General features: G+C 56.5%; 42 protein-coding genes and 1 pseudogene (1 of these 43 running past the window's edge). 20 read left to right on the plus strand and 23 right to left on the minus strand.

The features are described 5' to 3' along the window. Positions 1 to 582 precede the first annotated feature (582 nt). The 10 genes from NZK35_RS18195 to NZK35_RS18240 all read left to right on the plus strand — a co-directional run bounded on the left by NZK35_RS18195 (position 583) and on the right by NZK35_RS18240 (position 15,039). Positions 583 to 2,337, plus strand: a complete 1,755-nt coding sequence (locus tag NZK35_RS18195) for a serine hydrolase domain-containing protein (protein ID WP_259633961.1) — start codon at positions 583 to 585, stop codon at positions 2,335 to 2,337. A gap of 742 nt (positions 2,338 to 3,079) precedes the next feature. Next, positions 3,080 to 4,444: a LamG domain-containing protein gene (locus tag NZK35_RS18200; RefSeq protein WP_259633962.1), complete on the plus strand. Its 1,365-nt coding sequence runs from the start codon at positions 3,080 to 3,082 to the stop codon at positions 4,442 to 4,444. A gap of 9 nt (positions 4,445 to 4,453) precedes the next feature. After that, the gene (locus NZK35_RS35090) at positions 4,454 to 5,257 is read left to right on the plus strand and encodes a DEAD/DEAH box helicase family protein (RefSeq protein WP_259633963.1); all 804 of its coding nucleotides are present in this window, start codon (positions 4,454 to 4,456) and stop codon (positions 5,255 to 5,257) included. A 621-nt stretch (positions 5,258 to 5,878) separates the two neighbouring features. Beyond that, positions 5,879 to 7,921: a tetratricopeptide repeat protein gene (locus NZK35_RS18210; protein ID WP_259633964.1), complete on the plus strand. Its 2,043-nt coding sequence runs from the start codon at positions 5,879 to 5,881 to the stop codon at positions 7,919 to 7,921. Further along, positions 7,918 to 8,451: an ECF-type sigma factor gene (locus NZK35_RS18215; protein WP_259633965.1), complete on the plus strand. Its 534-nt coding sequence runs from the start codon at positions 7,918 to 7,920 to the stop codon at positions 8,449 to 8,451. Before NZK35_RS18210 ends, NZK35_RS18215 begins: the two co-directional genes overlap by 4 nt. A 530-nt stretch (positions 8,452 to 8,981) precedes the next feature. After that, a complete protein-coding gene (locus NZK35_RS18220) occupies positions 8,982 to 9,743 on the plus strand; it encodes an RNA polymerase sigma factor (RefSeq protein WP_259633966.1) in 762 nt (253 codons plus the stop codon). Between the two features lie 94 nt (positions 9,744 to 9,837). Next, positions 9,838 to 11,493: a serine/threonine-protein kinase gene (locus NZK35_RS18225; RefSeq protein WP_259633967.1), complete on the plus strand. Its 1,656-nt coding sequence runs from the start codon at positions 9,838 to 9,840 to the stop codon at positions 11,491 to 11,493. A gap of 230 nt (positions 11,494 to 11,723) precedes the next feature. Continuing rightward, positions 11,724 to 12,335 (plus strand): RNA polymerase sigma factor, encoded by a 612-nt coding sequence (locus tag NZK35_RS18230; protein ID WP_259633968.1) that lies wholly within the window; start codon positions 11,724 to 11,726, stop codon positions 12,333 to 12,335. A 119-nt stretch (positions 12,336 to 12,454) separates the two neighbouring features. Further along, a complete protein-coding gene (locus tag NZK35_RS18235) occupies positions 12,455 to 14,656 on the plus strand; it encodes a serine/threonine protein kinase (RefSeq protein WP_259633969.1) in 2,202 nt (733 codons plus the stop codon). Next, positions 14,653 to 15,039, plus strand: coding sequence for a hypothetical protein (locus NZK35_RS18240; RefSeq protein ID WP_259633970.1), 387 nt, complete (start codon positions 14,653 to 14,655; stop codon positions 15,037 to 15,039). The genes NZK35_RS18235 and NZK35_RS18240 overlap by 4 nt, the downstream gene beginning before the upstream one ends. A gap of 236 nt (positions 15,040 to 15,275) precedes the next feature. Here NZK35_RS18240 and NZK35_RS18245 read toward each other — a convergent pair whose 3' ends face one another. Next, complete coding sequence (locus NZK35_RS18245) at positions 15,276 to 16,103, minus strand: hypothetical protein (RefSeq protein ID WP_259633971.1); 828 nt, start codon at positions 16,101 to 16,103, stop codon at positions 15,276 to 15,278. Positions 16,104 to 16,721: 618 nt separating this feature from the next. Between NZK35_RS18245 and NZK35_RS18250 the strand changes: the two genes are divergently transcribed. Continuing rightward, positions 16,722 to 17,828 carry a hypothetical protein gene (locus NZK35_RS18250; protein ID WP_259633972.1) on the plus strand — a complete coding sequence of 369 codons (1,107 nt, stop codon included), beginning with the start codon at positions 16,722 to 16,724 and terminating at the stop codon, positions 17,826 to 17,828. 121 nt (positions 17,829 to 17,949) lie between these two features. Here NZK35_RS18250 and NZK35_RS18255 read toward each other — a convergent pair whose 3' ends face one another. The 7 genes from NZK35_RS18255 to NZK35_RS18285 form a co-directional block, all read right to left on the minus strand. Next, entirely contained in the window at positions 17,950 to 18,855 is a 906-nt protein-coding gene (locus tag NZK35_RS18255; protein WP_259633973.1) for a hypothetical protein, read from the minus strand. Positions 18,856 to 18,918: 63 nt separating this feature from the next. Beyond that, on the minus strand, positions 18,919 to 19,932 hold the full coding sequence (locus NZK35_RS18260; protein ID WP_259633974.1) for a prenyltransferase/squalene oxidase repeat-containing protein: 1,014 nt from the start codon (positions 19,930 to 19,932) through the stop codon (positions 18,919 to 18,921). Between the two features lie 104 nt (positions 19,933 to 20,036). After that, the gene (locus NZK35_RS18265; protein ID WP_259633975.1) at positions 20,037 to 23,057 is read right to left on the minus strand and encodes a hypothetical protein; all 3,021 of its coding nucleotides are present in this window, start codon (positions 23,055 to 23,057) and stop codon (positions 20,037 to 20,039) included. Positions 23,058 to 23,485: 428 nt separating this feature from the next. Beyond that, positions 23,486 to 25,600 (minus strand): hypothetical protein, encoded by a 2,115-nt coding sequence (locus NZK35_RS18270; protein ID WP_259633976.1) that lies wholly within the window; start codon positions 25,598 to 25,600, stop codon positions 23,486 to 23,488. Between the two features lie 452 nt (positions 25,601 to 26,052). Then, on the minus strand, positions 26,053 to 28,782 hold the full coding sequence (locus tag NZK35_RS18275; protein WP_259633977.1) for a BatA domain-containing protein: 2,730 nt from the start codon (positions 28,780 to 28,782) through the stop codon (positions 26,053 to 26,055). Beyond that, on the minus strand, positions 28,779 to 29,690 hold the full coding sequence (locus NZK35_RS18280; protein WP_259633978.1) for a DUF58 domain-containing protein: 912 nt from the start codon (positions 29,688 to 29,690) through the stop codon (positions 28,779 to 28,781). Before NZK35_RS18280 ends, NZK35_RS18275 begins: the two co-directional genes overlap by 4 nt. A gap of 30 nt (positions 29,691 to 29,720) precedes the next feature. Next, positions 29,721 to 30,704, minus strand: a complete 984-nt coding sequence (locus tag NZK35_RS18285) for an AAA family ATPase (RefSeq protein ID WP_259633979.1) — start codon at positions 30,702 to 30,704, stop codon at positions 29,721 to 29,723. Between the two features lie 6 nt (positions 30,705 to 30,710). Between NZK35_RS18285 and NZK35_RS18290 the strand changes: the two genes are divergently transcribed. Next, positions 30,711 to 31,049 carry a hypothetical protein gene (locus tag NZK35_RS18290; RefSeq protein WP_259633980.1) on the plus strand — a complete coding sequence of 113 codons (339 nt, stop codon included), beginning with the start codon at positions 30,711 to 30,713 and terminating at the stop codon, positions 31,047 to 31,049. A gap of 101 nt (positions 31,050 to 31,150) precedes the next feature. Next, positions 31,151 to 31,750: an RNA polymerase sigma factor gene (locus tag NZK35_RS18295; protein WP_259633981.1), complete on the plus strand. Its 600-nt coding sequence runs from the start codon at positions 31,151 to 31,153 to the stop codon at positions 31,748 to 31,750. 40 nt (positions 31,751 to 31,790) lie between these two features. On the opposite strand, the gene NZK35_RS18300 is transcribed toward NZK35_RS18295, so the two are convergent. Next, on the minus strand, positions 31,791 to 32,021 hold the full coding sequence (locus tag NZK35_RS18300) for a hypothetical protein (RefSeq protein WP_259633982.1): 231 nt from the start codon (positions 32,019 to 32,021) through the stop codon (positions 31,791 to 31,793). Positions 32,022 to 32,408: 387 nt separating this feature from the next. On the opposite strand from NZK35_RS18300, the gene NZK35_RS18305 reads away from it, so the two are divergent. The 6 genes from NZK35_RS18305 to NZK35_RS18330 all read left to right on the plus strand — a co-directional run bounded on the left by NZK35_RS18305 (position 32,409) and on the right by NZK35_RS18330 (position 40,433). Next, a complete protein-coding gene (locus tag NZK35_RS18305) occupies positions 32,409 to 33,416 on the plus strand; it encodes a FecR family protein (RefSeq protein WP_259633983.1) in 1,008 nt (335 codons plus the stop codon). Positions 33,417 to 33,725: 309 nt separating this feature from the next. Further along, on the plus strand, positions 33,726 to 34,337 hold the full coding sequence (locus NZK35_RS18310) for an RNA polymerase sigma factor (RefSeq protein ID WP_259633984.1): 612 nt from the start codon (positions 33,726 to 33,728) through the stop codon (positions 34,335 to 34,337). Positions 34,338 to 34,450: 113 nt separating this feature from the next. Continuing rightward, the gene (locus tag NZK35_RS18315; protein ID WP_259633985.1) at positions 34,451 to 36,811 is read left to right on the plus strand and encodes a serine/threonine-protein kinase; all 2,361 of its coding nucleotides are present in this window, start codon (positions 34,451 to 34,453) and stop codon (positions 36,809 to 36,811) included. Positions 36,812 to 36,885: 74 nt separating this feature from the next. Further along, positions 36,886 to 37,236 (plus strand): hypothetical protein, encoded by a 351-nt coding sequence (locus NZK35_RS18320; RefSeq protein WP_259633986.1) that lies wholly within the window; start codon positions 36,886 to 36,888, stop codon positions 37,234 to 37,236. 13 nt (positions 37,237 to 37,249) lie between these two features. Then, positions 37,250 to 37,828 carry a hypothetical protein gene (locus tag NZK35_RS18325; protein ID WP_259633987.1) on the plus strand — a complete coding sequence of 193 codons (579 nt, stop codon included), beginning with the start codon at positions 37,250 to 37,252 and terminating at the stop codon, positions 37,826 to 37,828. Positions 37,829 to 38,438: 610 nt separating this feature from the next. Further along, positions 38,439 to 40,433: a pyruvate kinase gene (locus NZK35_RS18330; RefSeq protein ID WP_259633988.1), complete on the plus strand. Its 1,995-nt coding sequence runs from the start codon at positions 38,439 to 38,441 to the stop codon at positions 40,431 to 40,433. Positions 40,434 to 40,773: 340 nt separating this feature from the next. On the opposite strand, the gene NZK35_RS18335 is transcribed toward NZK35_RS18330, so the two are convergent. After that, on the minus strand, positions 40,774 to 41,409 hold the full coding sequence (locus NZK35_RS18335; protein ID WP_259633989.1) for a cytochrome P460 family protein: 636 nt from the start codon (positions 41,407 to 41,409) through the stop codon (positions 40,774 to 40,776). Between the two features lie 269 nt (positions 41,410 to 41,678). On the opposite strand from NZK35_RS18335, the gene NZK35_RS18340 reads away from it, so the two are divergent. Further along, positions 41,679 to 42,269, plus strand: coding sequence for an RNA polymerase sigma factor (locus NZK35_RS18340; RefSeq protein WP_259633990.1), 591 nt, complete (start codon positions 41,679 to 41,681; stop codon positions 42,267 to 42,269). A 302-nt stretch (positions 42,270 to 42,571) separates the two neighbouring features. Here NZK35_RS18340 and NZK35_RS18345 read toward each other — a convergent pair. The 13 genes and pseudogenes from NZK35_RS18345 to NZK35_RS18405 all read right to left on the minus strand — a co-directional run. Next, positions 42,572 to 42,937: pseudogene (locus tag NZK35_RS18345) on the minus strand (sulfatase-like hydrolase/transferase); the annotation flags it as partial. A gap of 52 nt (positions 42,938 to 42,989) precedes the next feature. Next, positions 42,990 to 43,136, minus strand: coding sequence for a hypothetical protein (locus NZK35_RS18350; RefSeq protein WP_259633991.1), 147 nt, complete (start codon positions 43,134 to 43,136; stop codon positions 42,990 to 42,992). Between the two features lie 799 nt (positions 43,137 to 43,935). Next, positions 43,936 to 45,135, minus strand: coding sequence for an exo-alpha-sialidase (locus tag NZK35_RS18355; protein WP_259633992.1), 1,200 nt, complete (start codon positions 45,133 to 45,135; stop codon positions 43,936 to 43,938). A gap of 21 nt (positions 45,136 to 45,156) precedes the next feature. Continuing rightward, positions 45,157 to 45,765: a sialidase family protein gene (locus NZK35_RS18360; protein WP_259633993.1), complete on the minus strand. Its 609-nt coding sequence runs from the start codon at positions 45,763 to 45,765 to the stop codon at positions 45,157 to 45,159. A 254-nt stretch (positions 45,766 to 46,019) separates the two neighbouring features. Further along, entirely contained in the window at positions 46,020 to 47,333 is a 1,314-nt protein-coding gene (locus NZK35_RS18365; RefSeq protein WP_259633994.1) for a family 43 glycosylhydrolase, read from the minus strand. 28 nt (positions 47,334 to 47,361) lie between these two features. After that, a complete protein-coding gene (locus NZK35_RS18370) occupies positions 47,362 to 48,639 on the minus strand; it encodes a DUF1593 domain-containing protein (protein WP_259633995.1) in 1,278 nt (425 codons plus the stop codon). A 97-nt stretch (positions 48,640 to 48,736) separates the two neighbouring features. Next, positions 48,737 to 49,810 carry a pectate lyase gene (gene pelA / locus NZK35_RS18375; RefSeq protein WP_259633996.1) on the minus strand — a complete coding sequence of 358 codons (1,074 nt, stop codon included), beginning with the start codon at positions 49,808 to 49,810 and terminating at the stop codon, positions 48,737 to 48,739. Between the two features lie 41 nt (positions 49,811 to 49,851). After that, on the minus strand, positions 49,852 to 51,291 hold the full coding sequence (locus tag NZK35_RS18380) for a DUF1593 domain-containing protein (RefSeq protein ID WP_259633997.1): 1,440 nt from the start codon (positions 51,289 to 51,291) through the stop codon (positions 49,852 to 49,854). Beyond that, complete coding sequence (locus NZK35_RS18385; protein ID WP_259633998.1) at positions 51,288 to 52,580, minus strand: nucleoside hydrolase-like domain-containing protein; 1,293 nt, start codon at positions 52,578 to 52,580, stop codon at positions 51,288 to 51,290. The genes NZK35_RS18380 and NZK35_RS18385 overlap by 4 nt, the downstream gene beginning before the upstream one ends. 14 nt (positions 52,581 to 52,594) lie before the next feature. Further along, entirely contained in the window at positions 52,595 to 52,945 is a 351-nt protein-coding gene (locus NZK35_RS18390; protein ID WP_259633999.1) for a beta-lactamase family protein, read from the minus strand. A 261-nt stretch (positions 52,946 to 53,206) separates the two neighbouring features. Further along, complete coding sequence (locus NZK35_RS18395; RefSeq protein WP_259634000.1) at positions 53,207 to 55,633, minus strand: DUF1593 domain-containing protein; 2,427 nt, start codon at positions 55,631 to 55,633, stop codon at positions 53,207 to 53,209. A gap of 191 nt (positions 55,634 to 55,824) precedes the next feature. After that, positions 55,825 to 56,724, minus strand: a complete 900-nt coding sequence (locus NZK35_RS18400; protein WP_259634001.1) for an ABC transporter permease — start codon at positions 56,722 to 56,724, stop codon at positions 55,825 to 55,827. A 65-nt stretch (positions 56,725 to 56,789) separates the two neighbouring features. After that, on the minus strand, positions 56,790 to 57,671 hold the 3' portion of the coding sequence (locus tag NZK35_RS18405; RefSeq protein ID WP_259634002.1) for a sugar ABC transporter ATP-binding protein. 654 nt of this gene lie beyond the right edge of the window; the window shows 882 of its 1,536 coding nt (coding positions 655-1,536); its start codon lies beyond the right edge, outside the window — the gene reads right to left on this strand; it ends in the stop codon at positions 56,790 to 56,792.

Below are 57,671 nucleotides of genomic sequence, written 5' to 3' on the forward strand. Positions count from 1 at the left end.
CGTCGCGGCTCACAAAAACGACAGCCCGCTAGTGCGGAGTGCCCGTGAGACTTTGGCGAGGCCATTGGAGCGGGAGTTTGGCTTAAACGGTTCGCCGAAGCGGATCGAGAGGTTTGCATTTGTTAAGGCAACGATGCGATCCGCCATGTCTGCGAAACTCACTTTCCGGACTACGTGCACGCGCTTGACTTGATGCGCGAAGGGCTTCGCGATGAACGCCAGCCGCCTTGAAAACAAATGGCACCATTCGTTTTGGCGGTATGAAAAGCGTGTGCGTGAGCAATGAAGCTGGGATCGAGGCTGACACGAACGCGCCTCAATCTTTCACCCTCTCGACAGGTTGGCAGAAAGCCATGGAAATCCATGAGCTGTCTGCGTGGCTGGTATTCGCCGTCTTCGGCAACGATCATGGCAGTTGGGACGCGGTCTCCATCAAAATCCGAGACCAGCACGATCAACGCTGGGTTGTCCAACGCCATCAAACGAACGACTCGCGGTACAGTCCCTGCCGACCGTGGCTACGTGTGGGACCTCCCGCTCCAATGACTTGCCATCGCTTGTTCGTTGCAGGAGAATGTGGGGATGAAGCACACCGCTCGGCTCGCCTGCGTCTCATTGTTGCTCTCGATCCTCTTCCTGGTCGCGTTGCCTGGGCATCGCTGTTTGGGGCAGATCAACGAGGCTCCATCGAACACCGAGGCCACCAAGCCGGACGTACCTTTGGCAGAGCGCAGGCGCCAGGAGCGCCGCGAGTTCCAGTCGCAGGAGTTGATGCTGGCCAAGTCGGGTTCCTGGTTCTTCAAGCCCGGCGAGACACCCCGCATCCTATGGCGCGACGCAGAGACGGTCAGGCTCCTCGGGTGCAAGCAACCTCTGCGCGTGCGCTGGTTCGACGCGACGCTCCGCGAGGCCGAGTCCCCTGACGCGCCCGGGCGCTGGCTCGCATGGATCGAGGGCATCGCGCCCAATGGCACGCCGCTCCGTCGCTCGTTGACGTTCTATGGCTTACCCAAGCAGATAACCGGTTCGTTTTCGCCCGACCTGACCGTCGCGTTTCCCAACTTTCCGGGTCCCAAGGCACCGACGGTTGTGGTGGAGCACGAAGCAGAAATCATCCGCCTGGCGAACGACATCGTCGTGAAGGCGGTCCTCAATAGCGAGAAGGGCGCGATCCTGGTAGCCGGAATCACCGAGGCCAAGCCACACGGACGCCCGGCGCGATACGTCGAATCGGCCGCCGTGATGAACGACGACTGTCACTTGGCCTTGAAGCTGAAGGTGCAAGGATTGCAGGACAACGTGAGACGGTTGCGTCCACCTCGTCGACGCGATCAGCCGGCAACTCGATTGCACCAGGGCACGGCCGCCGAGGCTGGCGTGATGCCCGACGCCAAGGCCCGGATCGACGCCGTGTGCCGGGCGTGGGCCGAGGACACTGCCGAGCCCTTTGTGACGCTTGTCGCGCGCCGCGGCGTGATCATCACTCACGAGGCCTTCGGTTGCGACGCGAGCGGGCAGCCCATCGACCGCGACTACCGCTGCTCGGTCGCATCGATCACGAAGACGGTCACCGGCATCCTGTTCAGCTTGTTTCTCGACCAGGGGCTGATCGAGCTAGACGATTCGCTGGCCACCGTCTTTCCAGACTATCCGAAGAACGACCCGCACGTCCCCACTTTCCGGCAGTGCTTCAACCACACCTCTGGACTGGCGGGCCTCGGTGAGTTCGGCGGCATGCGTAACCCGCAACTTGAAAACATCGTGCTCAACGGGATCGACGTGAACCAGCCGGGCGTGAAGTATGCCTACAGCGGTTTGGGCTTCGAGCTGGCTGTGAAGGCGATGGAAATTGTCGCCGGCCAGAGCGCGGTGCGGCTTTACGACGAGCACCTCTTCCGACCCTTAGAGCTTGGCGACGTTCCGATCGGCAACGCCAGCTCGGCCGGCGAGTTCAGCGCAATCGAACTGGGCATCCTGGCCCAATGGGTGCTCAACCGCGGGAGCTACGGCCCACTGGAGTTCATCCGGCCAGCGACGTTCGAGCGTCTGATGCCCGAGCCGCTGCGTGTCGCGGATCGCGGGGGCTGGGACAGCGAAGGGATCGGCATCCATTTCATGAGGCACCTCAAGCACGACGCGCCGCGGGGCTCGCAGCGCGACGAAGACCAACTGTTCGGCCCGCGCACCATCGGACACGGCTCCTTTTCCGGCTGCGTGTTCGTCATCGATCCCGACGCCCAGCTGATCATCACGCAGGTGCGTAAGCGGAGCGGCCCCCGCAGCGGTGAGTGGTCACCCAAGTTCTTCCGTACCATCGCCGCGGTGATGAAGAAATAGGCGTATCGCCCCGATGTCGGCGAGAATTCAAGCTCGAAGCTGCCGAGTGCGGCGTGCGACTCGCTTGCCACGGGTTCGAAGCACTCGGATCTGAAAACCGCCTGCGGAGGTCTCCGGCACCGACGCGCCGAAGCCTGTTGGGGAACCTGCGTCGGTTGGTCCAACCGACGCGGTGAAGGGTCCCGCGATCGATAGGACCAATAGGACAGATGGGGCCCATACGTCCTATGCGTCCTATTGGTCCCATTGCACGATCGTTGCCCCATCCTCGGATCAACGGCAAAACAATGGGGGCAAAACAATTTCCGCCTGCGATCGTTTTGCCCCCATCGTCTTGCCCATCGTTCGTTATCCAGTCGAGCAACAAAGACTGACAACCGATGTCGCAGCGGTGAGCATCGACCGAGCGCAAGTTCTCTTAGTGTTTTAGGCGCACTCTTAGCGAAAACTTGGACTGGACTTCCGAGAAGTGTGCATCCAAAAGCCGAATCCGCCGTTGCCGGGAGAATCGCGATCTGTCCCCGCCCAAGTTCCACATCTACTTCCGGTTCGTTTTCTCGGTCAGCACCCGCTCACCTGGAGTCGTCGGTCCTCGATTATGAATAACAGGAATCAATCATGCTGTTGTGAGCGACGCTAAACTCGGAGACAGGGAGTGCTCGCTCACGTCACTCGCACTAACTTGGTGAAAGATCTGTTGCCTGTAACCGCCATTTCTCTCTCTTAGGAAGCCAGTCAAACCATGTTTGATTCGAAGGAGTTCGTGCTCATCACCATTCTGATCGTAGTGGGAATCGCAGCCAACTTCGTGCTCATCCGGCAATCGTGGGGCCAACCAACCGCCCCGCCCGCAGAGCAAGAAGACGCCAGCGATGAGAATCAAGACCGGCCGACCGCCAAAGATGCTCGTCCGGCACCGCTCCCGAAACCCGACGCGTCGGCGAAGGTCGAAATCTTCGCGATCGAGTATAGGCCGATCGAGGGTGTCACGGGCCCGAAGCCCTTGGAGCCACCCGCCCGCAACAAGAAGTTCGCCTTTGGTGGCCACCCCTTCTTCGATGACGTGAACGTGTATCCGCATCAGAAGCCACTGTTTGTGGTCAGCAAAGAACATGTCCAATCTTGCAAACTGAAAAGCAGCGTGCACAATCCGATTGATCGCACCCGACGAATCGTGCTGGAGGTGGGTTTCACGAAGGAAGCCCAGGCGGAACTGAGCCGTCGCATCCGGGCCTTGAAACCCGGAAAAAAGACCCGGTGGTCGGTCCGCTTAGACGGGGATAAATGGTGGGGAGAGGAGCCCTTCCCCGCCGGGGGCGTCATCAGCGGCGTCGATGTTTGCGCCGCTCTCGATCGGAGTGAGGCCGAGCGAGTTAAGAAGTCGCTTCTCAAGACCGCGAAACCACTCGCTCATTTTCGGTTCAACGATCGAGTCCGGGACATTGCCGGCGCAGACAGCAAGGTGATCACGCAAGACGTTACTGTGCATAAGGGAGCCTTCATCAGTGACGGACAGATTCGCATAGCGAGCGAGACTCCGCTTCGCATCAAAACCCCGTCACTGAATTACCGGTCCTTCGCGGTTGCCGTCCGGTTCCAACTCAACAACGTGGAGGTCGAGGAACAGCCCGTTTTGACCTGCGGGCCGGAAACGGGCTGGTTCCGGGTGCGAGTCAAGGACGGCCATCTCCTCGTAAATCTGGAAAGCGGGGATCGGCGTTATCGCTCGCGGGAGATGGACGCGGGACCCGTCGAAGCGGGTAAGTGGTACGACCTCGTCTACGTCGCGCGACGTGACGAATTCGAATCCCGCGTGTTCCTGAACGGGAAGGCGGTCCAGCGCTGTTCCACCGTACCGGCGGGGGCATTCGCCCCGGAATCGCTGGACGCCGGTAGTCAGCGAAATATGCGGATTCGCCCGAGATCGATTGCCGCGGAGTCGCTCAATAGGATCCTCCACAACGTCTCGGATTCGGAAAAGGTATGGTCGTTCCGCGACCCACGGACGGGCCACACCTTCCACGGGCAAATCGATGAGTTCATCGTGTACGAGCGGGCCCTTTCGGTAGCAGAAGCCGAGGGCTTACGGTTGGGGGCGGCCAAATAACGCTCGCCAATGAGGAGAGCGAGGAAAAACCTTGGTGCCCTCAACATCGCGTGCCGGCACCTCATACGCCATCCAAGGGGCAATGTCCTTTGGCTCGCGAACCGCTGGGAGCTTGTGGCGCAGGCGTCACGCGGATTGATCGACACCGGCGTCATCGTTCCATCGCAGATCGGGAAATTTGGCAAAGGCCTTCCAGAATTCCGCGAAAAGCTCAACGCGAGGTTCCTCTTCTCGACCGTGCAAACTTGGTGTTCCCGAAGCGCTAACGGTCTCGTGTTTCCCCAGTCTGATCGAGGCCCGCTCCTCGTGGTTGTGGACGAATGTCACTGGGCCGCAAAGGCGACGCAAGGAAAAAAACTGCTCAGCCAGTTCCTCGGAAAGGCGAGCATCGTTGGCCTTTCTGCCACTCCCAATCTAGACGCCGAGACGCACAACATCGCCTACGCGAAGTCCTTCGCCGACCTTTGTCCTGAGTACCTAAGGTTCGGAGTACTGTTCAGTCTTCTCGCAGCAGCCCGTTCGCCAGAAAGGGTCGACAAGCTCGCCAGCGACGCGAAACTTGGCGAATCGAAGGATCATGGCCGGTTCGGGCATCTCGCCGGGCAATGCCGTGTCGCTGGTCCGTTCCACAGGTTGCAACCAATTGCATGGTTCGTTCAGCCAATTACGTCACAATCCGGCTGGTTGCGTAGGAGACCCAAGCTTTCGTGTGACATGTCAGCATCTCGTTGCAGCAACACGAGCCGCACTCAACGAGCAGATCACCGAGTGAATGACGAGAATCTTGCGGTAGCTGGGCAGATTGCTTGTTGAGCGAAGTTGGACCAATCGCTGTCGCGAAAAAAACGGCTTCACCACTGCGGCTAGAAGACCTCTGCAGGTTGCTGGCTTAGCTGGACACTTCGCCGAAAACTGATCCGAGATTTCACAAAGTGTGCGGCGGAACGAATTCGCGAATTCGCGGCCGTCGATGCAACCTCTAGCACGAAGAGATCTCGCTTCGTGCCGGAGGTGAATCTCCACCTCGGTGATCGAGCGGATCTCCTCAGGCGCGGAGATCAGTGCGTCCGCGCGAGTTCTAGGGCTGACGGGATTCGCAGACAAAGGCCCGATTCATTCCCTACGCGCATTCAGCCATGCCCGCCCCAAGATCGCTCGATGTCGATGTAAGGCGGCCAAGGCGTCTGGACCCAGGCTTCGGATTGAACGGGCGGCTCTTGTATAACACGAGAACCAGGGATCCCATCATCAAGCACAGCGAAAAGCTGACGACAATCGAAACCTGGCATCCTCGCCTCGTCACGGTCGCGGTTGAAGCGGGTTTCTGAATCGAACGATGTGCCGACGCACTTCATCCTCAACAGCAGGAGGATCCGGCTCATTCATGGCAAGTCCCGAGCAACCCGAAGTATGATTGGCAAGAATACTTATGGCATGTATGAACGCAGAAAAGAAGCTCTTGGAGAATCCGACCAGACCAAAGCGATCACCCGACAAATCAAGGATGTTTTTCGTTGTATCGACTTTCTCGTCGCGTCGGAGTCTTATGGCGATGCGACGATCGGGTATATGGGAAGCAGTTATGGTGCCCGCGTCGGTCCGATCGCCGCAGCGCTCGATCCTCGCATCGAAGTGGCAATTTATCTCAACGGCGGTGCTCCGCGAAGCGGGACCGAGGAGGTAATCGATACGGTGCACTTTGCCCCGCGTGCTACACAACCTGCCCTGATGCTCAACGGAATCGATGATTTTATTTTTCCGTCAGAGAGTTCGCAGAAACCGCTTTTCCGGTTGCTCGGTGCAAATCCTGAGCAGAAAGAGCATCTGCTCGTAGGAATAGGGCACAGCGTCGACAATGAACAGATGGCCGATGAAGTCGACCGATTTCTGTCCAAGCACGTTGGGAAAACGGGATACCAACCGAAATCATGGCGGGACAAAGTGGACTACATTTGGACGAAGACCAAGGCCTTGGTGGGGTCGAAAGCGGGGCGTGCAAAAGCCAAGGAACTGCTCCCGGACATGATCGCAACGCTGAAGACGCATGGTTCGACCGCGGATGACGCCCGACTACTTGCGGATGCCCAATATTATCAAGCCGTCCTCTCACCCGACCTCGATGGCGAAATTGCCTTGTTGCGTGAGGCAGTCGCCGATGCAGAAAGAGCGCTTGGCAATACGGATGCTGCAACACAACGATTACGCCAGTATCTCGCATCGGCACTCACCCGACACTCGCTGAAAGCCCTGCTGGCCGCTGAGAGTGCAGACTCTTCCGAGTTTCAGCAAAGCAAGCAAACTCTTTCTGAAATCAGCGAACTGATCCCACAGTTCGCTTGGCCGGAACTTGGCAAGGCCCTCGCGGCCTTTCGTGAGCGAGACCGCGAAAATGCTACAGAGCATCTGAAAGCGTGCGAATCACTTCCCTTCACATGGGGTCTCGAGTTTGTGTTGCGTGCACACTTGGCAGCCGACCAAGGCCGCGGACAGGAGGCTCAAGACTGGCTCAGCGTGCTGGGACTCGAGAGGGCCAAGAACTACGTCGAAGGCGGACTGCCGACACCGCCAGATTTGGTTGCTCAAGCACGGGACAAAGTGAAAAACCTTGAAACCGAGCAGACCGTTTCAAAAAATGAAGACGAAGCGTTGCGACGGCTTGTCGAAGAGTATCCGTCGCACTACTACCTCCACTGGCTCAGCGGGTTGCAAGCCGTTCGCAGCGAACAAATGGAGGCAGCACATGAAGCATTCGCAGTTGCCTTCGAAATGTGCCCGGGCTTCAGGACGACGGATTGGTATGCCATCACGTCACAGTGGCTTGGCGATCAAGCCTCGCTAGAGTGTTGTCAAAATCGCCTGATCGAGCTGGCGAAACTCAAAGACGGTTGTTGGGTGTGGGACGGAATCCATATCGCTCGAGCGTACTGTCGGATTGAAGATAGTCGTTCCTATCCGGCAGAAGACGCTGCCGTCCTGCAGGAATACGCTCGGCTCGTTGCACCTTGGTTCACCTACGGCGCCCCACGAATGCTTGGCCCCTGGTTGGAGTATCGACTTGGCAAGAAAGTCAAAATCAAATCGTACAACAACAATGGCCACCCGGAACAGCAAGCCGAATCGATGATCCTTGACGCGATCACGGAGTACCGCTTCGGCGATCGCAGTGCGGCATTCAGCAAGCTCGACAACGCCCGCAGATTTATCGAGGACAGGATTCCCAGCCCGGACGGTGAAGCGTTCAAGTACATTGGAGCGGACCACGCCTGGGCCGTCTCGCGACTTTTCTTGCGTGAAGCATCTGCATTGATCGAGCTCGATTCCGAGACGTTCGACGCACGCGTTACGGCAGCGGTCGGCCGGTTGAGAAGCGATCTGAACGGCGAACTCGGTGAGGAGAATACACGGCGGATTCTGCTACAAGTCGGCGAGGCGCTGGTTAAAAAATACTCCAGCGACGAACCATCGAATCAGCAATGAGCGAGTCTTCCGACCTAGACCAAGAGAGGTTTTCCTCGGACGACTTGATTCCGCTGGTCTACACCGAACTTCGGCGACTGGCCAAAAGACGATTGAGTGACGATCGTGCCGGACAATCGCTCGACGCAACCGGATTGGTTCACGAGGCCTTTATTCGGCTGTCACGTGACCCCAATTGCCAGTGGAACAGCCGAGGGCACTTCTTTGGCGCTGCGGCTGAAGCGATGAGGCGAATTCTGATCGAACGATCGCGGCAGCGACAAACTCAGAAGCGAGGAAAAGGTACTCCGCATGAGTCCCTCTCACCCGAAGCAGAGGTTTCGGATCGAGACGAGAGACTGATCAAACTCGATGAGGCACTCGATGAGCTTGAAGCAGTTGATGTCCGTAAAGCAAGACTCGTCAAGCTTCGGTTCTTTGTCGGTCTGACCAATGAAGAGATCGCCGACGCGCTGGAAATCCATTTGGCCACCGTGAACCGAGATTGGGCGTACGCAAGAGCTTGGCTCAAACGAGAAATGGCTGATTAGTGATTGGTACCGTGCGCGGCTACTCATGCTTAGAAGGTCGAAGCAAAACACGCTTCCATGGAACCGAGACGGAGCGTTCAGACGCTAGCGAAGACTTCGTGAGCAACCGCCGCAGGTTAACGAGTTTTCGAGACGCGTTACTCTACGGCGGGCTGTGTGCCGTTAGCGTCTGCGGATCGGCAGTGATTTCCCACTCTTCTCAGGGTGATACGTTGGGTTTCCAGCCGGGCAGACTTGCGACCATCCATGCGAAACGCAGTCAGGCTTCGGGGATCACCTCTGTCCGTCGGCAAGTCGCCATCTGCGCGTCGTATTTCTGGCAGCGAGGAATTTCCGAGGAATTCTCCCGGTTATGGGTTAGGTGTCGCGATATGCTCTGACCATTGGATAGGAAGCAACATCCGGAGCAATTTCACCTGAGGAAGCGATGGCAAGTGATGACCCACCTGCCTGGGACAAGATCGTCGAGTCGCACGCCGAGCGTGTGTATCGGATTTCCGAAAGTCACGAGTATCCGGTTTAGCATCATCATGAATCATCACAGTTCCGATTCGCGAAGACCTGCCGGCAAGCGGCAATTCGCCACGACGCAGTGGAGCGTCGTGTTGTCCGCGGGCGAGTGCGTTGGTGAGGAATCGGGAGCCGCGGCGGCGGCGTTGGCGCAGCTTTGCGAAGACTACTGGTATCCGCTTTATACGTACATTCGCCGTCGCGGATACGGCGTCGCGGACGCGCAGGATCTGACGCAGGCGTTCTTTGTGCGGTTGCTGGAGAAAGAGTCGCTCCGCATCGCGGACCCGCAGCGCGGGCGGTTCCGGTCGTTTCTATTGGCGTCGCTGGACCACTTCTTGGCCAATGAATATGGCCGTACGCAGGCGAAAAAGCGAGGCGGCGGCCGACAGCGCATCTCGCTCGATCTTGCCGCGGGCGAGTCACGGTTGGATCTGACGCCGGTTGATCACCTGACGCCCGAGCGGGCGTTCGAGAAGAATTGGGCGTTAACCCTGTTGGAGGTTGTGGTTTGCCGTCTGCAGGGGGAGTTCGAAGCGGGCGGCAAGCGTCGGCAGTTTGAACTGCTGCGCGACTCCTTGACCGGCGACCGCGAGCGACTGGACTACAAAACGATCGCTGCCGAATTGCACATCACTGCAGAGAGCGCCCGCCAGAATGCCCATCGACTGCGGAAACGCTACCGCGAACTGCTGCGAGAAGAAGTCGCTCGCACGGTCGCTGTTGAGGGCGATGTGGACGAGGAACTAGCGAGCCTTCTGGCGGCTTTGGGAAATGGTTGATTTTTTTTTGTCACATACGCGTCGGGCTGCTTTAGATAGGGATGGATGAGCCAAGAATATCCCGAATCCCCGATCCATCTGTTGAATCCAAACGATGCCTTCACTCCATCGCTGTCCTGAATGCGGCGCTGAAATCCCCGACCAGTCCCCGGCGGGCCAGTGCCCACGGTGTCTGCTCCAGGCCGGTTTCGCCAGCGAAGACGAGGTCGATCCGCAGTTGGAGACCAGGTCGTCCAGCGCGCCGACAGCCCGATTCGAACCGTTGACTGTCGAGCAAATTGCCCGGCTCTTTCCGCAACTGGAGATTCTGGAGTTGCTGGGACAGGGGGGAATGGGGGCGGTCTACAAGGCCCGCCAACGGGACTTGGATCGTCTGATCGCCCTGAAGGTGCTGCCCCGCGAATTCGACCATGATCCCGACTTCGCCGAACGGTTTACCCGCGAGGCCCGTGCAATGGCCCTCGTGAGCCACCCGAATATCGTGGCCATTCACGACTTCGGCCAGCGCGATGGCCAGTTTTTCCTGGTGATGGAATACATCGACGGTGTGAACCTGAGGCAAGCGATGCAAGCGAGGCAGCTCTCGCCCGCAGAGGCACTCGCCATCGTGCCGCAGATTTGCGAGGCCCTCCAATACGCCCACGATCAAGGGATCATTCACCGCGACATCAAACCGGAGAACATCCTTCTCGATGGTAACCGACTCGTCAAAATCGCAGACTTCGGACTTGCCAAGATTCGAACAACCGAAGAGGACACATCCCAAATCACCCGTACCCACCAAGTCATGGGAACTCCCAATTACATGGCGCCGGAGCAATGGAAGCAGACGACTTCGGTCGACCATCGTGCCGACATCTACTCCTTGGGGGTTGTCTTCTACGAGCTGCTCACGGGAGAGCTTCCGATTGGCCGATTCCCTGTCCCGTCAGAAACCGTACAAGTGGATGTCAGGCTAGACAATGTGGTGCTCAAAGCCTTGGAGCAAGATCCACAGCGCCGGTATCAGCACGCGAGTCAAGTGAAGGAGGATATTACTGAGACCACATCCCGCGAATTCCCTGCCGCCAAACAGACGCCATCTGCAGAGCCTCAAGCGCCAACCCACTTCGATCCCTTCAACCCTTACTGGGAAGGATATTTGTCGAGGGTCGCCCAAACCAAGTTTGCAGAAATTCGCGAAAAGGTCCGGATCGCCTACCGCAAACGCCAATTCGGTCTGCGCACCTTGCTGATCGCGGTCGCTTTATTGGCAATCACACTCGCTATCGGCATGGCCGCCTATACGAACTTCACACCTCGTAAAGAGTTCGTCTGGGCTGTCCAAATTTCGATCGAAGCAGCCACGCCGCAATCGGATGTATCCGCAGCGAAGGAATTCGTCACAGGTCTCGACTCGACGACGTTGAGCGAGTGGCTGTTGGGCGATCCCCGTTTCTTGAAGATTCCGGCGGTCCAGGCCAAAGAAGACCCAAAACTCTGGCTTGTTGAGCACCTAACAGTTCGCGATGTTGAACGCGACGAATTTTTGAAGATGTTACTTCCCCAACTTAAAAAAAGACGCGGCAAACTCCTCAGCGAAGCCTTCTTCGTGGATGTGCGTTTTGTCGTTGATACGAAATGGATCTCGGAAAGAGACTTGACGGCAATCTTAGACAGGTCCGTGCAAGCCATCCAGGCCGAGGCGGTCGACGCCGATCTGAAAGCCGTCGTTGCAGATCGCATGTATCTCACGGTTCAACCGCAATGACTGGCCCGAACGCCGTTGAACTGGCTTGTCTTGGCATATATCGTCTTCTTCACGTGGCCGATACAGGAAGAACTAGAACTGCTAAGACGACAGGTTGCCGCAAGCGATCGGAGCTACAATCAGAGGATCGCTGAACGTGAGGCGCGCGGCCTCGAGTGGAAAGATGACAATCGTCGGTAGTGCTTGAGACCTGCCTGCAAATCCTGGCAGTCATGCTATGTTGGGTTCCCATGAATGAGACGTCGCTCAGTTTGCTTGATCACCTCCGACGTTCTCCCGAATCGGAGAGCTGGGATCGGCTCACCAAAATCTATGCGCCATTGATCCGAGTCTGGCTGCGGAAGTACGACGTCCAAGACAGCGACGCAGATGATTTGGTGCAGGAGGTGTTGCTGGCCGTCGCTACGGATCTCGACAAATTCGAACATGCTGGGCAGCCAGGCGCTTTTCGCGGGTGGCTGAAAGCGATCCTGGTCAACCGGCTGCGGAAGTTTTGGCGGTCTCGCGATCGTCGTCCGCAAGCACGAGGCGACTCGGAACTCGACGCCCGATTGGCACAACTGGATGATCCGGCCAGCGAAATGAGCCAGATCTGGAATCGTGAGCACGACCGGTATGTGCTGCGTCAGCTCCTCGCCCTCGCTGAGCCCCACTTCGAGCCCGTTACCTGGAAGGCGTTCTGTCGTGTGGCGTTGGAGGGCTTGAAACCGAACGTTGTCGCCCAGGACATGGGAATATCCCTGAATGCGGTCTGCCTCGCTAAGTCCCGTGTTACTCGGAGGTTGCGGCAAGAATCCGAGGGACTGATCGAGTCTTCTTCTGGATTTTTCGCGAAGAGCTGACAAGAAATCGTATGAACGGGTCTTGGTAGTTGGAAACGAGTCATTGGACCGCATCCGGTGACCAGAAACGCCTGCCAAATTGGTGCGAAATCAACAGATCTGTCTTGCAAGAGCTATCCATGCCGAAACCTACCGCCCACCCGAGCCGAGAAGAACTGAGTGCCTACAGCCTGGGGCAGTTGCCAGAAGAACGAGCGGTCGCCATCGATACTCACATCAGCCAGTGTGAGCCTTGCTGCGAGACCATCGTTGAATTGTCATCCGAGGATACGTTTGCAGGCCTGTTACAGGAAGCCGGGCGATTGCCCACGGATCTAACGCTTGATAGCGACTGCTTGACCGCCAAATCGTCCTTGACTTCGGAACACATTCCTGCGCCTCTGGCCGAACATCCTCGCTACGAGATCGTCAGACTGATTGGCAAAGGCGGAATGGGAGATGTCTACGAGGCCAGGCACCGCATGATGGAGCGGACGGTGGCGCTGAAAGTCATCAAGCAGGAACTGATGCGCAAACCGGAAGCGGTGGATCGCTTTCATCGCGAAGTCAAGGCCGCCGCTCAATTGGCTCACCCCAACGTTGTCACGGCGTACGACGCCGAGCAGGCCGGCGACATTCACTTCATGGTGATGGAGTTTGTCGCCGGAGTTGACCTATCGCAGATGGTCAACGACCGAGGCGCTTTGCCGGTCGCCGACGCCTGTGCCTACATCTGCCAGGCTGCCATTGGGCTCCAACACGCACACGAACGCGGCATGGTGCATCGCGACATCAAGCCCCACAACCTGATGGTCACGTCGGACGGCACGGTCAAGATTCTCGACTTTGGTCTCGCTTCGCTCGCGCCCAAAGCGGTTGCAGACGCCGACACGGTTGAAGCACGCGGCGACCTGACGGCGGCGGGCGCAATCATGGGTACTCCGGACTTCATTTCCCCCGAACAAGCCAACGACGCTCGTAAAGCCGACATTCGTAGCGACATTTACAGTCTGGGAGCGACGCTGTACTTCCTGCTCGCGGGCCGCCCGCCATTCGCGGAAGGCAGTGTGACGCAGAAGTTGAAGAGCCATGCGCAGGCCGAACCCAAACCGCTGAAATCCCTCCGCGACGACGTTCCACCCGAACTTGTCGCCATCGTTGCCAAGATGACCGCGAAAGCTCCAGAAGCGCGGTTTCAAACCCCGGCGGCGGTCGCAGAAGCCCTGGAATCGCTTTCCCAAAACCTGCAGTCACCCCCTAAGAAGCCTGCTCGTCGTCACGTCCCATCTTGGAAGTCACACATTCGTCCCCGAAAGGTCGTCGCCACTTTGATGCTCGTGCTCGGGGTCATCGCGGCAGTTGTGGCCTACAAGTTTTACTTCTCCGCGACCGACGGATTCTCGATAGTTTCCGGAGGTGCTGGCAGTGGCGGCGACGGTTGGTACGTCTCTGCCGGCAGCACTTACCTGAAGCAGGATGAACCAGGCGTGCTTTTCGGCATGTGCGAAAATCCCGAGGGTGAGCGCAGTTTCTCCTATGTCGTGCTCTTTCGTCACGAAGTCGAGGAGCTGACTGGCGTATCGAGCGCAAGTAATACGGGCCTGCAGTTCGATGGTGAAACCGCATCCATCAGGGACGGCCTTACCATCGACGGAAAGGATATCGAGCTTGACCTCGAAATGCAGATGGATAGGCACGACATCACATCAACCGAGCTGGTTATCAACGGTAAGCCGACCGATGCCTCCCAAGGCAGGCTATTTCTGGTTGACCTGACTTCCGACGGCGTGACCTGGAATCAGGTCAATGTAAAGTTCCCGCAAAATCTGCCCGCACCAGAAGAGGTGGTGGGCGACACGAAACTCGCTTCCAAAGTAGCGCGGCAGATCACAGAACAAGTTGCGAATGACAATGACCAGGTCCGCAAGTTTCTCGCAGGGGTGACAGTAGAGACGTCCGACCTCGCACTCACTTCGGAGGACCTGCTGGTCGGCGAATGGGTCTGGATTGGTCCCCCGCCCGGTAGCGATAGGATTCGTCTAACATTGGCCCCCAATGGCACGTTTGATTTGGTTCAGTGGTCGACCGGGCAAGAGATCCGGATGCAGGCAACTGGGACGTACGTTACTAATTTTTCCGTCAGTCCGGCCCAACTCGATCTTGACGCCACGATCACGACGCCTGCTCCAGATCGTGAGAAAACAGCGAAGCAGAAGTTCGAGTTGATTGTCGAACTGTTGGACGTAGACACACTACGTATGTCTAGCCTGGAATCCGAGTGGCGGCCCAAGACGTTCGATAAAGATTCATGGATCTGGCACCGGCAGGAAAACCGTACGTGACATTTACGGAAGTAACGCACGCGTCTGGCAACGAAGTGCTCGTTGTGTGTGTGAACCTGTACCGCAATGCGGATGAAACCTGTCGCGTCGAAGTCACCAAAAAACAGCGGAAGAAACGTGCCGGTGAACCGGTCGCCGTTGGTAAACCGATCACCGAAGAGGTGGTTCGAAAGCTCGTCCGGAGGGTTGCCGAGGATTCCGACTTCAAGCAACTCCAGGGCGACTGGGATGCCACTGGAGAGATCGAGCGGTTGGGCACACCCGACAAATCGCTGTTTGGCTCCCAGGTCCACGAGGTTTGGGTCAGCACGCGGAAGCAGCTCTTGATCCTCGACACCAACTCGATGCTGCCATCTTCGGAGAACTTGCATCGAAAGACATGACGAACCCATACGAAGTTTCGCCAGCGGCAGGGTTGTCGGTCGAATCCGGGTTGGCGTGCCCGCGGTGCGGATGCGAACTAACCAACAACGCTGATGGTTTTTCCACTCGCCCTCACGGTTTACCTGGTCGGCGTTGGTTCGGAATCCGCTGCAATTCAAGCACTTGGCGGACTGATAGTTTTTGGTGGTTTGGGCACTTCCTTCGTCGCCAAGATGCTGGCATGGTGGCACCACGCTTAAACGGCATCGGTTCGCGATCGCGACCTGAAGATCAGACTTGCAACCGAGGCGCCCATCATTCCACCAACGATCGCCGCAAAGTAGTGCATCAAATCGATGAACGGACTGTTGGCGTCAACGAACGAGTAACCTACCAGGACGGAGGCGACGAACCGTCCTCCATACCAACCCGGCAGCATGGCAATTAATGCGAACGGGATGATCGCGACGCGTTGAAGCGAAAACTCCTCAGCAGTCACGTCATTGTCCTCCGATGCAAGTCTCGCACGATGCAGACGCGAAGATGCGTGGATCCCACCGCCGATTGCCGCACCAAAATATGCAATTCCAATCAAACCGGCGATCCGTCGCGAGTTATCATCCGCCAGACTTCCAGTCAGGTCTATCAATGCCAGGAGCGACGCAGAAGCCAGGACGGCACCCACAGCGGCCCCAATCAAGCAGCGTGCTCCAGACTTCAACACGATCAGACACAGGATCACCATGGGAATTCCCAATTGGATCCAGCTCATCAGGTCGTGCCATTGGATGACGGCAAAGGCAGGAGCCATCGCTGCCGTCAGCGCGAGCAGACCAGTGAGCGTAAATTGCGGCTGCGGTTTCAATGGTGTCTCGTTCTTTGTGTGAAACGTCTTCCTGATGGGCGGCACCGGGCTCGAAATCAAAGCTGCCCGCCGCAGTTCGAGCTCTCTTCGATGACGTACGCACAGCCGACAGTCCAAGCCAACACCAACCCAGCATACCAGGGAACGGTTCCCTTCGCGAAATTGTGCAAACAGCCGTACGCGATCGCGAGAAGGATCGGAGCGACAGAGTGTTTCCATTTGCGATATCGCAACCACATCTTCTTAACTTTGTCTTAACGTTCTTAACCTTGCCTTAACCTTGCTCCGAGATGGAGCAAAGAAGCGGCGGGCTTTCCGGGTGGTGCGTTGAATTGTCCGAAGTAATCGGTAGCCTAGTTCGAGCATCCAGAACCGATTTCATTCATCCCGCCAAGCAGTTTCGTATTTTGGTGTCAGGCGATTGCGCGCCTCGCACCCTGCGAAAAACCCCCGAGGCAGAGAAGTAGTCGAGGCCGCCCCTGACGAGACTGAGACTCTTGCGAGCCGGGAGACGCTTGCGAACGAGGCTTCATTAACCCGATCGTTGAACGGAACACCTACATGATTCAATTCAAGATATCCAAGCACTGGCGCCCGGTTTTCGTGACGTTACTGGCTGTCGTGGCACTCTTGGTTCGCGACGCTGACGGCGATGATTCGACGAAATCACAAATCAAAATCGATCGGGAGACGACCTTTTTGACAGGCCCACTACGAACCGATGGCTCGGTCGACTACGCGGCCGGCATCAACGCGAGAATGAAACAGGACGTCACCCCTGAAAACAACGCCTGCGTTTTGCTCTGCGAAGCGATGCAGCCCTTGGAGGCTTGGGACATGCCGCCGGAGTACTTCAAGGAAATCGGAAGAACGCCGCCACCGAAAGATCGCAGTTATGTCCGCTACCTTGCTGCCGGGATCGCGGATCCCTCGTCCGACGCCGCCAAGCAACGACTTTATCTTGTCCTCGAGTTTATCCAAGGTGATCCGCGTCCGTGGAAACGATCGGAATTCCCGGAAGTTGCCAAGGTGCTCGATGGCGATGACGAGCCACTGAGAATCGTTCTTGCGGCGGCCGAGCGCGACCAATTCTATTCGCCAGTCATCACGCGCGGTGTGGACGAAGTGGATCCATTGCCGCTCGTTGCGGCCATGGATCCCATGACAACCCAGCTGCCCTACCTGGTGCATTCTTTGCGGCTGCGTGCCATGCTGAATCTGGGAGAAGGCGACCACGAAGCAGCCTGGGAAGATCTACTTGGCTGCTTCAAACTCGCCAGACTCCTAGGGATGGGTATGAGCAAGATACACGCTCAACGCAGTTACATGCTCGAAGAGCGGAACTGTGCCGCGACGGAGGCTTACATTCGTACGGCGGACCCTTCTCTATCGCAAGCGAAGCATTATCTCAGGGCACTCCAGTCTTTGCCTTCCCTCGCAAGACTGAGTGAAAAGGTCGACTTGTTCGAACGCTGTGCCTATCTCGATGCACTGCTGGTGATCCGAACGAATCAAGAGGGAGCAATCGCCTATCTCGACTGCGAACCAGGCCTCGCCGCGACCGGCAAGATGGTGAATCTGTTTTGGAAGGACGCAATTGACTGGAATGAAACGCTTCGAATCGGCAATCGCTACTACGATCGTCTGGTCAAGAGCCTGGAAAAGACGGATCTTGCTCAGCGCCGTGAAGAGGTGACGGTGCTCCAGCAAGAGCTAAAGAGCCTTGCGGAGAGAGCCATTGGCATTCGCGGCACGGACGACACGGCGAAAGGTCGCGCGGCAACCGAGTCAAAATCGAAGCTTGTTGCCGCCATCATCGCTGAAAAACTGATGTCCGACATCGACAAGTGTCGAATTTTCGAGGCACGCGTGAAGCAGCGGTTTGCAAATCTCGAAATGACGTTGGCACCTGCCGCGAACCGCAAAGGCATTAGTGAGGAATGAGAGTAGCGAAGACAAGTTGGAGCACATGCGAATGAGCAACGTCATGCGTTGGGTCAGTTGCATCGTCTTGGAGAAACCTGGACTCGGAGGAACGGCCAGAGACCGACGAATTCAATCACGCTTATTTTTCAGAGAGCGCCCGGATCTGTTGATCCAACATTTGCTGCATCAGCGGGTTCCCTCCCATCCGTTGTTTTAGTTCGGTAAGCTGCTGTTTCAGTATTTCTGTGCTGCCTACGTTCCCATTGATCCCTCCGCCCTGGATGTTGATGTTCGATTTCGCGGCCGGTTGACCGACGGCGATATTGCCAAATCCAAATCCCGGAAACTGCATGCCTAGCCCCTGAGTGCCGCCCGCGTACTGTTCGTACAGAGCGGCCGCCTCAGGCAATTTTTTCTTTAGGTCTTCGATGTTTTTCGCAATAAGTTCAACATTCTTCTCGCCGCCCGTGATCTGAGCCAGAATTTTGCCTCCCCGCAGTTCTTGAATGGTTGTCTCGAGTGGCCCTTCCTTCACGCTGATCGTTCGCAGTCCGTTAATATTGGACGTCGACACACTTCGATTCAAATTGCCGCCGCCGGCAAACGGGTTGCCTGGTTTGTTCCAACCTGCGAACGGCTTGATCCCATCAGCTTCCTTCGTGTTGAGTGCGATCTTTGCCCTGTCAGCGGTCGAAGGCTGATCACTCTCGCTGAGCATCTGCAACGTAATCTTTGCTGCTTCCTGGGTCTTTTCGTGTTTGGACTGTGCCAACTTGCCGAGCACGTCGATCGACTTCTCGATCGTCGCACGATTCCCTGCCAAGGCCGCCTTGGCCAAGGCCGGGATGGCTTCTTTACCGGCAGCGATAAGTTTCTTCTCGGCCTTGATTCGTTCGGTGAGTCGTTCATGCCCGAGTTGTTCAACCCACTTACCGATCTGTTGCGGCTGCTTCGCTGCTGCAACACTGTCATCTGCGTGGATGATGTCGCCGACACCCAGTGTGAATACCACTGCGACGAGGAGTGAGAGTTGTGCAAGTTTCATAATGATTCCCTTTCTGAATTCCGAGTCTGGTAAGGTTTCTGGTCTGTCTGTTCAAGGTGACAACTATTCTTCACGCTGATAGATCGGCAGTTGACGCGCCGAAACCGTCAATGTGAGAATCGCCAACGATGAGGGATAAGTTGTGTTGTATGCGAGAGTTTGATCGGGGTATTTCCAACTGCCGTCGGGATTTTGGTCCGCAAGCAAACGGTCGTACATGATCGGGGCGAACTCGTTCCAGTACTTGCCGCCCAATTGGAACATGGCCTGGCCGCAGTAGTACCAAGCGTAGTAGCGGAACCGTACGGGGTTTCCATTTGGGTCGGTCATTGTCGGAGGCCGACGTAGTATGAAGTCGCCCGCAGCCAGTAAGTCTTCATTGCCATGTTCGCCACAAAGTTCCAGGCACAAGACCGCAATACCCGTCATCGATGTGGTGCCCGGACTTCCGCCAGGCATATAGGAAAACCCTCCTTCGCGGGTGTGGCAATTGAGGATGTAGGAAACCGCCATTTCAATATGTTCATCGGGAATGGCTGCGCCGTTCAGTTTCGCGGCACGGAGCGCCATAATGGACCAGCCCGTCAACGACAGATCGCTGTCCGTGGTGCCAGGTGTGTAGCGCCAGCCTCCCGTGTTGGCTTCTGACTTGGGAACTTTTTGAGCCTGCAACAGGACCAACAGCGCGCGTGACAATACCTCGTCAACTTTCTGCTGACGTACTGGATCGACCATGCCTGATACTTCGCCCAGCAGCAGAGTGGAGATGCTGTGCTCGTACATCAAGCCGGTCGTCCGACCTCGAACGTTGCGGCTGACAAGTAATCCATTTTCGAGCTGCTGAGCGAGAACATAATCGATTCCTCGATTGATCACCTCACCATATCGCCCACGGCCGGGAAGATGCCCCTTGGCTAGAAACGCCATCACCGCTAGAGATGTGATTCCAGTGTTTCCCACGCTGGCTGGTTCTTCGAATGATCCGGTCAGCTCGGGACGTCCCATCGCTGCTGCGGTGTCGCGGCTGATCTGTTTCCCCGCGAGGTACTCCAGTCCACGTTCAACGGCCGCATCCAAACGAGGTTGGTAACGAATGCGGAGCGAATCGGCGTCTTGTGCACTGACGATGTGACACGCGAGCGACAATGCTATGGCAGACATCCAAGAGTATGGTTGCGAGATCATTCTTGCTTCTCCGCTGCGTCCTGGCGTGATTCCAGGCGAGACAGTTCCTCGAAGTAGTCTTTCACAACAGTTCGGAACTCTTCTGGGATCTTGCTGTCCTGATCATCGAGCACATTGTTTTTCAGCTTGCGGCGGGACTGCGTCCAGTTTGACGTCGAACGACCACGCAGTTGAGTCGGAGCAACCTCGCTTTGACCTGCTCCCGCGTTTCCCTGGACCCCTTGGGGCTTTGATGGGCTGCCCCGTTGCGGGGCTCCAGCCTGTTGCGTTGAGTCCGATGAGTTGGTTGACTTCGATTGCCCACCTTGCTGCTTCGAATTCCTCCGACTGGGATGTCCTGCTCGTTGAGCCGCCTCATCGGCAAGTTGATTGAGTTCTTGAGCAAGTTCCTGAGTTTGGTTGGGTGACGGGCTTCGGGCGTTTTGATGGGCCTTGTCCGCAGTCGCGGCAAGCTTTTGAGAATTGGGCTGCTGTTGTTTCGTGGATGGATTACCAGACTCGCTAGGCTTGCCGCCTGGTTTTGAGTCTCCTGGTTTTGAGTCTCCTGGTTTCGAGTCACCTGGTTTCGAGTCACCTGGTTTCGAGTCTCCCGGTTTTGAATCTCCCGGTTTTGAATCTCCCGGTTTTGATGAAGTGTCTCCGCTCTTGGGTGAACTGCCGCTAGAGCCACTTGATCCTCCCGGCTTATTGCATTTCGAACATTTCTTGCAAGACTTGCAGACTTTATCCAGTGACTGCGTGGCCTCTTCCAAGGACTTCGCAGCTTGCTTCTGCTGCTCAGCGGCCTGCTTTGGATTAGCAGCTCGCTTGGGATCAGCAGCCTGTTTCCGTTGTTGCTTTGCCAGTTCTTCGGCCGCCTTGGTTTCCCGCTTGGCCTGTGCAAGTTTCTCGCGGGCTTCGCGAACTGCCTGTTGATTCTCGGGATCCTCGGTCGGCAGTTGTAGCAGTTCGTCCGCCTTGTCTCGAAGTCGTTCGGTTCGGTTTGCGATCTGTTCCTGTTCCCGGGCGATCATATCCAGCAACTTGTCGTCGAGTTCCTCTTTGCTGCGAACCTGATCGAGCTTCGCCAATGTTTCCTGCTGCTGCTGCAACTCCGCCGCTGCCTCCGTCAGTTTGGCTGCCGCTTCGGCTCGTTGTGCAAACTGTTCACTCTTGGCGTCAAGATCCTGCTCAACGACTTCCTGCAGCGCATCGGCCACCTGCTGCTGTTGCTTCTGGACTTCGGGGGCGTTGACTTGCCCCTCTTGCTGCTCTTGTGCGAGCCGTTCCTGCTGTTTGGCAAGCTCGTCCAACTGTGCAGCCAGTTCCAGTTGTTTGCCTCGCTGGTCAACGTCCGCACGAACCTGCTCGAGCTTGTCGATGGCATCGTTGAGAGACACTTTTGTCGTGGCGATTGCTTCCTGTTGCTGAGGTAAATCATCGGAGAGCGGTACGAGTCCCGCCTGTTTTCTCGCTTCCGCGACGTCGTTTTCGGTGACCTCCTGAATTCGCTCGATCTCCGCTTGGAAGAGGCGTTGCGGTGCGAGTTCGCCCTGATCTGACATTCGACGCAGCGTTTGCTCCGCGTCCTTGATCCGATTCTGGAGTTGTTTCGATTTCTCCACGGCATCATTCGGATGCTTCGCCGTGGCGTCCGTTTCGGCGAGATCTGCCTGAAGTGCGTCGGTGATCTTTGCGGCTGCCAGGAGCTGATCAAGTGCTTCCGTCAGATCGGCTATCACGGCCTGTTCTTCGTTTCGCACAACTTGCTGGCCAACAGGAATCGAATTGTCGGCGATCTGTAAACGAATCTTCCGAGAGTCGATCGTTTGAGGTCCGCCATATTCGTCAGGACGATTATCGGCGATCGATAACCAGACGGTCAGTTGGTCTCCAGTGGTAAGTTCCAGTTCATTCAGGTCGATGGTCAGATCGCCACCAAACTTTGCTTGGAAGTCGTGCGGAAGCTCTTTGGTCGAAGGTGGCTCGCTATTCTTCTGTGAGTTAAGGTGCAGGGCACCGCAGCCAAAGTCGTCAACGGCATGGTACTCGACGAAAAAACCTTGATCAGGCGTGGCGATCACTTCGGACAACGCGGGCTGATCAATGATGATCGACGGGGGGAGATCGGGCAGAGCGTGCACTTCAAAATGGAACGGCTCGCTTAGGACTCCAGCTTCACTGACAAGTGTGATTGTTCCGCGCTGCAATTCGCCCGCTGTTGCCGTGAACTCCCAAGAATGCCGCCACAGCCCGGGTTCCTTGATCAAGACCGCTTCCTCGCAAGGAATCGATGTGCCGTTGAGTCTCAGGGACGATTCGGCAGCAGGCAAGGTGGAATCAACATCAACATCGATCCGAATTCGTGCGCCATGAATCACTTCGATCGGTTCAGCGGGATCGTTGATGAGTCGCGGAGGCAAGCGCGTGTATTCAGGAGACGTCACGTTGACTCGACTGCTTTTAATGACCGGTTTGGGATCAACGAAGATCTGGTAACGATCGGAGAAGAGACCGCCGGCGCGAATTCGATATCGATGATCACGTTTCAATCCCGTCAATGTGAAGTTGGCGGTTCTGCCATTTTCCTGCGTGGCCATCTGATGTGAAGCAATCACGGCATCGTGCTCGATGACTTCGAGCACAGCATCTGTGAGGCGACCTGCCGTCGCAGTTACTCGTAAATCGCTACCTTCTGCGACGTGCGTGTTGCCGGGAACGATTGTCGCATTCAGGTACGGAAGCACGCGCGAACTCCAAGGATTCAGCACGTTTTGGAGGGAGGGAATCAGATAGGGAGCCCAGATCCACATCGACAAAACGAATGCGGTAAGGCAGGCTCCTGCGACGATGGTCCTTTTGAAAACTTCCTGCCCCCGAAGATCCTCTTCCTGGCATCCGGCGAGACTGCCATGAGCCTGCTCCGCGACAGCCTCGATGATCGAGCTTCTTTTTGCATTCGGAGTTTCAGTCAACTGCAGCGACGTTGTGAGCCGTTCCTCGATCGCTGGCCGCTTCTGTTCCAAATCCCACGCCATGGCGAGTCGGTCGCACGTTTGCCCCAGTGGCATCATGAGAAAGTGGCGAGTGATCAACCCAACGACTCCAATCAACGGAATCCACAAGGCGACTCGCAACCATGCCGACTCGGGCTGGAAGATGGCGTCAATCACCAGCAGACCAAAGAGCGACGCAACCGTTGCCGTCCCGATCGCCAGGATCCCTCCGAGCCAGACTTCGCGCCGCAGCCGACTCACCATCTCGTCGAGATCGATGTGAATCCGCTCAATCGCGGTCGCTTTGGGAGGCGAAGCGGTTTTCGTGCTCCTTGATGGATTCATTGTCGCTGTCATTTGAGTCACCTGGTTCCGGATAATTTTCGTCCCAGAAAAGGGGTCAGGAACCAATAGCCAAATGGCCCGAAGGGTGCTCCGCACTATTGGTTCCTGACCCCTTTTCTGAGGCCCTAGATTCGCCCTGTCCGTTTGCGGAGTAACCACTCCAAACTGAGCCCGCCAAGAAACAGACCGATGACCGGCCACCGATTCCAGAGCGGCACCGTCCAGCGTTCTCGCGCGAATGTCGACTTCGGTCCTAAGTTCGAGAGCACAGAGTCGGCGCTGGCCAAGTCGGCCACCGTACCTCCGGTCCAATCCGCGATTTGTCTCGGGACTGTGTCATCGGCCACGATGTCAAGTCGCTCGAGATTCTCAGCCGTGGCTTCGATTCCAATTTCCAGTCCCACCGTTTGAGTTCCCGTCGCTTCAAGCGCCAGCAGCTTGTTCACGACATCTCCCGACAACTCGATGTGGTATTTTCCTGGCTGCGTGAGATCGCGAATTTCACCTTGCAGCATCCCTCTGTTCTGTGGATGGGGAGTCAGATCAATGGTCCGACGAACTTCGTTTTCAAACACAATCTTTGCCTGCACCGGCGCATCGATCACTGGGCTGCGATCTGCGTTGAGAAGTCGGGCCTGAATCGAAATCACCTCGCCGCTCTTGTACAGCGTCCGATCGGTGCCCAGTCGCACCAGATCGGTCCCCGCGGACAGCCGATCCGTAACGGCCCAGCGAATGATTTGCCCCCAGAATTCATGGTGAAGTCGATCACCAATGCCATAGCGCAATCGCCAGGTTTCGTCAAAATTCAGTTGCAGCACTTTGCCTGTTCCAAACCGGTGCCACAACATCAGCGTCTGCCGCCTCTGCTCGACCACGTCCGATTGGGCGTCATTTGGGGTTTCCCGATTGCGTGACGCATAGGCCAGGACTCTTGCCCCCGCTTTCGCTTCACAGTCCGGGTGTCTCCAGGTCAATTCCGGAAACGATGGGTCGGCCGCTGTCGCCCATCGCCCCAGCACCGCGTGGGCGACTCCTTCTTGAGTGGGTGAGAAATGGAAACTCTGGTCGGGGCTGCGGGCTGTGGCAACGGCCTGGCGATTCATCAACACCGGCAGCACGTCAGCCAAAGGCGTCTTTCGATAAGCGTGAGGCATTTGATTGGGGCCGGCGATGACCACTAATGCGCCACCGCGGTCCTTTACAAAGCGTTCCAAGGCTTGGATGCCCTTGTCGCCAAGTTCCTGCGGAGAGACATCGCCGAGAATGATGACGTCAAACTTGAACCATTCTGCGTCATCGACCGGGAGTGCGTTGGCTTCGCAATCATCGAATGCACGTTGAGCCGACGCCCGCATGATGGGCGGAGCGGGCACTCCAGCAAGGCGATCGGCCTGCAATAACACCGCCTGCAAAAAGACGGTCTGATCGCGTCCGGCAAAGAGATTACGCAGGTATCGGAATTCCCAGCGCGGACGCTGATCAATCAGCAACACACGGATTCGATCCTGAGAGACCCAAACCGGCTGCAGGAATTGGTTGTTCTCTGCAGATTCCTCATTCGGATGCTCATCGAGTTCGACACGGTACTCGTGAATTCCCGGCTCTTCCGGCTGATGCTGAAACGTCACCGTATCACGATGATGGTCGCTCGTGATCAGGATCGACTTCTCCTCAATCATTGCGTCTCCATCGAACAATCGGATCGTGGCAGATTCTCCCTGGAACCGGTCCACCTTCAGGGATACAGTCAATGAAACACTGTCGCCGTGATAAATCTGCGATGGCGCTTGAACGCTTGTAATCTGAGCGTCTCGCGGGGGTTCTTGGCTTCCAATGACAATGGAGTTCACTGGAATGCCGCGTCCACCCAGCGGCCGACACTGGCGTTCCAGGTCCGTGCTCGAGTGGTCCCTACCGTCACTGATCATCAAGATCCCGGAGAGCTTCGCTGCCGGAATGTCGCCGCGAACCTGCCGCAACGCGTTCGCGAAGTCGGTTGATTCCGTCCAGCGTGATGAACCAATTTGGCGGATCGGCTCCGCACTGGTCTGCGTCAGCAACTGAGCTTGATCGATTTCCCTGGCGGAAGCCCCCAGTTCGTACAACCTCACGTCGTAGTCACGTTTCAGTCGCTCCAGTAGTCCGTTGGCTTTCGTTGAATCCCCGACGAGGAACCGGTGGGCTGCCTGGCTGCGGGACCCGTTCGGTTCAGTTTTCGACTTTGAGGGGAGATTCATCGAGTCGGACACATCGACCACGAGGGCCACGGAGTGTTCTTCCTCGCGCTCCTCTTCGTGCGTAAGGACAGGCTCCAAGAGCAGCCCCGCAAGCAGCCCAATCATAGCCACCCGAAGCACTGTTAGCAGTGTCGGTATTAGACTCACTTGTCGCGAAGATGTTCCCACCGACTCTTCGGACAGATAGCAGAACAACACGGCCTCCGAGGCAATCGCGGCAGACAGGGCAATCAACCAGCGCGGCCAATGGCTAGCCGTCTCAGTCCATTGGCTGAGTGTTTCAAGCGCGAAGAACCAAAACGAAAACGCGAAACAGAGCCGTGGTCCATACGCGAGTCGACGAATCGAAACGGGCAAGACGAATCGTTGGCAAAAGGCCATACCGATCCAGCCGATGAGTGCGAGACTGCACCATAGTAGCGGCGTCATGTCAAACATTTCCAGCTTGTCTGTCATGGTGCCCCCACTGGCGCGCCCACGGAATTGTCCACGGGGATATCCTCCCAGTGGCTAGAACTTTTCATCGCGGTGGCAAATGGTGGAACGGGAAACGGACTGTCATCAGGACCGTTGGACGCGGAAGTCGCAATGGGAGCCACTCTCCGACGACTTCGAATCCACTTCGTTACCAGACACTCTCCGGCCAGCAGCCACAGCACGGTGAACAGCAATGTGTCCCAGATCTCGGCGCCAACAGACTCCGACGCAACCGGCGCGGCCAGCTGACTCACATCGTCAATGAATTCAATGCCAAGTTCATGACTGATCTCGCTCAGTCGATCCTTCGAGACAACAGAGAGATCGGACTCGTCCTGATTGCGGTGAACGGCAAAGCTGACGAGCGGTGCCCCTGTATCTCCGCGGTTCAATTTGTAGACACCAGGGACAGCAGCACGGCCGATTTGCGCGAAAGGTGAATCCTGCTCCCACAAAACTGGAATCTCTCGCTTTGATCCGCTCGGTTCGCTCAACTGAAGCGTCCCGATTCTCTCCGTGGGATCCATTCTGCCAATCAAGTCCGCCAGAAAATCGGTGGTCGGCTCGATGTTGGAGTTCACGGCATGCGATGCGGCAAGGTGATGGGTCCAAAGGTGCATCAACACCGGAAAAGCGAGGGTCGTCGGAAACGTGCTGTCTCGCCGCGCGAGTGAGACACTCTGAATCAACACACGTCCTCGACCAAGAGACTGTTCTGCAAAAAGTGATTCGCCGTTGGTCAGCCGCATACCGACAATTGCCTGTTCGGAGGGAGTCATGCTCCAGAACCGAAGGAGAGAGACGTCCGCAAGATCGTGGTCACCTCGCTCGAACAGGTCGCTGATAAATGGCCTGCCGGCCACGTCGAGAGCCACGCCAAGCCGAGGGATGCGACCATCCGGCGTGGGCTCGCCGATCCATTGGGTTCGTTCACCCAACTGAGCCGGCATGACCGGTTCGCCAGACTGCGAAACGCGCCAGTTGTTATAGAACGATGTATCAGCCTGCTCGCCGGGGATGACCCACAATCCACCGCCGTCTTCAACGAAACGGGCAAGCCGCTTTGCCGCATCGATGGGCAGACGAGGAACGTCGCACAGCATGACCAACTGAAATTTCTCCAGCGTTTCGATCTCTTTCAGACGGGTGGCTTCGATCGTTGTCGCGATGATAGCGCGGCTGACATTGCCTCCGGCCAAATTACCCTCGTCTGCATTGCCGATATCGTCACCGTTTGGCGGCTCGCGAAGACTGATCGGATCCAGTGCCAGTTGCGCAAATGTCGCGGACTGCTGCGCGGGATCGGCATCGGTGCTTCCATTGACGGCCAGAATCGACAAGTGGGGGATGACGTCAATCACGGAATCGATCCGGTTGTCTTCCGACAATTGATCCGCGATCTCGATGGAGCCCGAAACAACGTGTTGTCCCGACCTAGGAAACGAATGCAAGAATCGAACGGTCGAACTCACTCCGGGCTCGATTTGAATAAGCGAGTCGGTTGCTGCTTCCCTGCCATCAACCAACAGCTTCACTGCCACGTTTTGAACCGTGGTTGATCCACCGTTTCGAATTTCGATCTCGATCGGGACCGGTCGGTTGGCACTGACGAGCGACGATTTGAGATGGAGACGGTCGACGGAAATGTTCGTCTTCTTCTTCGGCAGGTGCGCCATAATCGCGGCGCAGGCAATCTCGGCGTTAGAGACTGTCTTGAAACCCACTTTGCCCTCCCTCTGGTAGGGTCGCGAGGAACGAGCGGGGAGGAAGGCGTTGCCGTTTGATAGACGTTTCGGGAGCGATCTTCCCTCCCCGGCCGCTACCGCGTCCGACCCTCCCGCAGGCGGGAGGGTGTTTTCGAGAGCCGACTCCGATACCGCAGCGTTGTTGACCGGAGATTGACCTGCCAGCCGCGACTCGTCGATCGACTCCCACGTGCAGAGTTGATCGTCGGTCAGCAGCAACACTTGCTTGCGAGTATTCGGAGCCCTCTTGAGCAGGGACGTTGCCTGTTGGATCGCCGACTCCAAAACTGAACCACCAGCGACTGGTGCAAGCATGCCGAGTACTTCATCGGCCTTTCGAAGGTTGCGGAAGGGCGAACCATCGACCGTTTCAGTGATCGGGCCGGCCAGCACTATCGAAACCGTCGAATTTCCCGAGAGCGATTCAACCAGGGATCGCGCCTGCGCAATCGACTCCTCAAAATGAGACACCTCGCCATCCCCCAAAGTCATCGTCAAAGAACTGTCGATCACAAGGGTGATGTCGCGGTCCATCTTGGAATCGACAAGGGACTCGGTACGGACCGAGAGCGTCGCAGTTGCAACTCCAAACAGAAGTGCAGCAACCATCACTCCGATGATTCGGTTGCGGCGTTGCCATCCGCTGACAATTGCCGCAGTCATCAACAGCAGTCCACATCCGGCAAGCAGAACGAACATCAGCCATGAAGAGTACCGCCCCGATTCGATTGCCGGTCGTGCCATGGCAAGAACAAATAGCAACACCAGTAAGCAACGCAGCAGCAACAGCAGCAGGTTCTCCAACGTTACCCCGCGACGTCGGCTGGTCGCGGTCCGCGTCAAGAACTGCATCGCGGGCCAGTCGACGACTTTTGATTTGCGACGCTTCCGTAGATGAATCAGAATTGGGACGATCACCGTGAAAACAGCGAACATCGCCACACCGTTTAGGAGTGTCATCGCCGACCTCCATTGCGATGGCCGAGATAGTTGCTCAACGCACTGACGTAGGAGTCCTTCGTATTCAGCCGGGCATAGTCGACTGGAATGCTCCGACAACTCCGTTCCAGGTCATTCAGAAAGCCCGTGAATTGACGAAGATACTCGGCGCGGATCGACGCCGGGTCCAAGTCAATGTCATCAATGGTCCCTTCCAGATCGCGGAACTGAACGACATCTTTGTAGGGAAACGTCAATTCCTCTTCAGACAGAATCTGAAACACGATCACATCGTGTTTTCGATAACGCAGGTGATGCAGTGCTTGCATCAGCTTCTGCGAATCAGACAGCAGGTCGCTGAGCAGAATGACAATGCCTCGACGCGGAATACGTTCGGCAGCCTCATGCAGCGCTGACGGTGCATCGGACGCGTTTTCTGGAATCGCCGCATCCAATAGTTGCAGCACTCTTCGGAAATGGCTGTTGCTTCCTCTTGCTGGCAACTGAGTCCGAACTTCGGAATCGAACTGAATAAAACCCACTGCGTCGCCTTGCCGAACAAAGAGGAACGACAGCATCGCGGCGATGTACTTTGCATAGTCGAACTTCGAAACTTTGGCTCCGTCGATGGAGCTTGCCGCATTCCCCTGAAATCGCATGGAGGCTGAGGAATCGAGCAAAATGGTTGCACGCAGATTCGTCTCTTCCACGTACTGTTTCACACAATACCGGTCCTGTTTGGCAAACACACGCCAGTCCAGATCGCGCGGATCATCTCCCGGACTGTATTCGCGATGTTCGGCAAACTCTGTCGACGATCCGAGATACGGGCTACGATGATGTCCTGCCTTGAATCCAGTGACTCGACCGCGCGCCGGAATCGCACAACGTGCAAGCTGAGCTTGCGCATTGGCGGGGAGCAATTTCATGTACGCTGGTATTTGCAGAGACGACATTCGTTATGCCCTAGGCGGTTGTGGGCGAATCACTTCGATCAGCTTTCGAATCACGTCATCACGCTGCACCCCGGCTGCTTCCGCATGGAAGGTGGTCACGATCCGGTGTCGCAGCACGGGCAGGGCCACGGAGGCAACATCCGCAGTGGTCGCGTGCAGGCGACCGTGCAGAACGGCACGTGCCTTAGCGGCGATGATCAACGCAATCCCTGCGCGAGGACCGGCTCCCCAACCGATCATCTCTTTGACGAATCCAGGAGCGACGCCTCCGCTGGGGCGAGTTGCCTGGACAAGATCTCGGGCGTATGCGATGACATGATCGGCCGCAGGAACATTCCTTACGGCCTGCTGGAGCTTCTGGATTTGCTCGGCGTCAAGGAGTTTGTTCAAGCTTGGCTGATGCCCGGACGTCGCTTGTTTGATGATTCGGAACTCATCCGCTGACTCTGGGTAGTCGACAACACAATTGAAGAGAAACCGGTCGAGTTGGGCCTCAGGCAGCGGATACGTTCCTTCCTGTTCGATCGGATTTTGCGTGGCCATCACAAAGAAAGGGGACGGCAACTCCATCGTCTGCCCGGCGATGGTGACGTGCCGTTCCTGCATCGCCTCCAGCAGGGCCGCCTGCGTCTTTGGTGGAGCCCGGTTGATTTCGTCGGCCAGAACCATGTTACTGAAAACGGGACCTTCCACAAACTGAAAGTTCCGCGTTCCCGTCGTTCGATCCTCCTGCAACACTTCCGTTCCCGTGATGTCAGCTGGCATCAGGTCGGGCGTAAACTGAATTCGTCGAAAATCGAGATTCAAGACTTTTGAGATACTGTCGATCAACAGCGTCTTTGCCAGACCTGGAACCCCCGTGAGCAAGACATGAGCTCGACAAAAGATCGAAATCAGCACCTCTTCAATGACATCTTGCTGCCCCACGATGACGGTGGACAACTGCGTCGTGATGTTGCGAAAGGAATCACGAAGCGATTCGATCACGGCCAGTTGATCGTCTGGAAACGGCTGTTCACCCCCAACTCGAGGCGGCGGCAGCGTCGTGGCGGACTGTCGGGAATTCTTGGGCGGGAGAGGAATCAACGCCTGCTCCTCAATGACAGCGATATTGCCGCAGTTGCATTTCAGGCGGCGACCGAGGTGCTGATGGCTAACCCGTCTGATACGCCCACAGGCGATGCACTGCATTCCGGTATCAAGAGCAATTGCAGAATTGTTCACGGGCGTTCACTCGCAATGGGCTGGATCTTTCGAATGCATCTTTGCTTCCGTGCTGTGTTGTTTCCTCCCGAAGGGAAACGTCACGCACATTTCGTGAAAACAAAATGATTCACAAATCTGCTAGAAAGTGAGTGACACTCCCTGCTGCGAAGTAACGAATACACTGTCACGTCCATCACTTCGAACGCAGGAAGGGGAATGACAGGGAGTTGACAGCGGACAGCAAGGCGATTGAAACAGAACTTGCCGAAAAGGCTCGCGAAACCCCCCGCGAAGCCTTCGAGGCAGTGCTGCGCCTTTACCAAGCCGATATTCGTATCCTGACGCGGCGGCATTTCGGCAATTCCGCCGAGGCAGATGAGGTGGCCCAGGAGGTTTTTGTGCAGGTCTATCACAGCATGGCGAAATTCAGACAGGAGGGGAGCCTTCGCGGCTGGGTGATGGCAATTGCACGGAATCAGATCCTTCTGCATTTGCGGAACGAGACAAGACGCCGGCGTCGGAACGGCGTGATCATTCCGCCCGAGATACTTGAAATCGAGGCCACAACGATCGATGTCGATCCGTTCCAACATCAAACCGCAGAGGCAGAACTCCATGCGCTTCAGGACTGCTTGAATCGCCTGGGCGACGAGCCACGTGCCCTGGTTGAAGCCTTCTATTTTCTGGGAACGTCTGCCGAGTCTCTTGCTGCACAGAAGGGCAAGAATGCCGGGACGATCCGAATGATGTTATTGAGGATCAGAAAACAACTGGGCAAGTGCATCCGGACGAAGCTCCGACTTGAAAATGGGGAAAGCCATGAATGAGCCGCGGACTGTCGCCCTCAATCTATGGAGCCGCCTGATCTCAGGTGAAACGCTCGATGAAGTCGATCGGCAGCAACTGGCCGACCTTTTGCAACAAGATTCCACGCTGCGCGACGAGATTGATGCCGATGCGACATTGAATGCTTTGCTGCGGTTCATGAGCGATCCACGGCAAACGGACGAACAATTCGTCCAGGGGGTACTCGATCAATGCGGTGCGATGCCCCCCCGCGGACTGCCGGATGTTGAAGTGAATCAGATCGAAAGGCAAGTCCCTGGCCTTTCGAACAAGTCCGATCCTCTCTCGGGCGTTTTTGAATCAGTGCCTTTGAACGGCGTGCAGATTACCGTCGCTTCAAACCGCCAACGAAAACAGAGAGAGAAGCATTCAAAGCGTCGCCGCCGATCAACATGGACGGCCCTCACCTTGACTGCTGCCATTCTCACTTGCCTGAGTCTGGCATTTTGGTCCTTGCTGGATAAGCCGATGCCGGTAGCACGAACCAACCCAACGGACAGAGTTGCCCAAGAACCGGATAAGGCAACGGCGAGCATCCCAGATGACAAACAGAAGACGATCGCGCCGAGTTCTATCGCGCCAAGTTCTATCGCGCCAGGTAACAACGCTCCCGATCGGCAGCATGATCCGATCGTTCCATTGAATGAACCGCCGCTCGTTGAACCTCCGCCTCTGGACCTGACAAAACAGAACGAAGGAATCGCGCAACGTTCCGATCCAGAATCACTGCGGCAATTCGTAACGTTGACCAAGATCGACGATCCTGTCTGGCAACGAAAAAGCATGGCCGGCGATCGACTGGGAGACGAGATCGTTCGATTGTTTGCAGGATCGGTCGAGCTGACCTTTGACAAAGGTGCTGTTGTCACGGTCGATGGTCCGATTGAATTCCGTCCCTTGTCGACAGGCAAACTCGAACTCAGACGTGGTCGACTCCTCGCCAGTGTCCCGCAAAAGGCGGTCGGTTTTACCGTCTCAACACCCACGTCGAATATCGTGGACCTCGGGACAGAATTCGAAGTCGCCGTCAATGAAGCGGGAGAATCGGACGTCCAGGTTCTCAAAGGAGAGGTTGAAGTCGCGCCGGTCACTCAGGACGAAGGCAACATTCAAAAGTGGCGACTGCTGCCCGACAACTTCAATCGCGCTTCCTTTTTTGCGTTGCCGCAAATTCAGGGACCGGTCCCCGTCTCGGCGTCGCTTCAGGGGCGGGGTGGTCAGTTTCAGGGATTTGTCAGTTTGAACGGAAAGACAGCCGAATTCACTTCCCCGGAAGCCTTCAACGATGTGCGTCGCCGCGCCGTAACAGAACTGGTCCGGTCTCAAGAGAACGCACTAAGGCAATGGAAAGAGTTCGTGGATTCCATGCAGGACAACATGCAGGGGACCATGAAGCTGAATGGTCAGGAGATGCAATTCGGCAGCTTGCAGGATGTGATGCGATTGCAAAACGGGATGTTAGAGAAGGTGCTAAAGTCTGGCAATAATGCACGCGATTCGAATTTCAGCGGTTCGATCAACATCAACGGTAAAGTGATGACGTTCACGACCCGCGAGGAATACGAAGCAGCCCGCCGTGATGCGTTCGGTCCTGCCGCCACATTTGGCATCGGGGACGTTCTCGGAATCGCCCCGGCAAATCGTTGACCTACGATTTGCGTTGAATTCAAGCCTCAGTAATCTGAGGTTTTGGCCGAAACGATGAAGTACCGCTTTCGTCTCTCGCTTCTTGAACTGCCTGAGCCCGCATCGCCCAGCAGTTCCAAGTCTTGCTCCAATTTGCAGGGGGGCCGCACACCGGACCGACCAAGCCGGGGCCTGGCGGCAAGCTGATCGACTCTCAGAGGGCGATTTCTCCCGCGTTTTCTCGGCTTTTCCCGAAAAGTGCATCTTTTTCGTAAGATCGATGTCGAATTGTGCTCAGCTGCGGTGTTTAGCCGGTCAGGAGGATCAACCGTGACCAAATCTGACAACGAATTCCCGGACACCCGCGCCAGCTTGTTGCTGCAGGTCCAAGCCGGCGACGACCCAAAAGCATGGGAAGAGTTCGCGGCGGTCTATCGGCCGATCGTTTATCGCCTGGCTCGCCGTCGCGGATTGCAGGATGCCGACGCGGAGGACCTCGCCCAACAGGTGCTGGTCTCAATTGCCCGCTCGATTGAGGGTTGGCAGAAACAGGATGAGTCGGTTCGTTTCCGGCATTGGCTGCGGCGAGTCGCCAAGAACGCAATCCTCAACATGTTGACGCGAGGTCCCAAGGAACGGGCGGCCGGTAGTACTTCCCTGCACGAATTTTTCCAGGAACAAAGCGACGACGATCACACACTCGCGCAAGAGTTGGAGCTTGAATACCGACGAGAGCTTTTCTTCCGAGCAGCAGCCCGGGTCAAGTCTGAGATCGCAACGGACTCCTGGAAGGTATTCGAGCTCGCGGTGATCGAGGACATCCCAATCGAACAAGTCGCGGCAACGTTGGGTAAATCGGTTGGCGCTGTGTATGCGGTGCGCAGCCGGGTGATGAAGCGTCTACGTCGCTATGTCGAAGAAATGGAGAAACACGAATCATGAGAACGAACCAGTGCGATCGACAGGGAATCGATGAATTTCTACAAGGCGAATCGGTTTGGATCGAAACCGATTTGGCGGAGCACTTGGAAACATGCGACGATTGCCGTGACTACATGCTTGCGCAAACGGCTGAGCCAGAGCAGTGGACGGAGGCTCGCGAGTTGTTGCGGCCAACCGAGTTCGACATGGCAGGCACGGCGGAGTTTTCTGTCGGTGGCAATATCGGTGGCGCCCCTGCGGCCCGTCCGATCCAGGCGGTGTTGGACTTGTTGGCTCCTTCCGATGATCCCCATCGCCTCGGTCGTCTGGGATGCTATGAGATTTCAGGTGTCGTCGGCGCGGGAGGAATGGGCGTTGTACTGAAGGCAATCGACCCTTCGCTTGATCGCGTCGTCGCGTTGAAAGTGTTGGCGCCACACCTGGCAAACAATGAAACGGCTCGTCGTCGATTCGCGCGGGAGGCCAAGGCGGCTGCCGCCGTTCTGCACCCCAACGTGATTCCAATTCACAGTGTTTCGAGTGATGGAAGCGTTCCGTACCTCGTGATGGCATATGTCCGGGGAGGATCGCTGCAAAGACGTCTGGAAAATGAAGGTCCACTGTCGTTGCTTGAAATTCTGCGCATCGGATCACAGATTGCTGAGGGCTTGGCGGCTGCCCATGATCAAGGATTAGTGCACCGGGACATCAAACCGGAAAACGTGTTGTTGGAAGAAGGCGTTGAACGCGTCACGATCACTGACTTCGGCCTCGCACGTGCAGTTGATGACAATACGGTCACCCAGCATGGCACCATCGCCGGGACCCCCATGTACATGTCCCCCGAGCAGGCAGCCGGCAAAAAAGTCGACCAGCAAAGCGACCTGTTCAGCCTTGGTAGCGTGCTGTACGCCCTCTGCACCGGTCGCCCTCCGTACCGTGATGATTCTTCGTACGGGGTGATGCGTCAGATCATCGACGAATCGCCGACGCCGATTGAGCAGCTGAATCCAGAGATCCCTGACTGGCTCATATCCATCATCGAAAAACTGATGGCGAAGGAAAAGTCGGATCGGTTTGCGACCGCTGCGGAAGTGCACGCTTTGCTGGAGCGCTGCCTGAGCCATGTGCAACATCCCACGGCGAATCCGCTTCCATCCAAATTGCGAAAGAGTCAATCCACCTCGTCCAGGAAATACATCGTGAGATCACTGATTGCCGGAAGCTTTCTAACCATAGCCGCGGGTTTGTTCGCTGTATTCTTCTCGCAATGGACTGCGATCAAGGACAAGATTGCTGCACAGCGGGAAAAAGAGGTCCGCTTGCCGCTCGGCCGCCTCGACAGCTACATCGGTTCGATGATGATGTCGTCCCATGACATGGTTTTTCTTAATCTCGGATCCATCGGCGAGAATGAGAATTATGTCGTCTTTGAGCCGATCGAGGACGGAGTGGCAATGAGGTTCCCGGCCTACGCAACGAGTTCGTGGTCCCAGCGCCAGGGCAGATATGCGGACAGGCTTAAAGAAGTTGCGCAGTCCCTGTCGCTCACAGTAGACGAAACCAGCGAAATGGCGGAGGACGGCTCGATCAAAGGTGTGAACTTCAAGATTCGAGTGACCGGAGAACCCCAGGCCGTCGCCGATGCGGTCGAAAAAGTCATCTCACGCACCTTTGATGTCGGTTCTTCGGAAGAGTGTGTGTTCCAATACTCCAACATGCCGTCGACCTTTTCGATTCGCGCGGGTGAACAGCCTCGAACTGTTTCTAGTGGTGAGTTTTTGGATCAACTGCTCAGGTTAGAGCGTATCTATCTGGGCGAACGTGAAAATCTTGTCTTCGCGATCCCCCCGAAACTCGCCGCTGCCAACTCACCTCAATGGGACTCGACGATCTGGTGCACCGATCTACGACAATTGCAGCCCGATGTCCTCGAACGAATCAGATGGACGCAAGCGAACGCCGTACGGCCCAACGTGAATGTTGCCTCGTACCAGGACAACAGCCATTCGGGCCAGGGACACAGATGGCAACTCATGATTCAGAAAGCCGCTGCAGTGCGAATCCGCTTCTTACACATTTTCGATGGCAGAATGCTGGTGGCCAGTGAAAATATCTTGCGGGGTGGTGAACGTTCGGAACCTTCCGCGATTGATGTTATGCTGGATCTGCAGCAATCGGATGATGACCCCAATACAATCTCACCAACTCTCGACGTGTCGACGAATGGATTGCACTTGAGCCGTAGCGCAAAAAAGCCAATCACAGTTTCTGGCCCGTTCCAAGTCTCGCCAGTCGTGACCGATGGAGACCTCGCTTGGGACCAACCTACGCTTCTCTTCCATCGCGCGGTTTGGGATGGCGATCTTTCCTACCAACGAAACACGGACTCCATGATTGAAGCCTCCAAGCAGGGCGCGGATTTCATCGCGGTGGAAGTCGAGTGGATCGCAACAGGCACGAAATCGCTGCCGCAATGGGCCGTGCGGGACTGAGCGCGATCGACATCGCTGATGCGTTGTAGATGATCGCCTGATCGGCATGTCGATACTCCAAGCAATCGGCTCGGATGACATCAAAGAGACGGGCCGTTTCGCCCTTGCGAAATGGCCTGGGCAATCTGCTTGATGCTTCGCATACAATGGTCGTTGTTTACGAGAAATCTCGTTTTAGTTTCAGCGTGAGGCATTGGAGGATCGTAAGAGAATTAATGATCACCGTCAGCAAGATTGTCGCGTTGTGTCTCGCGCTTCTCTACACGGCAATCGCAGTTGCCATGACTGGACTTGCCGCCATTCCGGGAATGATGATCTTGCTGGCCCCGCCGCTCGGGTTGATTTGGTTTTCGGAAGACCTCAGCGAGTTTACCGGATACGTTGGGAAGGGGGGGCAATCAATCAGTCGTCGCCCGAGTTCTTGATCGCAGCGTTTGGATGGCTGGTATTGATTGGATTACCAATCTACATGTACTACTCCAGTTGATGCCGAACCCCAATTTTTCAGCACTGTATTCGCTGGCAGCCACCATGTCCAACAGCGTTGAAACGATCTCAGTAAAGTACCTCACGACCAAGAAACTCTCCGGCGGAACCCGCAAGGAATACAAGTCCACCGTCACCAAATGGACTGCCTGGGGTAATGGCGTCGATGTCGACCAAATCAACCGGTCCCACATTCGCGACTTCTTGGATTGGGGCCATGACAAAGCTGCGGAAGATGGAGGTTCCAATCCTGGCCGAACCGCGAACGAAGCACGCGAGAATCTCCGGGCCATCTTAGCCTGGGCTTGGGAGCAGGACTTCCTTGCGAAGCTACCTCGATTCCCAAAACCGAAGGCACAACGCGATGTTGCCGGACGTCACTATCTGACCAAGCCGGATCTCAACTCGCTGTACTTCGCCACTTACAAACTACCACCGCTTCGTGGTTGGACGCATCCACTCACGGTGGGACATTACTGGCGTGCGGCGCTGGTCGTGTTCTTCAACTATGGGATCGATACACTTTGGTAAGCGTTCTATCTGTCCATGTTGACGCGGGGATTAGCGTGATGAGTTTCTTTCCACTTTCAGGAGAAACCATACCGAGAACCTCCAGTCCAGAACTTGCCCTCCAGTGACGCGATCGGATCCGCCGCTTCGAAAATTCCGAGTTGAACGCAACGTGCGATACTGCACTTCGGTTTCAATCAGGGCAGCAGCATCCGGCCGCCTTTTCAGGATCTGGAGCTCTATAGGAAAACAATGAACGCCAGCGCGTATCGGCCTTTGGTGAAATGCCCTGTGATGTTCTTCAGCCCGTCGAATGACTTTCACGCCGCATTCCGTTGGACACTCGCATGTTCCGGAATCTGTTGATCTGAAGCGACTGACAATGCTTCCGAAATCACGCGAGGTCTTCGATGGCTTGTCTTTCCGCAGCCTCAGGTTCCTCTTGCTTCGGAGATTTTAGGAATTGACCACTTTACTCGCCTTCGTCGCGTTCACGCTGGCGTGGGGTGATCCACATCCAGGCCCAACAGCGTGAAGATTCGATGAAAGTCGTCGGCACGATTTCACAGTTGCACTACACGGCACGAATGCTGCACATCAACGGAGCACACGATCACGCCAAGAGTACGTCATGCCCGAGAAGAACGCATTGCCCGTTGCTGAAATTTCAGACACCGCCAGACACAACGCGGCGGATGCTCCGGCCGCAAAGAGCACCGAGGTCATGCGCCAGAGTCCCAGTTTGCCGGAATGCAATTCGCCCTCATCGCTCGTCCGGCAGTTGCAGGGCCTACGCACGCGAATGGCCCGGGTGGAAACCACCTACGCGGATCGGATCGAACGTGTCTGGGCGGATCGCAAGGCCAGTGCGCGGAATCTGCTGCAGTATGTATCTCTGCGCCAGCAGGACCTGCGATCCTTGCAAGAGAATCTGCTCAGGCGTGGCCTGTCGTCGCTTGGTCGTTGCGAGGCAAATGTCCACGCGACGTTAAACGAGGTCATCCACGTGCTCCAACAGATAGAGGGCCAATGCGGTGCTGCGGAGGAGCCGGCGGAAGTCGATTTTGAACGCGGTCGCGAACTGCTGGATCAATCGACGAGGCGACTGTTCGGCGGGCGCCCCTCTCAGGGCGGCGCACACATCATGGTGACCATGCCGAGCGAAGCCGCGCACGACCGCACGCTGGTGAGCGATCTTGTCGCACATGGCATGGATTGCATGCGAGTGAACTGCGCTCATGACGACCCCGCGGCATGGCAGCGGATGATCGAAAACTTGCGTCGAGCCTGCCGCGAGCAGCAGCGAGAGTGCAAGGTGCTGATGGACCTGTGCGGGCCAAAGCTGCGGACGGGCCCGATTGAAGCCGGTCCCGCCGTACTGAAATGGCGTCCCCGCCGCGATGCGCTGGGACGCGTGATCGCCCCCGCGAGAATCTGGTTCCACGACGAGGATGCCGCCGCCACCGCGCCCCTGCCAGCGGCTGCGTCGATCCCAGTGGTCGGCAAGTGGCTGATCGAGCTTCGGCCGGGTGATGTTGTTCGACTCAAGGACGCACGAAGCCGGACGCGGCGGATTAGGATCGTCGAGCGGGGGCCGGGCGGGACCTGGGGTGAGTCCGATCAGACTGCCTATGTGACGCCGGACACCGAACTCCGCCACGATCGCAAGGGAAAATCGCAACGAGAGCCCGGCCGGATTGGCGCGATTGTACCGACCGAAGGCTATCTCACCCTGCGACGGGGAGACCCGTTGCTGTTGTGCGACGAGCACACGCTCGGGGCACCCGCACTTTATGACGAGCAAGGACAACTTGTGCGTCCGTCCATGATCGGCTGTACGCTGCCATCAGTGTTTCGTGACCTCAAACGCGGCGAGCGTGTGTTGTTCGACGACGGGAAGATCACCGCGCGAGTGGATGCTGTGCACGCGAATTATATCGAACTGGAGGTCATTCACGCCGGTCCTCACGGAACACGACTCCGCGCCGACAAAGGCATCAATTTTCCCGACACGGACCTGCACTTGGACGCGCTGACAGAGAAAGACCTTCAGGACATCGCGTTCGTTGTCGAACACGCCGATATGGTGGGCTACTCATTCGTCCGTCGCGAGGAAGATGTCGAGCAGTTGCAGCGCGAACTGGCACGTCTGGGAAACCCGGACATGCCGATTGTGTTGAAAATCGAAAACCGGCAGGCGTTCGAACGGCTTCCATCGCTGCTCATGGCGGCGTTGCGGAGCCCGGCCAGCGGCGTGATGATCGCCCGCGGCGACCTGGCCGTTGAACTTGGCTGGCAGCGACTGGCCGAAGTGCAGGAAGAGATCCTGTGGATGTGCGAGGCCGCGCACATGCCCGTGGTCTGGGCGACCCAGGTTTTGGAAAGTCTGGCCAAGACCGGGATCCCATCACGGGCCGAGATTACCGATGCGGCGATGGGTGTTCGCGCCGAATGTGTGATGCTCAACAAGGGACCATTCATTACGGAAGCCGTGCGAGTGTTGAGCGACATCCTGCGGCGGATGAAGGACCATCACGCCAAGAAACGCCCGATCCTCCGGCGGCTACGGCTCGCCGACGACCTGCTGCCCATCAGCGCCGAGGACGAAACCGGGCATCGCGTGTAGCCAATGTCGTACTTGCCGATCATAACAAGTAATCGCCTTCCATAATAGTGACCGCAGCCGATTCGCTGCACTTTCGCTCCAAAATAGTCCGAAATTCGCGGGAAACTGCGTCCAAGCGATTCGGCTAAGGCGCGGAGAGCGATGCAATCGAAGCGTCGAAGGACGCCACGCGACGAGGCGTTAAAGGGCGGCAATGCACCATTGCTGCCACGCTCAATACTGGGACTGTGGCTAGCATTTACCTTTTGGGTAGCGCCAGTTCCTCCCTCCGAAGGAGCGTGTCACGTTGTCCGGGCATCACTGAAGCCGCTGTGAAAAGTCCTGCCAAAACAGTCTCAGTTCATTCCGCAGCAGCCTTTCCTTTTGCTTCCCGTAGGACTGGGTAGTATTGTGTGAATACGTAGTCGTCATCGGCTGCTCCGCCGTGACAATCGTTGCAGTTGGCAGTCGGTTGAATGGTCGCCGCGTCCTTCAGAGGATACTCATGACCGAAGCTGAAGAACGCCCAGTTTCCCGGTTCGTCTTTGAACCGAGTCTTGTCTTTGATCAAGACCTCGAGTCCAGTGAACTCACCCATGAAGTAACCGTTGCCGCTGGTGGCTTCCTTCGATCCGACGCTCACGAGTTCCTTGATCAACACCGTGCCGTCCGGAAACTCCCCGGTTTTTCCATATTGATCATAGGACGGCGGGTTGATGTAGACGGAGTGGAACTCTGGGAACGGCGCGTTTCCACTATTCATGTCGTTGGGCGTCAACGGCGTGCCGACGTATGTCCACCTTCGATATCCGGACGGTCGCAACAATCTTCCGTCACCGGTGAAGCGGATGCCTGGCATCGATGCCGTCTTGTTCGTCGCGGTGTTCTGAGCCACCGCTGATCGTGATTGTTCTGAAATGAATATGACCGCGGTGGTGATCATGACGAATGTCATCGTCACCGCGACCAACAGATTCCGTCTTGATGAAGTTTTCATGGTTTGTCCTCCGACTGTGTTTCGTGAAAATGGATGGAACGTCATCCACTCCCACTAGTCCGATGGTGTGATCGAAGCAATCCTTACCTTGGAGGTCACGGTTTCGGGAAAGCAGCTTTCCCATTGTTTCATGCACATCCGGCGTGGGGTCCAGCACGCATCAGAGTTTCTGGAGAATGCGGAGTAAGAATGTCTGATGACAAAGCATCAAATGGGTAGCAAGCAATCTGAAGCGGAACGAGCCGTGTAGACGAGGCGACGGTCGGGCCATGAGCCGAGACAACCAAACGTGGGTCATCGAGCTAAAGGCGGGACGAGAATCGGCACTGACCGACCTCAGAACTGTCTTGCTGCACAACCTGCGAAAGGCATTGGCGGCGAGGCCGCGGGCAGACGAATCGTTTCTTGAAGATGCCGTCCAGGATGCCGTGTTGCGCGTCATCGATCGCTTGGACCAGTTCGCCGGAGGAAGTCAGTTTGTCACGTGGGCAACGTCCATTGCAATTCGAGTCGCACTCGGGGAATTACGTCGTAGCCGTTGGAAAGATGTATCACTCAGCGAGTTGACCGCAGATTCGCAGTTCATGTCAACATGCGTCACTGAGCCGGCTGATTCACCGTTGGCCCGACAAGCGATCCTTGAATCGCTTCAGCATTGCATCGCACACGATCTGACGGATCGACAACGAATGGCGTTGTGCGCCGAATTGAAGGGCATGCCTCAGGACGAAATTGCCAAGCAACTCGGCAGCAATCGAAACGCTGTTTACAAACTAACCCATGACGCCAGAAAGAATCTCAAAAAGGGACTCGAAGCAGCCGGGTACACCGCCGAAGACGTTGCAACGACTGTGAGTTGAGGAAAGACACCATGCCACTCTCAAGAAAAGAAATCGACAGGCTGCTGCGGCTGGTCAGCCTCACGGAAGACGCTGAAATCAACTGCGAACAATGTCTTTCGCTGGTTGCCGAATTCGCGGAACAAAAACTGCATGGCAAATCAATTCACGAGGGGTTGCAGGCCGTAGGGCAGCATCTGTCTGTCTGCGACGAATGCCGAGCCGAGTACGAAGCTCTCCGGGACACACTCGTCGACATGGAGCGTGGCCGTGACGAATAGCACTCCTCGCGTGCGTCTCAATCGCATCGATGAAGCAGCGGAGCCGACGTGCCACTTACCACAGATTGCAGCAAAATAACCCGATGCGCCGAGAAGTTCGGCGATCGTAACGCATCGATCGTTCAAGAAACCCCGGTACGAGGGGTGTCCGTCATCACCGGTCATGTGGCCGACGCCAGCCTGATGTTGGTACAACCCCGTCAGCAGCGCCGCGCGAGTCGGACAGCATCTCCCTGCATTGTAAAACTGCGTGAAGCGAAGTCCGTTCTTTGCCAACTGGTTCAGGTGGGGCGTTTCAGTCTCAGCGCCATAGCACCCGATGTCGCTAAATCCCATATCGTCGACCATGATGAGCACGATATTGGGCCGCGATTGCGGAGCGGCAGTCAGTGTCGCGCTGCCGGCCATCAACAACACGACAGCGAACGAAAACAGCCAGAGACGGGGATGAGGATTCATATCAGTTTTCGGGATTTGATTTGAGAGCGTCGGATAGATCGACAATCGCAATCAGCAACACGTTCGGCTTTTCAGCCTGCACGGCAACGGACGGCCAGGACGCGACCAACAGCCCGAACAATACGAGCATCGATTTAGCGTAAGTCATGACAAAACGCCTGAAAAGGAACCGCAGTGCGGCAAGGACGAGGTTGTAGCATAGGAATCCGCCGATCACACTTCGACCTGCGTGATCGGTTTCCAGCAAGGCAAACATGCAGAAGGAACGGGCTGCCTTCTATCAAAGCAACCAATGGAAGAAAGTTTGCAGCCGGAGCTGAAGCAGAAGGGGCTTATCGAAAAAGTGGAGGTCGTCTAGACGGTGAGACCAAGCGAATAGCAATGCGATGGACAGCGGACCAGGTAAACCTGCACAAGGCTGATGTCGATGTCCCGAAGAATTTCTGCGTCCCCGTTGCGGTGATAACCTCAGTAGATTGGCAGCTTGGCGGCACACTTTCCCAAAAGTCATCCAAGATTTCGCGAAGTGTGCGACGAAGAACTGAGCGAACTCCAAGCGGCCGATGCATCGAATGTTGCTTGGAAATTCCCAGTGCCTGTTCAGCTCGTTGGCAAAGCCTGATTTCTTGCGTCCACGAAGGCCTTTGCCCACGGGCGGTTGAATCGAGGACCGGTCCGCTTGAATTCGGATGCAGCAGTCGAACGGGAACTGCGTCCATCGGATCACGCTCATCCATTGATAAGATTGTTGCGCAGATCCTCGAGACGCGTCTTCTCGGGCACCAGCTTGGTTCGAATCGCGCGCCGGATTTGCCAGCATCTGAGCCCCATGCAATGGCGGGGGCAAACAACTTCCTTACCGAAAAGAAGGAGAACGAACATTTTCAGCTAGGATGAACTGCCGTAACCGGCGTATGCGACTCGTTGCCGTTGCGTTTGCCGATTGTTCACTCGACAGCTCGCAATTTGACGAGAAACACGCGGTTGTTTTCACCCTTTCGTTTTCCGTCCGTCACTCGGCCTTCGGCTACGGTGATCCAGGACTCGCGGTCGCTGATTCGGCAAACACCCGAGTTGCCCAACGTCGCGTTATCCTCGGGCACGATGACTTGTTCGGTGTGTTTCAAAACAACCAACCTTTGTGGATCAACTTCGGCCAGAAACAAAGGAGCGCGATGACGCATGATATGGTCGTTGTTCGCGCCGCGTCGGGTGTAAACGAGGTAGAGGCGATTGCCAAGCGTGACCCAGTGTTGCTGGGTGTTGTAGCTTCCAAGGGGCTGTCCGTTGTCGAATTTCCACGCAACATGATCCGAGTAGTTCGTGCCGTCCGAGCTGCGTGCAACCCAGGCGCCGTCATTCGCACGCAACGTCAGAAAGTACGCTCCATCATGGACACTCACTGACGGTTCATAAAGACCGCGTCCGAACGGAATCGAGTGCTCGGTTCCGTGGTCAAGATACTCAAGCGTCTTACCGTCAAATCGACACCTTGCCACGATAGATACATAGATGCGTTTCGTTTTGCTTCGTTGATATCGAATGGGGAGCAGGACAATTCCATCGTCAAGGATAACCTGTTGGTGGCAACCGGCGTTCGGTGCGATGATCGGATGTCCGGCGTGATCCTGCTGCGGCAACTTCATCGTGTGCAGTGGACCGAAGTCGCGAGAAGCGGGATCGAAGACGCAGTAAGCGACTTGCTCTCGCAGGATGTTTTCTTTCGTACCGTCGGCAAAGTTGAATGTTTTTCCTGTGATCAGAACTTTCTCAGTCGGCAGGTGCCAGATCGGACACAAGTCTCCGGCGACGACTTCGTACCCATCGTCCTGACGAGCTCGACGAAGCGACTCAATCGCAATTGGCTGTGTCCATTTGTCGGCATCACGATCGCCAAAGACAGCGAACACGTCGTGATATCCGTGAGCACCCACCTTCTCCGTGCGCGACATCGTCGTGAAAACGAACGAGCGATTCTCCAGGGGCACGATCGCAGTACGGGCCTGAGTCCAATCCCGGTCAGAATCTCCTTCGGCGATAACCGAACGCTGGATGACCAATTCGTCCGCCCGAACGGCATCGCCGAAGCCGACCATGGTGATCAGCGCGACGAGGGCCAAACCAATTTGAAAACATATTTGCATCATTGTCTGCATCATTTCAAGGAGTCATCTCTGACCTTCGAGCCATTCCCGGTTGAAGCGAGCCATGGTCAGGTGTTTATGTGCGAAGCCATCGTCGCCGCCGCGTTCGTACACGCAGTAGATCGTGCCGTCCTTGCCCACGGCGAGGTCCGTGTAACCGCTGACGCCCGGCTCGAGCACGCGGGAGACCGGCCAGGTCTCGCAATCGTCGAAGCTCATCCGCACCGTGACGTTTTCACGGTGGCGAAACTTGTTCTTGCCGTGAAAGCCGTGATTCTCGTGGCTGTCCGGATTCGTAAACAAGAACGTACTGTCGTTGTCGGCGATGCGTTGCGGCGGCGACCCGGTCCGGCCGCCGTTGGTGCTGCGGCACAGTAGGGTCTCAATATCCGCCCAATCCGAACGGCTGCCGCGCCGCGCTTCGCAGTACGCCAGCACGGTCCCTTTCTGCGCCACGGCGATCCCGGGAACGCGGAACGTCTCGTATCCCGCCTGCCCCGCCGTGAACAGATCGGTCTTGTCCAGCATCGGCTCTTCCGCGGCGACTGGGACAGCCGAGAACGATACCGCGCATAGCGAAAATGTGAACGACAAACCCAGCAGCGAAACGGCGGGCACAACGCGATTTGACATGGCAAGGTGGTGCATCGAAACTCTGTCTGAATATCTGTATGCGACCCCGTAGGTCGGCAAAACTAATTCGTGTCGCTCTGGGCATTGAACTTGAACGACTTGATACTTGCGCTGCCGGTTCCGGCGGCGTAGATTGCAGGGCGCAAGTAGGAAAAACTGCCAAGCACATTGTGGTCGTAGCCGGAAAGCTCATAGGTGCGTTCGTTCTTGGTCCAGGTTTTCCCGTCTTTGCTGTAGTACAGATTGAGCGATTGCTACGACAGCTCAGCCCGCAGGTATCGAACATCGCTTGCAGCGACACCTCGAATGGTTTGAGTTCGATCGCTGAACCGCATCATCAGTCGCTCGCCCTGAATGGCCAGCGAAGCCAGTCTTCTTTCCGAATACCAGATCGCCAAGCCCAACTCGACACCCGGATCACAATCGCCAATCTCGATTTCAACGGTGTAGTTCTTTCCGGGGGGATTGCACTGCAGCGTGCGCATTCGATCATCCGGATTGCTGAATTGAAATTCCCCACCGCCAACCTGATGCGAATTCAGCACGGAAGCTCCTGTCATCTGCCATTGGATTTTGAGCTGCGGCGACTCAAAATCGTCATCGTCAATCGACTCATTCGGATGGACGATCACGTCTGGTTCCGTTTTGGGATCACGCTTCGTCTTGAACCAGCCATCGTCGGTCCACTCGATCGCTTCCAATAGCGTATGCCGACCGTGCGGCAAAGCTCCTTGTTTGTAAGCGTGATAGACGACGTACCAGTTGCCGTCGCCATCGTCGATGATCGTGCCGTGCCCTTTGGACCAATAGGATTCCTTTCGCGACCAGGTGTGCACAATCGGATTGTGTGGGCTGTTTTCCCATGGACCAAGTGGCGATCGGGATCGGGCCGAAGTCACCATGTGGCTTGTTGCCGGGCCGGCGGTTCCACCCTGCGCCGCTGTCATGTAGTAGTAACCATCACGAAACGTCAGCTTCGGCGATTCCAGGCAAAAACACTCGACGTCCCAGTCGGCAGGATACTTCCAACCCTCATGTTTTTGCTGAAGCTCTCCAGTCACCGTCAAACCATCTTTACTGAGCGGCGCCACCCGGCCATTGTGCATGTACAGGAATCGATCGCCCTGCGGAGTCGACACATGTCCCGGATCGATGCCGGGAACGTCCAGCAGCTGCGGTTTTGACCACGGCCCATGCGGGTCCTTCGCGGTAACAACGTAGTTCTTTCCGCTCGACGGGAAGTACAGATAAAACAGCCCATCATGTTTGATCAGATCGGGAGCCCAGACGGTTCCCACGTCTTCGTTCAACGCGTAGGCGATCGGCTGCCAATCGACGAGGTTGGTTGAATGCCAGATCTTGAGTCCGGGGACTTTCCGGTAAGAACTGTGCGTCATATAGAAGTCGTCACCATCGCGGACAATGGTCGGGTCCGCATGATCCCCGCCAAGAATCACGTGCAATTTGCCATCACTGGGCGGGTCGGCATACCCAGGCTTCAGACTCGCAAAGAGAAGAAAACCAATCCCCAGAACTTTGGTTAACGGCATCGGGTTAGTCAGTTGCATGATTTTCAGGTCGAAAGGGACGCGAGACTTACTTGGCGATTGAAGGGGATAACGTTGTTGGATCTCTGGAGTGCGGCGTGGGGCGTTGGCACCGGAGCATCCGGGTGGCAAAGTCGCCAAGGAACTCTCGTCTCCAGCGGCTTACCGTCTTTGCACCGCTATGTGGTCCGTCGGAAACGGAGCGTGAGAGATCGTCCGTCCACCAGTTCGGCAGACTCGCATCGTGTCGGCCCGCAACCGCAGGCGCGGGGTGGTAGGCGATGATGGAGCCCGTCTTTGCGCCGAGTGATCCGGCATCGCTTTCGATCCGGAACCCGTATCGTTTCGCCGCCTTTGGGCAAAAGCGAAAACGCATGGTTCCGTCATCGGCTAAATGACCGACAAGTCTTTGGTTCTCGACGATCAGGACTGCCTGGGAGTCCTTCGTCAAATTTTCAGCGCGTAACGCCAATTCCAAAATTCCGAATACCTCGATGCGATCGAACTTTTCGGGCATGCGGTCGAGCCTTAGGTATGGCCTTTTCCACGCTCGAACATAGCTGCCTCCCCATCCTGCATTACGAGGATCGTTTGGGCTTCCTTTCAACAACCAGCCGACGGAGGGTGTGTCGCCCATCTTAATCTCGTCTTTTTGGCTGACAAAGAAGCGGCCGAGTGCGCCCTTGCCCTGGACGTGCCTGAGCACAAATCGCTCGTTGCTCCAATCGCTCGATTGTTCGCCGCCGGTAAACCAGCCTCGATAGGTCGCATTGGATTCAATCATCCACAGCTTCGGGTGATGTTCAACGATGTACTGGTAGGAATCAGGAGACCATTTTTTGTTGGGGCCACCGATCCAGAACACACGGAGGCGTGGCAGTATTTCCGGCGCGTCATGCAACGCCTGGGCCAGGTCCTCCAGACCTCCCCAAACAAGAACGTGAAGCGGTCGCGGATCGTCTCGGCGAGCACATTTGATGATCCAATCCGATCCATCAGTTGACCGTCGTACGCCCGCATACGGTGCGAGTTCAGTTTCCCCCTGCTTTGTGATCGCACGCAGCGCATCTGGAGTTGGATACTGGTTCGAATACGTTGACAGATTTTCGTAGTCTTCCTCAAAGCAGTCGATCACATTATGAATGTCTTTCACTCGCCCTTGGCCGTACGGCGAAGCGATCAGGCCTTCGATTTCGAGAAGGTCCGAGTAGACCAGGAGATGAACCATGGATTGAAAGTCATCGGGGTCGGTGCCGCCAATGTCGGTCGATACCAACACTCGGTGTCGTTGTTCGGCATTTCCCTCTATTTCAGCAGAGGATTGCACCGTTTGCTTTCCCGCTTGCTGACCAACGGCGAGACCGGAGAAGCAGCTCACAGTGGCAAATGTGAAGGCAAAGATCTGCCCAGGCGTGGATCTCATTTCAATCAGCCTCGCGGTGTGCCCATTTTGCGAATCCACTGGCGACCTTCTCTCCCCAGTTTCCATACCACGTGTACCCGCCGCGTCGTTCGCCGCCGATCTCTTGAATGTCGTATTTCACCACGCCATCTCGGTCACTGAAGATCGGACGGTTCGATTTGATCTCGTAAAACCGGGCCCACAATGGAGCCGCCTGCGGGTCTTGGGTGAGGGCTCGCTGCGTCTCGCTTCTCGTGTAGCGGTAGCCTTCGATCTTGACCGAGTCGAACCATTCCACGCCCGCTTTGACCGCGCGAATCATCTCTGGAGTCGGTTCGTCAACACTCATCAGGAATGTCAGAACTCCTGCGCTTTCGGAACCACTGAGTGAAGGGTGTTCGTAGCTGCGTGCTTGGGCCGGGGCCAGTGTTTTTGCATCGTGCTGAGCACACCAAACCGTGGGGACACCATCGACGACCACCTGGCACCTCAAAATGCATTCGATGCCGAGCGCCACAGCTGCCGCCGCCTTCCTGCGTCGAGTCTCATCGACAAACCCGTATGGCGTTTCTCCGTCAGCCACGTCGCGAAGCAAGTGCATGACCCGAATCATGGCTCCGTCGTTGAATGTGATGTGTGAATAGTAACCTTTCCGTAGTGGCCAGAACTGAGGCCAGCCGCCATTGGGGTACTGAGCCGCCAACAAGTAGTCCACACCCTTCAAAAATGAGTCTTTGTATCTGGTATCGCGAGTCACGTGGGCTAGCCGAGCCAGGAACTGCATCGGGACAGTCGTGGCATCGTTATCAAGGCTGTTGGCGCGAGCTCCACCCGGAGGAGGAATGTCGTCGGGTGAACTTGGAGGCTTCGCAAGATCGGTGCTTTTGGGCCAACCGCCTTGAGGTGATTGGTATTGAATCACGCTGTTTGCAACACTCTTGGCTTCTTCGGACCGAAACCAGGCGTCGTCTTTCCTGAGCAGGTTCTTATCAAAACGAATTTGTGCGCAGACGCTCTCAGTTGAGAATAGCGCCAACATGACAAACGTCAGAGGCAGCGCTGCAACGCGGACACTTGGATGGTTGAGCAGGCCCATTGTTATCTTTCCCGTTCTGGTTGACGTGCGATTTTGCATTGTTACTTCTTGACGTCCACAATCAATCGGCGATAACGCGTCAATCGCGGGGTTCCGTGATCGGTGACGGCGAGAATGATGTGCATCGTTCCGATGCCGGGTGGCATCACAGTTCTTGAGGGAACCGTGAACGATGCCTTTGCTTTGTCAAAGCTGTTGATCGGAACCGGTTCGCCTCGCGTTCCGCTGGAACACAGGAAGGTGCCGACTTCGCCGTAGCAGAACCAGTGGTACGACAGCGCGTCTCCGTCCGGGTCAGAGCAACCCTCAGCGCTAAGTTGCACGACATCGCCCTTCTTCGCAGTCAGCCGATCAGCGTGTCCAAGTTTCACGACCGGCGGGTGGTTGGCGTCTTCGTAGCTTTTGAATGTCCAATCCATCCGCGCAGCAAAGTCGTTCTGATAGGCTTCACGCCAGCGCCAGATCGTCGCGTGGTTGGTGTCGTGCCAGCGACCGTCGATTCCGAGCACCTCATCATTGGTATCAGCCCAGAAAGGTCGTGTTTCCTTTTGCAGGAACCACTTGCGCATCCGTGGAGTGTAAAGCTCGTAGCGACCTCCCCAACCGCCCCAGTCCGGGTGTTCAGGGTCGCTCAGCCCGTTGTTGATCAGATTCAGAAATGACGGCGTGTCGCCCTCCATCAGGTATTCCCAGTGCGGATACTCAGCGCCTAACGGCCCCTTGTGTCTGACATTCTTATCAAGCCATTCGTTGGTCACCAAACTGAAGTCCGCACCGTCGCAGCGTGCGTGAAAGTGATCGCCGCTGATGCCGCTCCACGTCGCGTGGTGGTAGGCTCCGCCCGGATGAAATCCCGGGCTCGCCACGTAGAAAAGATCAGGGAACTGCTCACGCATCCACGGTCCGCTGTCGTCCTGATCCGAAATCGTGTAGACGCGCAGCTTGGCAACGAACGCTCTCAGGTCCTCTGCGGAACGCGTGTTGCGAACTTTCCAAAGTGATTGAGCAAGCACACCGGGGCCACCCCAAGCGGTGACCCATAGGGGTCGCGGATCGTCCTTGTCGACGGCTTTGATCAGTGCCTCAGAAGCTTGCGAGTCCTTTCCTTCGCCAACGCCATTCATTCCATACACTGCGAGCCCTTCGGTGACTCTACTGCGAAGAAGCTCGGCAGTGGGGTAGCCCGGCTCATGCTTCTCGAGGTTATCTCGCACCTGGCCGAACGCATTGACGATTCGACGTATGCGTTCTGGTGCAACGCGACGTTGCTGATGGACCGACGTCGTCGCCGCGAGGCCCTCGATGTCGATTTGGTTCGCATACGTCAGCAAGCGTACCATCGACATCGCGTCGTCCGGTTCGTTTTCGATGTCGGTCAGTACGAACAGCCGCGGCTTTTCAGCAGCCCAGGATAGGCTGGGAAGAGCCACCAATACACCGAGCAAGATGGTGCAGGCAATGAGTCTTAAGTTTCTCGTCATTTCTTTAATCCTTCATTCCTGGAGGCTAATGCCGCGGTGCCTTCGGCGTCGATAGCCGCAGTCGTCCCCGATACATTGATGATCACGCGGCGATACGCGTAGAGGTTGGGTTCCCCATCGTCGTGTAGTTCCAGAATGAGATGCAGGTTCTTACCAGCGGCATTTGAGGGAACCGAGACTGTGGCCGCCATACGATTCTTATTGTCAATTTTGACCGTGCCGTCAAAGGAACTCGGTTCATCGTAGAAAGACCATGAGTAGGTCAACGCGTCTTTGTCGGGGTCGCTGGACCCCTCGGCACTCAAAATGACTCTCTCGCCTGGTTCCGCCGAGACTTCTAAAACACGCCGCGACTTATCACCGTTCACGATAGCAATGGGATGATGGTTGGCGTCCTCATCTTTTCGCGTAATGCTCCAGTCCATGCGAGCTGCGAAGTCGTTGTCGTAACCTTTGCTCCAGCGTTTGATCGCTGAGGTGCCGTCCTTCGTGTTGCCGTACATTTCGTAGGGATCGAATTTCCGCTCCTCTCCCTTGACGCCGGACATGCTCTTGATGCTGACCTGCTTTTTCCAGCTGAAACGCCCGCCCCAACCACCTTGGTCAATCTCGTCGGGATCGTTGAGTCCATTCGGGTAGACGTGCATGAACGCCGGCGTATCGCCCTCGGTAGCCCATTTCGTATTCGGGTAAGCAGCTCCTAGTGGACCGTGACTTTGGATGTCATTGCGTTGGTAGTCACCATTTTTTGGGGGCTGCCAACCGTAAACCTTCACCGCGCGAATATAGAGGACTTCCGGGAAGTTCTTTGCGATCCACGCGCCGGCGTCGTCCTGCCCAAGAATGTCAAAAACCCGCAGCTTGCTCAGGAATTTGTCGAGTTCCGCTTTCGATCTCGTCGCTCGCACCTTCCAAATCGCTTGAGCCACGTTGTTCGCACCGCCCCAAGCTCCAACCCATACGGGACGCGGATCGTCTCTGTCGACAGACGCAATGATCAGTTCCGATCCCGGAGTGTCTTTGCCATCGCCCACATCGCCCATGCCGTAGCCTTTCTGCCCCATGACCGAGATTGATCTCAGGTACTCGACCGTAGGAAACCCTTCGGCATGCACTTTCAGGTTGTCGTAGCATTCAGCGTAAGCATCGATGAGCTTGTCGGTTAGCAAAACGATGCGATGCTTTTCGGAGGTCGGCAGTGCCTTGATCTGAGCCATTGCCGGAATTGCCAAAGCAAAATGGCAGACCCCGAACACAAACAGGTGCGTCGCATGTTTCAATTGATTCATGTTGCTTTTGCTCTCTACTGAATCGGTCCATAAACCGCGTCGCGGAAACTCTTGTGCAGGCCAATCTTGTCGAAGGGCCGCAACTGCACGAACAGAACCGCGGTCAAATCGTTTTCTGGATCAACCCAAAACATCGTGCTCGCGGCTCCGTCCCAAAAGAATTCCCCGACCGCTCCATTATTCTCTTCCGCCGACGCAGGAGGTCGCACGCGAACCGCGAAGTCGATGCCAAAACCAACTTGTCCTTTGCCCGGCAACCATGAACGTTCTTTCACGTCGTCCGACAATTGACTGGTCGCCATCAACCGCACCGTCTCCGGCTTCAGAATTCGCGTGCCATCAAGCTCGCCCTCGTTCTGCAGCATACGAGCGAAACGCCTTTGACCGCATCGGCCTCAATGTATGAATCGAGCGTAGAATCTATCCGAGCCTTCGCGGAAGCGTCGATGATTGGTTTCGACTGCTGGGCGAACGTAGTGCTTACCACGAGCACTGCCCCAAGAAATGTTATTATGCGATTTGGATTCATGATGATTTGAAAACTACAACTGTTAGACGTAGGACGTTTCACCGGATTGGTCGTGTGGCGTTTCGAGGACCGTTGTGCCAGTAACCGGGAAACCAAGCTAACGCTTTACGGATGTTTGATGTGGTGTCACGCACCAGTCACAACGATCCTGGAACTCTTTTTGGTAATCCGCGCGCCAGCGGGAGATGCTCGATTTGCCAGGGCCATCGACATAGTGATTTGTGCCGGGCCGGCGTTTGTACTGGCCGCCCCAGCTGGGTTGAGTCGGGTCTTCCGCGTCGTTGATGCCCCGTGTGGCACTGACCAGATGCAGGAACGCCGGCGTGTCACCTTCGCAGACTCCCGTGCAACCCATGCCTTCATGCGGATAGATGTCGCACAGCAGGCCGTGGCCTTTGCGGACGTGTTCGTTGACCCAAGCGAGATCTGACAGCGGGTCGCGTCCGCCGAACATGCCCTGATAAGTCTTGCGTGAATCAACGATGAACAGTTCGGGGAATTCGTCCATGAGCCACCCGTGCGTTGAATCCTGGTAATAGATCAGAAAGATGCGGAGCTTACTGATGAATCTTTTTAATTCGGCCTTGCTGCGATTATTCTTCACATCCCAGATCGCCTGTGACACTTCGCGCGGACCGCCCCAAACGCTAATCCACACGGGACGTGGGTCGGGCTTGTCGACGGCCGCGATGATCGCGTTGGATGCTTCCGTGTCCAGACCTTTGCCGATAATGTCGCTCCACGGCTGCTTGTTCTTGCCGAACTTGATGCTGAGCCCGTGGTTGTTGCCACGGCCTTCGTACGTGACCGATCTCAGGTAGTCCGGCGTCGGGTATCGGGCGTCGTGCGATTTGAGGTTGCCGTAGACCTGTTCGTAGCGATCAAGCACGTCAAGCATGTTCTTTTTGTGTGCTTCCATGGCAAACGTGCCCGCTGCCGCGACGATGCCTTCTACATCGAATTCGTTGGAATACAGCAGAAATCGCACCATCGACTGCATGTCGTCCGGGTCGCTCTTCATGGTGTTGGGAACATTGCCGCCTTTGACGACACCAATCGGTGGAAAGTCCGACATCACGATGATCCGCGGCCGCAGCGACTTTGCGTTCACCCCGGTGGTATTTCCATCTGTGGGCGCAGAAGACTTCGCCGCCGGTTGTGAACGATTGGCGTTGTCGTCGGTCGCCTCGGTGTCGACCCGACCGCCGCTTAAATGGAACACGACTCGACGATAGCTGCTCAGATTGTGCGTCCCGTTGTCGGTGACTTCGCAAATCACGTGAAACTGCCGTCCCGCCGCATCGGTGGGAATCTGAATCGTGGCAGTGTGTGAGTCAGCACCTGTGATGACGACCTTTCCGCCGTAGTTACCGGCGTCGGGCTGAACCCACCAGTTGAAGGTCAATTTGTCGCCGTCAGGATCGGTTGTCTTTGACGCGTCCAGCGTCACGGAGGCTCCCGGAGCGGCGTCCTTGTGAATGACTTTGATGCCGTCGTCACCATCAACAACGAGTTTCGGGTTGCGATTGCCATGGCCGTCTTTCGCCCAGTCCATGCGGGCGGCGAAATTGTTGAAGGCGGCCGGGTACGTTCGTTTGAAATTAGACACACACGATTTGGCTTCGCGCCAAACGCCGTTTTCCCGTTTGACAAAGTTGCCGCCCCAACTTGCCTGCGTCGGGTCTTCCGGATCATTCAGTCCGTTCGGCATCAGGTACAAAAACGCGGGCGTGTCGCCTTCGACGCCATACTTGTATTTCGGGTACTGGCTACCCATGTGGCCGTGGCCTTGAATGTGCTTGGCGTATTCGTTCCAGTTGCTCTTGCCGATTTCGTTGTGCTGCTTCCATGCGGCTTCGTCCCAGATAAACAACAGCTCGTCGCGCGTCTGTTCGTAGATCCAACCGTGGGAACTGATGTCATGGTTCTCGCCGCGATAGTGTCGGTCCTGGTCGGTGATCGCATATGCTCGGAGCTTCCGCAGGAATTTCTTGTAGTCATCCTCACTGCGTTCTTTCTTGACTTCGTAGATTGCCTGTGCCAGCGTGTTGCCGCCGCCCCAGATACCAATCCACAGCGGGCGTTCGTCGGCTTCGTCCGCTTGCTTGATGAGCAATTCGCAACCTGGCGATCCGTTGTCGTCGCCGATGAATTGCTTCCCACGATTCATGCTGCCAAACATGATCCGTTTGCGCAGATAATCGGGGCTCGGCCAGTAGCCCACCTTCTGCTTGTTGCCATCGTGCGCGTGCCCGGTCTGGCCGCTTCGCTTCATCAGATTTGGAAGATCTTTTTCATAAGCATCGACGACTCCCCGCGCGATGTGAATGAATCCGCGTTCGGGTTCTTTGTTGAGCGTACGGATGCTGTAGCCCGTCGAAATCACGATACCTTCGATTTCAAACATGTCCGCATGTGCGAGTAGTCGAATCAGCGATTCGTGATCATCGGTTTCCCACGTGGAGATATCCGTCAGCACAAGCATTCTTGGTTTGAGCGATTCGGCGAATGATTGCGTAGACATCGCGAATGCTATTGTCGCGCCCATCGCGTAGAAAAAGAATCGATTCATTCTGGATCATTCTGGTTGGAGTTGAGTTTTGTTGTCAGCATCTATTCGCATCAGCGCGGGGCCGGCATGCGCCGGCCCTGCGTATTCATTTCACTTCGATAACGACACAGATTCGAGGACGAGTTCTCTTTTCTTCGCTCATGCTACCGTTCCTGAGCACTCATTCGGTCAATTGCGACGGCCGCCAGGATCACGAATCCCTTCACCACCTGCTGCCAGAACGGCGAGACATTTAGCAAGAACAGCCCGTTGTTCAATACGCCGATGATCAAACACCCGATCACAGTCCCCATCACGCTGCCTCGCCCTCCGGAGAGCGACGTACCGCCGATCACAACCGCCGCGATGGAATCCAGTTCGTAGCCCAGTCCTGCGTTCGGCTGGGCGGAATCAAGACGAGCAGTCACGATCAGACCAGCGACTCCGGCGAGCATCCCGCCGAGCGTGTAAACGGCGACTTTGATGCGATCGACGCGCAGTCCCGTCAGCAATGCCGCCCTTTCATTTCCGCCGACGGCGTAGATGTGTCTGCCAAAACGCGTTCGACGCGTGAGCAGGACGAAGATTCCGACTAGCGAAGCCGTGATCCAGACCGGAACTGGAATCCCTAGGAACACGCCCGTTCCGATCGCGCCGAAGGATTGTCCGAGTCCCGTGACGGGAAAGCCGCCCGTCCATAGCATCGTGAGACCGCGCGCGATACTGAACATCCCAAGCGTCGCCACGAACGGCGGAAGCTTGAACCGAGTGATCGTCACACCGTTGAAGAATCCGGCCCCCGCACCAACCAGAAGCCCAGCAGCGATCGATCCAAGAACCGTGAACTGCAACTCCATTCCCAGCAATTCCAGCCGGAGTCCGTTCTTGAGCAAGCCTGCGGCGACTGCGCCGGACAGGGCAAGGATCGCCCCCACAGAGAGATCGATTCCCGCGGTCAGGATGATGAGCGTCATACCGATCGACAGGCACAGGTTGACTGAGATCTGTCGAAGTATGTTGAGACCGTTTTCCAACGTTAGAAAACTGTCTGACAACAGGCTCATCCCAACCAGCAATACAGTTAGCGCGATGAGCGATTGAAACCTGGCCAGGTGTGTGCGATCGAGCTTTAACATGGCGTCGCCGTACTCCCCGGAAAGGCCGCGTGCAGAATCTGTTCATCCGTGGCATCGTCCCGATCGAACTCTGCCGCCGGCCGACCCTCGCAAAGCACGAGAATTCGATCGGAGACGGCCATCACTTCCGGAAGTTCGGAGGACACCAACACGACGGCGAGTCCTTCACCCGTCAATTCGTTGATCAGTGAGTAGATTTCGCTCTTTGACTGAACGTCAATCCCGCGGGTTGGCTCATCGAGCATCAGAACGATGGGATCGGTAGCAAGCCACTTGGCGAGGATGACCTTTTGCTGGTTCCCTCCGCTCAAATTGATGATGAGCTGACGAAGTGACGGCGATTTGACGCGGAATCGCTCGATGAAAGGCTGTACATGCTCGCGCTCAGCGCGGCGACTGAGCAACCCGAAGCGTTGTGCTCGATCGAGGCTTGCGAGGCTCGCGTTTTCTTCAACGGTCATCGACAGGACCAACCCGTCGTGTTTGCGATCTTCAGGAACCAGCGCAAGACCACTTGCAACGGCGTCCCGAGGGGATTTTATCGTAACGGGATGACGATCTACGAAGACCTCACCGGTGGAGACACCGCTGTGCAGGCCAAAGATACATTCCAGTAACTCCGTTCGACCGGCACCCATCAGTCCAAAGAGACCCAGGACCTCGCCCTTGCGAACCTGAAAACTGACGTCGTTGACCAGGTAGTCCGACGGGCGAGTCGGATGCTTGAGCGAAACATTCTCGACACGCAACGCTTCGTCACGCTTCGCCGACGAGGAACGAATAGAAGACTTCACTTCGCGTCCGGCCATCATCCGTACCATCTCGTCTTGAGTGAGTTCTCCCAGTTTCGCCGTACCGATCATGCAACCGTCGCG

It is taken from the genome of Stieleria sedimenti (genome assembly GCF_025060895.1).
In the GTDB taxonomy this organism is placed as follows: domain Bacteria; phylum Planctomycetota; class Planctomycetia; order Pirellulales; family Pirellulaceae; genus Stieleria; species Stieleria sedimenti.

Bases quoted from the DNA above. Each gene is read 5' to 3' on its own strand.
- NZK35_RS18195 (WP_259633961.1), top strand. From the start codon at position 583: ATGAAGCACACCGCTCGGCTCGCCTGCGTCTCATTGTTGCTCTCGATC.
- NZK35_RS18200 (WP_259633962.1), top strand. From the start codon at position 3,080: ATGTTTGATTCGAAGGAGTTCGTGCTCATCACCATTCTGATCGTAGTG.
- NZK35_RS35090 (WP_259633963.1), top strand. From the start codon at position 4,454: ATGAGGAGAGCGAGGAAAAACCTTGGTGCCCTCAACATCGCGTGCCGG.
- NZK35_RS18210 (WP_259633964.1), top strand. From the start codon at position 5,879: ATGTATGAACGCAGAAAAGAAGCTCTTGGAGAATCCGACCAGACCAAA.
- NZK35_RS18215 (WP_259633965.1), top strand. From the start codon at position 7,918: ATGAGCGAGTCTTCCGACCTAGACCAAGAGAGGTTTTCCTCGGACGAC.
- NZK35_RS18220 (WP_259633966.1), top strand. From the start codon at position 8,982: ATGAATCATCACAGTTCCGATTCGCGAAGACCTGCCGGCAAGCGGCAA.
- NZK35_RS18225 (WP_259633967.1), top strand. From the start codon at position 9,838: ATGCCTTCACTCCATCGCTGTCCTGAATGCGGCGCTGAAATCCCCGAC.
- NZK35_RS18230 (WP_259633968.1), top strand. From the start codon at position 11,724: ATGAATGAGACGTCGCTCAGTTTGCTTGATCACCTCCGACGTTCTCCC.
- NZK35_RS18235 (WP_259633969.1), top strand. From the start codon at position 12,455: ATGCCGAAACCTACCGCCCACCCGAGCCGAGAAGAACTGAGTGCCTAC.
- NZK35_RS18245 (WP_259633971.1), bottom strand. From the start codon at position 16,103: ATGGAAACACTCTGTCGCTCCGATCCTTCTCGCGATCGCGTACGGCTG.
- NZK35_RS18250 (WP_259633972.1), top strand. From the start codon at position 16,722: ATGCCGCCGGAGTACTTCAAGGAAATCGGAAGAACGCCGCCACCGAAA.
- NZK35_RS18255 (WP_259633973.1), bottom strand. From the start codon at position 18,855: ATGAAACTTGCACAACTCTCACTCCTCGTCGCAGTGGTATTCACACTG.
- NZK35_RS18265 (WP_259633975.1), bottom strand. From the start codon at position 23,057: ATGGCGTGGGATTTGGAACAGAAGCGGCCAGCGATCGAGGAACGGCTC.
- NZK35_RS18270 (WP_259633976.1), bottom strand. From the start codon at position 25,600: ATGAATCTCCCCTCAAAGTCGAAAACTGAACCGAACGGGTCCCGCAGC.
- NZK35_RS18275 (WP_259633977.1), bottom strand. From the start codon at position 28,782: ATGACACTCCTAAACGGTGTGGCGATGTTCGCTGTTTTCACGGTGATC.
- NZK35_RS18280 (WP_259633978.1), bottom strand. From the start codon at position 29,690: ATGAAATTGCTCCCCGCCAATGCGCAAGCTCAGCTTGCACGTTGTGCG.
- NZK35_RS18315 (WP_259633985.1), top strand. From the start codon at position 34,451: ATGCTTGCGCAAACGGCTGAGCCAGAGCAGTGGACGGAGGCTCGCGAG.
- NZK35_RS18320 (WP_259633986.1), top strand. From the start codon at position 36,886: ATGACATCAAAGAGACGGGCCGTTTCGCCCTTGCGAAATGGCCTGGGC.
- NZK35_RS18325 (WP_259633987.1), top strand. From the start codon at position 37,250: ATGGCTGGTATTGATTGGATTACCAATCTACATGTACTACTCCAGTTG.
- NZK35_RS18330 (WP_259633988.1), top strand. From the start codon at position 38,439: ATGCCCGAGAAGAACGCATTGCCCGTTGCTGAAATTTCAGACACCGCC.
- NZK35_RS18335 (WP_259633989.1), bottom strand. From the start codon at position 41,409: ATGAAAACTTCATCAAGACGGAATCTGTTGGTCGCGGTGACGATGACA.
- NZK35_RS18340 (WP_259633990.1), top strand. From the start codon at position 41,679: ATGAGCCGAGACAACCAAACGTGGGTCATCGAGCTAAAGGCGGGACGA.
- NZK35_RS18350 (WP_259633991.1), bottom strand. From the start codon at position 43,136: ATGACTTACGCTAAATCGATGCTCGTATTGTTCGGGCTGTTGGTCGCG.
- NZK35_RS18355 (WP_259633992.1), bottom strand. From the start codon at position 45,135: ATGATGCAAATATGTTTTCAAATTGGTTTGGCCCTCGTCGCGCTGATC.
- NZK35_RS18360 (WP_259633993.1), bottom strand. From the start codon at position 45,765: ATGTCAAATCGCGTTGTGCCCGCCGTTTCGCTGCTGGGTTTGTCGTTC.
- NZK35_RS18365 (WP_259633994.1), bottom strand. From the start codon at position 47,333: ATGCAACTGACTAACCCGATGCCGTTAACCAAAGTTCTGGGGATTGGT.
- pelA (WP_259633996.1), bottom strand. From the start codon at position 49,810: ATGGGCCTGCTCAACCATCCAAGTGTCCGCGTTGCAGCGCTGCCTCTG.
- NZK35_RS18380 (WP_259633997.1), bottom strand. From the start codon at position 51,291: ATGACGAGAAACTTAAGACTCATTGCCTGCACCATCTTGCTCGGTGTA.
- NZK35_RS18385 (WP_259633998.1), bottom strand. From the start codon at position 52,580: ATGAATCAATTGAAACATGCGACGCACCTGTTTGTGTTCGGGGTCTGC.
- NZK35_RS18390 (WP_259633999.1), bottom strand. From the start codon at position 52,945: ATGCTGCAGAACGAGGGCGAGCTTGATGGCACGCGAATTCTGAAGCCG.
- NZK35_RS18395 (WP_259634000.1), bottom strand. From the start codon at position 55,633: ATGTCTACGCAATCATTCGCCGAATCGCTCAAACCAAGAATGCTTGTG.
- NZK35_RS18400 (WP_259634001.1), bottom strand. From the start codon at position 56,724: ATGAGCCTGTTGTCAGACAGTTTTCTAACGTTGGAAAACGGTCTCAAC.